The sequence below is a fragment of the Johannesbaptistia floridana genome (assembly GCF_057440575.1).
Genome location: NZ_JALKVM010000390.1, coordinates 1 through 46644, shown reverse-complemented (window position 1 = coordinate 46644; position 46644 = coordinate 1). Strand labels below are relative to the sequence as shown.

Below are 46644 nucleotides of genomic sequence, written 5' to 3'. Positions count from 1 at the left end.
TTTTTGAGATTTTGTCTAAGAAATTAATGTATAGTAATATACATTTTATCCACAACTTAAGTAATTTTACTTAAAATTTCTCCCCCTCTCCCCTGCTCCCCCTCTCCCCCTCTCCCCTGCTATACAAGGGTTTCAGAGTTGCTTATAAAGGACAGCGCAATTTCGGGGGGCTTTTGATGATAACTGTAAACATCTATTTGCGAGCTTGCTATAAATGTAAATATAGTCACAAAACTGAAAAACGCTGTAGCTATTTTTATTAACAAAAAAAGCTTACTGTCAGAGCAATTAGATAGACAGTAAGCATGAGAAAAATATTAATAATTAAACTGTAAATTAATAGTATCAGTTGTTAAAAACAATCAAGTAAAATTAGCAACTATTTTATTAGTTTTTTTTACCTCGTATTCATCGAAAACAGTTAAATTACCAGGTTTACAGCGCTTAACAGAAACGGTAATTCCTTGAGCACCTTCGTTTTTAAGATCTTCTAAATAACCATTGACTGAAGCTTCAGCATCGCTTGTCCCTAAAAAAGGTCCAAAGTAATAAGTACATTTAGGGTCGTCAGTAGTAATTTCTACCCAATAAGCCAATCCTAAAAAATTAAAAATTTCAATCAAGAACTCTTTCATTGTTATCTCCTGTTTAATTGTGAATCATTGTTAAAAAAGTTTGACAGTTTTGATATTTATCTACTTGTTTACTGTTATACAACCTATTTTTCTTTTTGCAAAGTACTTTGAGATATTTATTTTAGCTCTAGCTTCTCGCTTCGGCGTTGACGATAAATTTCGTAAAGGGCGATCGCTGTAGCTACAGAGGCATTAAGACTAGGAGTTTTACCTGCTAGGGGTATAGAAACGAGTACATCACAGGAGCGTTGAGTCATTAAACTTAGACCATCTCCTTCTGCACCTATTACTAATCCTATCGGTCCTTGGCTATCAAAATTGTCTAATACTTTACTATTTCCTGATACAGTGCCATAAAGCCAAAACCCGGCTTCTTTCAGTTTTTCCATGGCGCGAGATAGGTTAACCACCCTAGCTACTGGTAAATATTCTAAAGCTCCTGCGGCAGCTTTAACTACACCAGAAGTGATCCCCACCGCGCGTCTTTGGGGAATAATAATTCCTTGAGCGCCTAAAGCTTCTGTAGTTCTGATAATTGCGCCTAAATTATGGGGATCTTGAATACTATCGAGAATTACTATGACTGGTGCCTCGCTACTTGCCTTAGCTTGAGTAATCAAATCATCTAACTCTATATAAGTATAGGGAGAAATTTGAGCGGCAATACCTTGATGGTTAGCGTTGTTGGTAATTTGGGACAGACGACGCATATCTACTTCATCTATGACGGTGCCATTGGCTTTAGCTTGCATGATGAGAGAATAGAAACGCGAATCATAGTGTAATTTAGCTGTTACCCAAATGCGATTTATTTGGCGATCGCTCTCTAGAATAGATAAAACCGGATGACGACCATAGATTATATCTATATCTTGATCTTGCTCTTGGTCTTCTGGTTTTTTCCGTTCAACTTTTGGCACTGTTGCTAATTTTGGTTTAGCTTGTGCTGGATATTTTAAATTAGGTTTTCTTGATTTGTAGTTAGGTTTTTGATTCATAAGTTATAAATATTCTTTTTTAAGATAATCTTGTAGCACTTCAGGAACTTTAACCCTTCCATCAGGTTGTTGATAGTTTTCTAGGATAGCTGACATAGTTCTCCCTACAGCCAAACCCGAGCCATTAAGAGTATGTACAAATTCAGTTCCTTTTTTACCTGTCTGTTTGTAGCGAATATTAGCTCGTCTAGCTTGAAAATCTTTACAGTTAGAACAACTAGATATTTCGCGATACTTATCAACAGAAGGCATCCATACCTCTAGATCATAACATTTAGCAGCACTAAACCCTAAATCTCCGGTACATAATTCTAACACTCGGTAAGGTAATTTTAAAGCTTCTAAAATAGCACAAGCATCCTTAACCATTTGTTGATGTTCAGCCTCTGAAGTATCTGGCTTAACAATCTTAACTAACTCTACTTTATTAAATTGGTGCAATCTAATTAAACCGCGAGTATCTTTACCATAGCTTCCGGCTTCTCTACGAAAACAGGGGGTATAAGCACAGTGATTAATGGGTAATTGTGCTTCTGTCAAGATCTCCTCCCGATAGAGATTAGTCAGGGGAACTTCAGCAGTAGGAGTTAACCACAAATCATCATCGGCACATTTAAAACTTTCTGCTGCAAATTTCGGTAATTGTCCAGTCCCTGTTAAACTTTGGGTATTAACTAGTACTGGGGGCATTACTTCTACATAGCCGGCGGCGATTTGCCTATCTAGCATAAAATTAATTAAAGCCCTCTCTAAAGCAGCGCCGTCACCTACTAAATTAACAAAGCGACTTTGAGCAATTTTCACAGCCCGTTCAAATTCTAAAATTCCTAATTTTTCTCCTATTTCCCAGTGAGATAGTAGCTTATCTGTTTTTGGTTTATATTCATCCCCCCAGATTCTAATTTCTACATTGTCGGCTTCACTGGCACCTAGAGGAGTAGATTCACTAGGGAGATTGGGCAGTTGTTGGATAAATTCGGTTATTTCAGCTTTCAAAAGTTTTTCTTGAGGTTCTAATTCACCTATTTGGTTTTTTATTTGATTACCTTCGGCTTTTAGTTCCAAAATTTCGCTACTTTCAGGATTGGCACCACTTTTCATTTTTTGACCAATTAGTTTGCCAATCTCATTACTACGAGATTGTAGTTGGGATCGCTGAGTTTCTAATTCTAGTTGTTGTTTATCAAGAGTAAATAGGGTAGTTAGGTCAAATTCTTGATTTTTATGAGGATTACGCCGATTTAAACTTGCTTGTATGGCTTCAGGGTTGTTTCTAATTTGCTTAATATCTAACACTAGTTTTGATACTCCATAATTTCTAGAGCAATTTTAATTGTTTTTGAGCCTTTAGTAAGGTATTTTTCCAATCTATTTCTTCTTCCTCTCCATCTAGAAGTTGTTTTGCTGTTGCCAGCATTTCTGTGGCAATGTCTTGAAGATGTTCTTGATTTTCAATATACTTATTCAAAGCTTCTAGGGGATCTAAACTATTGCCTACGCTAAATTCAGGAATACGTGGTGCAGACATTGGTGAGATTAATTCTGGAGAAACAATTGATTGATGGGCTGAGGCTAGAGCTTCTCTGAGGTTACTGAGATAGATTTGATCTACTTGTTCGGGGTTTAGTTGATAAATTAATCTAACTACTTTGTCGGTGACAGACTTTTTGGCGATCTCCTCTATTATTTTTGCTTCTGGTTGATTTGATTTAGATACATCTACTTTAATTGTACAAAATTCCCTAGCTGGTAGAGGGCAAAATTCCCATATTGCTTTGCCTTTTTCTAGTTCAACAAATACATAGCCTTTGGTTTCTTTTTCTTCGGAAAAATCAACTCTTTCTATACTGCCTGGGTAAATTACTGGGGGATCGTTACTAGGATTAAGATTTTGATGTTTATGAACATGTCCTAAAGCTACATAGTCTATTTCTGGTCGTATCAGTAAAGACATGGGCACAGTAAAGCCTTTTCCCACGGCTAAAAATCTTTCGGCGCCAATATTTGCCCTATCTGCCATCAGATGTCCTAGTAAAACTGTGGGAATTTCGGGATCAAGACTACGTACTTGGGCTTCTAAAATTAGTTGTAGCTTTTTAATCAGTAGTTTTTCAACTTCTGATAAAGATAAGCCTTCGGTTTCTTCCCGACTCATCAACACACCATGATTTTGCCAAGGGAGAGTGATTATTTGTATCTCCCCATTAGCCGTGGTGAGACGATGGGTACCAATTTTTTCTCCCACAATAAATCCTGGTACTGCTAATGTTCTATATATAGATAGACTTGCTCCCCCACCCCCTCCAGAATGTTGATCGTGGTTACCCACCAGTAAGACTGTGGGTATATTTGCATCTGCTAAACGTCTAAATTGACTAGCAAAAGCTTCGTGTATGTATGGAGGAGGTGTGGCATCGGGAAAAGCATCACCGCCAAATAAAACTAAGTCTACTGGTTCGGCGATCGCCCTATCGATACACATACTCAATGTTTTACTAAAATCTTCTAGACGAGTATTAACCCTCGTTTCTGGATTAATTTTTCCATGGGAGAATCCACTCCCTATATGGGTATCTGATAGATGTAAGATTTTAATAGTCATAAAAAATTTTTTGTACCTAGTTAGCTCTATGTCTCAGCAAATTGATTTAATTTTATATAGTAAACCAGGCTGCCATCTCTGTGAGGGTTTAGAGGAAAAGTTAGAGGCTATTAACTCTCTCAATCTTCATTTAGAGGTTCGCGATATTACTACTCAACCTCAGTGGTTTAACCTTTATCAATACTCAATTCCCGTGCTTTGTTTTCACTACCAAGGAAACGAATATTCTCTCCCACGTTTTTCTCCCCGTACTTCTGTAGACAAAATTGCGGAAATTATTGCACAAAAATACAGTATTCTTTGTGAGTCAACCCCAAAAGAACTATAAATTATTTTTTTGTAAAATCTCCAGAAGTAGCTGACTAAAACTTTCATCACCTATGCGTTGTAGGGCATCTTGCAGAATTCTGGGATCTAATTCGGTCTGTTTACATGGTACTAATAACACCAAATGAGCAATCAGTTGTTGTAAATCTTCGTGGATTTTTTGGCGTTTAGATTCGAGTAATTTGACAGTACGACGTACGGAGCGTTCCCTACGTAACTCAGCCGCTAAAGCATCTGGCTGGGAGTAATCAGACATAATTTAAGTTTCCCTGATTATTTCTGTTGTCTATAATTTAAACTCATCTTTCCTATAAGTTGGGGCTATTATTAAGGGAAAGTAAAATATATCAAGATTTTAATAAAAAAGTATATAAAAGTTCACAACAGTCGCGCTGAAATCTATCTCAGGTACCATAACTCAGATCTTGCATCTTTATCCAAAGTTACTTGTGATGGTTAAGTAATGAGTTTTGAAGTTTTGAAGTTTTGAAGTCATGAGTAAGAAGTAATGAGTAAGAAGTGATGAGTAATGAGTTTTGAAGTAATGAGTAACGAGTAAGAAGTCTTGAAGTTTTGAAGTCTTGGAGTTAAAGAATTAATGCGATCGCGCTTTAAAATTGGTTGACCGAGTGCAAGATCTTAGGAAATACGAGAAATGAACTTTTTCTGAGGTTAATTTAGTACATAAGTACTGGTGGAAGATGTGGATTGATCCTGATGAGAATCATTAGTTAACATATATTAATTAACTCAAAATAAGTTTTTTAATATGCTATTAGATTTAATTCCCTGGAGAATTTCTCTAGACACAGTAACAATCGCCGCCTGCTGTATTTGGGCATTAGCTCTATATCTGGGTTTGGCTTCTTTTAAAGAGTGGATTACAGAGCAATTATATCGCTGGTTCAACTTTGCTGAACGCTTTATGTACACTTCTGTTCAAGAATTTGAGAAAACAAGAGTGGCGCGAGAATCCCAAAATGCTTTTTATGCTTCTCTGTTTAGCATCATGCCTTTTTTAGCTTTGGGTATTGCTTTTAACTACGCTGTTGAATATAGTTTAGGTAGAAGTTGGGGCCTCAGCTTAGCTATGCTTGCTTGTGTAGCTTCTGCTGTCTATGATTTGGGGCGCCGCAATACACAATAACTAAAATTTACTATGTTAGCTTTTCTCCCGGCGATCGCCCCTGTAGCTTTAATCATACTAATTGGGTATATAGCTCATAAGTTATTAAAGGATATAGAAACTAAGAGTTTATCTCAAATTACTGTTTATATTCTCGCTCCGGCTTTGGTAGCTGACAGTCTCTATAAAACAGATGTTTCAGTAAAAAGTATCACAGGACTAGTAATAGGGTTTGTGGTTACATCTTCAATAATATACATGTTAGCGAAGTTGTGCGGGAGAATTATAAAATTGTCTCCAAATTTGAAGACTAGTTTGGTGGCAACAAGTTTGTTTCCGAATAATGGTAATTTAGGTTTATCAGTAATTACTTTTGCCTTTGGGGAAATAGGTTTAGAAAGAGCAGTTATTTATTTAATTGCTTCTAGTATATTAACTTTTGGCTTAGGACCAGCTTTACTAGCAGGTAATGGGTTAGGGTATGGATTGCGTTTAACCTGGAAATTACCGTTGTTTTGGGCGATAGTTTTAGGTTTAACTTGGCGTTTACTGGGGTTATCTTTACCGTTTAATCTGCAAAAGGGTATTGAAATTCTGGGAGGAGCTGCTATTCCAGTTGCTTTAATTATTTTAGGGATGCAGTTAGCTGTAACTACTTTTACCCTGAAAAAAAATGAGTTGATTGGTGTATTTTTGCGTTTAATTGTGGCCCCAGCTATTGCTTTAGCTATGGGTTATCTTCTCAAGTTAGAAGCTATTGATTTACAGGTTTTAGTTATACAAAGTGCGATGCCTACGGCAGTTAATACAGTGGTTTTGGTCTCAGAATTTGGAGGAGATATACCATGGGCAGCAAGGGCGATTGTCGTTTCAACTTTAGCTAGTTTTTTTACTTTGCCTGTATGGTTACTGATTGTTAACTCAATTTAATTAGTTAGACAAAAAATATCATCTTTACATGGAGAATTCCTGCCTCATAAAAAGGTTCTCCTACTACTTGAAAACCTAACTTTTTATAGAAATGTTGAATATAAACTTGAGCATTAATAATAACTTGTGCTTGAGATTCACAAAGAGAAAGGGCTTTTTGCATTAATAGGGTAGCGATCCCCTGACCACGGGCTTCTGGTAATACAGCGAGGCGCTCAATTTTAGCGGTTTGAGCATCTAACAGACGAATTCTGGTAGTGCCGACCGGAATACCATCTAGATAAGCTAGGAGATGTTGGGCATCTGAGTCATAACCATCAAATTCTAACTCTTCGGGTACGTTTTGTTCTTGTTGAAATACACGAGACCGTATATGTTTAAGGGGGGTTTGATAATCTGAGTAATTAACTATTGATATTGAGATCATGGTCTGATTGTGCGATCGCCTGTTTGGTTTTGTTTCTATTAAATGAACTTTTTTCCAGATAAATTAATACTTTTGTTCTAGTGCAAGATGTGAGTAATAACAAAAAAACTTGACTCTCAAGTAAAAAAATATATTATATAGATAAGAATTTTAAATATTCTAACATTATAACTAAAAAGTTATGAAAGTCACTAATCAAATTACTGTGAAATTGATAAAAAATGTCAAATATAACTAACCTTAAGCAAAGGCAAATAAATACTTTAAGAACTATCCTAACGTCATTTAAAAATGATCTGACTAACACTTCTACAGAACGAATAGAAACACTAGAAACAATTATTAATAATCTAGAACAAGATTTAAGTGATAGTCAGCGAAGACAAAGCAGAAGAACTCTCAGCTCTTTTCAATCAACTCAAGTAGAAGATATAGGTATTGATAATACTAACAGTACAGTTGAGACAGATGATGATAATGATGTGATCAGGGGCACCGCTAGTGCAGTAGCAGAAGGAATTCAACAGTCAGCTTTTGCTACAGGAATTGAGAATTTTCAAGGAATGTTTGCAACTAGAGGTGGTAACGACAAAATAGTTGGAAAAGCTGAGACTAAAATCGAAAATTCTGAAGCTGAGCAGGTAGACAGTACTACTGTGGGAATTAATAATACTCAAGGTATACTGACAACTGAAGATGGTAATGATCAAGTCAAGGGCGAAGCTGTAGCTATAGCCACAAAAAAAGGAGATTCTTCTTTTCTATTTAATTTTCCCTTTGCTACAGGAATTATCAATTCTCAAGAGATTATCACAGGTGATGGTGATGATCTGGTTATAGGAAGATCTCAAGTTTTAGGTGAAGGTGAGGATATTTTTGGTGTTGCCGTAGGAATTGATGATACTCAAGGTTCAATTGAGACGGGTGATGGTTATGATGAAGTTATAGGAAGAAGTGAAATTACCTTAAAAGGTGATGCAGCTAATGCTATAGCTTTGGGAATCGATATTTTTGAAGGTTTTTTTAGAAGCAGAGAAGCTTTAATTGACAATAGTTCTGGTAATCTGACTATTACAGCAACTGCTCAAGCTACTGCTGAAAGTACAGATGGATTAGCGGAAGCCTTGGCAAGAGGGTTGCAAAATTTCTTTGGGCTCTCACAAGTTCGTACTAGTGACGGCAATGATCTGATTAGGGGAAGAGGTGAAGCTATAGCTAAAAGTACCAATGACTCTGCTGATTCCCTAACGGCCGGTATTTTTAACTTTGGCAATATAATCACGGGAATAGGTGATGATTTAGTAGACGGTAAAAGCGAAGCGGTAGCTATAGCTAATTTGAATGCTGTTGCTTCGGCAATAGGAATCAACAATAATGCCAACAATAATAGCACTGGAAAGATTGCTACTGGTGAGGGGAATGACACTATTAGGGCAACAGCTGATGCTACAGCAAATAATTCCTCAGCCATTGGTATTTTTGGTTCTGGCGAAATCAAAACTGAAGATGGTAATGACATAATTAGGGCAAGAGCTAATGCTGAGGGAAGTAACGCAGAAGCGATCGCTATCCAAAGAGCAAAAATTTATCTAGGGGATGGCAATGATACAATCACAGCTCAAGCTATTGGCACTGGAGTTAAGCTTGGTGTTGAAGATGTATTTATTGATGGAGGTAGTGGTCAAGATATCTTGGCTATTCAAAACGGCACAGGTACAATTATCGGAGGTTCAGACGAAGATGATCAGATTATTTTAGAAGGTTCTGCCTATGACTATACTTTTACAGAGCTTCCCTCTTTATCTTCAGGAGTCTCTATTACCAATAGTGCCAACTCCACAAATTTAACAGTCAGTGAAGTAGAGATATTTGTATTTGGTGAGGGTAACTCAAAGGAAAGTTTTACCTTTGCCCAGATATTTCAACTTAATGCCCTAAGAAATAAAGTTATCTTAAAATTTGGGCAAATACCTAACCAACTGCAAACAGCAGCTTTTATTGATGGAGAATTAGTTGGCACAGCAACGGGAGCTCAAAATGAAATAGTACCTAGTGTACTCCCTTTTGAGATCTTTGCTTTAGATAGTGAAGATTCTGGTCCTCGAAGAAGTAATCGTGTCGATAGAACTTGGTTTGACCAAAAGCAAGGAATTGGTATTGTAGATGGAGATGATAGAACTCGTGCTACGAAAAAAACAGTTGATGGCGATGAAATTCTGGGAATTGCAGTTACTGATTTTAACGCATTAGCAGCAGATTTGGAGTTGTTTAAAGTTAATAGCACAGATGGAGCTGAAATTAAAGTAGAAGCTTTACTTGAGGGAAATTCAGTTCACTCGGAAATCTTTTCTCTAGGTGAAGGATTAATTAGAAAACAAATGCTCAACTTTTTTAGTGAAAATCCCTTCGATACTTTGCATATTTCCGCTAATGATGCAGATACAACTTTTAACTTCAAAGAAGTTACACTAAGTGCTTTCAATGTATGAAAAACAAAAGTTAAGTGTCACAAATAGCAAACTATAGTTAATTTGTGGGGAGTTCATCAAAAACACACCTCCCCATCACCTATGCTTGATAAGGAACTCGCCAAACCTTTGTATAGCTCCAGGGCTGTTTCGTTCTTGACAAAGAAAATGGTGAGGAGGAGCAGGGAGCACCGGAGCACGGGAGCTTCAACAGAGGGGATTTTTTGCTAATAATAAATCACCTTTTTTCTAATAATAGCTAAAAAGAGCGTCAACTTTTGTGGTGTCTAGCTTCTAGCTTACGACAAAATTTTAGAACGAAACAGCCCTGGTATAGCTCCAGGGCTGTTTCATTCTTGACAAAGAAAATGGTGAGGAGGAGCAGGGAGCACCGGAGCACGGGAGCTTCAACAGAGGGGATTTTTTGCTAATAATAAATCACCTTTTTTCTAATAATAGCTAAAAAGAGCGTCAACTTTTGTGGTGTCTAGCTTCTAGCTTACGACAAAATTTTAGAACGAAACAGCCCTGGGTATAGCTCCGGGAGAGGGGGAGAAATTTTAAGTAAAATTACTTAATTTGTGGATAAAATGTATATTACTATACATTAATTTCTTAGACAAAATCTCAAAAAGCACAAACCCACAAGTTGCGGCTTTTGTCAAGTTTTATGTTAAGAAAGATGTTTATTTCAGGATAGCCCCATCACAAGGCTATCCTGAAATAAACTCTAAAAGAGTTTGGGAATAGATTATGCTTATTTACTGAGAATTACCAACCTTGTTCTGCCTTATTCAGTATATATTCAGCTACATCTTGAATTTGAGTATCATCTAGACGATTTGCAAATGCAGGCATAGCATTTTTACCATGAATAATTTGATAAGTAATAGCATCCAAAGAGTTCATACCATATTTTTCCAAGGCTTCCTTCTTCAAGGTTTTAGCACCATTTATTACATTTAAACCCCCAGCGTGGCAGGCAGCACAATTAGCACTAAACACTTTAGCACCATTATTTATATCAGCCAAACTATTGCCCATACCAATAGTTAAAGTAAAGATAACAGCCAAAACTACAATTAATTGTTTCATTGACAAGTGTTCTCCTGAAATTGCTTATCTAAGCTTCAATATTGGTAAAAATAGAGATAAATGTCAAAAGACACAGTGTCAAAGAATTTCTGGATCTTTTGGCATTTATATAGAGGATGATGTGATGATTACAAAATATTAAGCTTAGTGTAACCATATCCAAATTTTGATATGATTACGCCAGATATTTGAGTAAATATAAAATTAATTATGAAATTTGGGATTGATATGGGACATAACTGTCCCCCTCATGATATCGGTGCTTCTGGTATTAAACAAGAAGACGACTTAAATAAAGATGTTGGTACTCGTCTGATGGGTAAATTATCTTCAGCAGGTCATAGTGTTATTAATTGTACTCCTTCTGCTGCTTCAAGTTTAACTGACTCTTTGAGACAAAGAGTTAATAAAGCAAATTCAGAAAGAGTTGATATTTTTGTATCTATTCACTTTAACGCTTTCAAACCCACGCATCTAGCTATGGGGTCAGAAATTTTTGCTATAAGTAATGCGGCGAAAGGCATTGCCGGTAAAGTGTTAGATGAAATCGTGAAACTAGGTTTTAAAAATAGAGGTGTAAAAAGTAGAAACTTTTTTGTGATCAAAAATACTTTCATGCCAGCAATTCTAGTTGAGTGTTGTTTTGTTGATTCAGTAGCAGATATGGCGTTGTTTAATGCTGAAGAAATGGCAGAAGCAATTAAAATAGGTTTAATCGGGGAAGAAAAAATTGAGAATCCAGAACCTGAACCTGCTACTTTAAAAATTACTACACCAACTCTGCTTAAGCCTTCAACTTTACAATCTTCTGATTTACCTCAAGACACTTTGGTTAATATCGATGTGGGAAGTTACCCTGTGTTGGATTTCCAATTAGAAGAAGGGCATTATTATGTAAAATGGCCTGATAAAACCAAAGCAGGACGAGATGAGCATTTTATTTTTGCACAACATGGTGAGATTGTAGAATAGAGTACAATTTCTCACTGAAGCGATCGCTATCCAAGGAGCAAAAATTTATCTAGGGGATTGCCATAATACAATCATAGCTCAAGCTATTGGCACAGGAGTTAAGCTTGGTGTTGAAGATATAGTGAGGTAGTTTACACCCAAAACGTAAAATTTTCTAACAATAGTAATTATGTCAACTAAAATTCAAGCTGAAGAGTTCTATGATAACTTTGCTGAGAAATATGATGCTACCTTTAAAAATCCCAGATTTAATGGTCAACACATTAAAGAAATTGGCAAGATTTTTTATAAGTACCATCGAAATGCTCAAGGCACTGTTCTCGACATTGGTTGTGGAACTGGATTGTTAAAAGATTTACTTAATGAAGCTTTAGACTACACTGGCATTGATCTTTCTGGAAATATGCTTCACTATGCTGCTAAACGAGGCTACAAAACAATTCATGAACCTATGGAAAATGCTCTGAGTAAAATTCCAGATTCCTCATACGATTTTGTCTTTGCTCTAAGTTGCTTACTATTAGTTGAAAATATTTCCCAAATCTTAAATGACATTAATAGAATTGCTCGTCAAGCAATTTTTCTGAGTATTGAGCAACTTCCAGAAGAGCAAATTAAAAAGGGTCCTGTTGCATCCTATGATCACTCATGGGTTACTATTTCAGATTTTTTTTTGAAACCTAAAGAAGATTACCTGATTCAAGGTTGGACTTCTCCTACAACAGGTATTGACATACAAACGAGAATAATTTATATCTCGAAATAAGCCAAGATCTGGTTCACGCCGGATGAGAGTGCCTTTATGTTGACTAAAAAATCAATTAGAGCAGGGTTTTTTTCTGGACAAAATAAAAAGGATTATCATTAGCTTCATTCTCAAGCTTGCAGAAAATTTTCACTAATTTTATTAACGATCTCGTGGGAGATCCGCTTCGCGGTGCGCCCCTTAGGATACAAAGATTATAGAGAATTAACCATAAACTCAGACCAAAGCACCTTTGCCAAAAGATGCTTTGGTGTGAGTAGAAAAGGCTTACGCCTGTAGAATCTCCCAAAAAAAACGCAGAAAAGCTTAAAATAAAAAGTTGGACTAGTAACTAAGTAGTTGAGAAAAAAATAAAAATATTTATGAACGTTAGAGTTAGAATAGCACCAAGTCCTACAGGAAATTTACATATAGGTACAGCAAGAACAGCAGTATTTAACTGGCTATTTGCCCATCATCACCAAGGGAAATTTATATTAAGAATAGAAGATACAGATACAGAGCGATCGCGCGATGAATACACAGAAAATATTAAATCTGGTTTACAGTGGCTAGGATTAAACTGGGATGAAGGACCTTATTTTCAGTCCGAAAGACTAGATTTATACCGCCAAGGAATCCAAACCCTCCTAGACAAAGGTTTAGCCTATAGATGCTATTGCACTACAGAAGAACTAGAACAGATGCGGGAAAAACAAAAACAGAGAAACCAAGCTCCCCGCTACGACAATCGCCACCGAAACTTAACACCAGAAGAAGAGGCTAAATTCATAGCAGAAGGAAGAAAACCAGTAATTCGCTTTAAAATCGACGATGAAGAGACAATTATTTGGCAAGACCAAATTAGGGGACAAGTTACCTGGAAAGGCAGCGACCTCGGTGGAGATATGGTAATTGCTAGGCAACCAGAAAACGAAGGTGAAACTTTTGGTCAACCCCTCTACAACCTAGCAGTGGTAATAGATGATATTGACATGAAAATCACCCACGTGATTAGAGGAGAAGACCACATAGCCAATACAGCCAAGCAAATTCTCCTGTATCAAGCCTTTGATGCTACAGTTCCTATCTTTGCCCATACTCCCCTAATTCTCAATACTGAAGGACGAAAACTCTCTAAACGCGACGGTGTTACCTCCATAGATGACTTTAAAAATATGGGTTTTATCTCCGAAGCTATGGTTAACTATATGACTCTTTTGGGATGGACTCCCCACGACTCAACCCAAGAAATATTTACTCTAGATGATGCCGCTAAAGAATTTACTCTAGATAGAGTGAACAAAGCTGGGGCTAAATTCGATTGGGCTAAACTAGATTGGTTAAATAGTCAATATTTGCACAAGTTACCCCCAGAAAAACTAGTTGATTTATTGATACCCTACTGGGAAAATGCTGGTTATCAGATAGATGTAGAGGGGAATAAAGCTTGGTTACTACAATTAACAGCCCTAATCGGTCCAAGTCTTACCCGTCTGTCTAATGCCGTAGCAGAAAGTAGCTTGTTGTTTGGGGAAAATCTCTCACCAGATGCAGAAACTCTAGAATTTCTCGGCCAAACAGAAGTTAAAACAGTAATAACAGAAGTATTAACTAATCTCCCAGAAGCAGGGACTCTCACGGAAGAAACAGCCAAAGAAATTATTAAACAAATTAGTAAGAAGTTGAAAGTAAAAAAAGGTTTAGTAATGCGTTCTCTACGCGCTGGCTTGATGGGCAAATTACATGGACCTGATTTGACACAATCTTGGTTACTACTCAATCAAAAAGGATTAGATCAAATTCGCTTACAACAAGCACAAGATTATCAATAAGTTAAGTTTAGGAAAATCATAGTGGTATATAAAATTGGATTACTAGGAATGGGTACCGTAGGCAGTGGGACAGCCTCAATTATTCTTAATCCCCAAGGACGGCACCCCTTGTTACAAGAAATTACAATCGCCCAAGTAGGAGTACGATCTTTACATAAAAAAAGAGAGATAGATCTGCCTAAAGAACTAATGACAACTGATTTAGAAGCAATTGTCACAGATCCGGATATAGATATCGTAGTGGAATTATTGGGAGGATTAGAACCAGCGCGATCGCTCATTCTTAAAGCTATTGCCTCTGGTAAACACGTAGTAACCGCTAACAAAGCCGTAATCGCCCGTTACGGAGACGAAATTTATACCGCCGCTAATCAAGCTAAAGTATATGTACTTATCGAAGGGGCAGTGGGAGGAGGTATTCCCGTAATTGAACCCTTGAAACAGTCTTTAGGCGCCAATCGCATCGAAAGTGTGATGGGAATCGTCAACGGCACTACCAACTATATTCTTACCCAAATGAGTCAAGTGGGGGCAAAATATAGTGAAGTCCTTGCCGAAGCCCAAAACTTAGGCTATGCAGAAGCAGACCCCACGGCAGATGTAGAGGGTTTAGATGCCGCAGACAAAATTAGTATTCTCGCTTCTCTAGCCTTTAATAGTCGTGTGAAACGAGACCAAGTTTACACAGAAGGAATTTCTAAAATAGACTTGATTGACCTAAACTATGCAGAAGAACTCGGATTTGTAATCAAACTGCTGGCGATCGCCAAAAAAAGCGATTCACAAAAGTTAGAAATGCGCGTTCATCCCACCTTAGTACCTCAAGATCATCCCCTAGCAAGTATTAACGATGTTTACAATGCGATTTTAATTCAAGGAGATCCCATTGGACAAGTAATGTTTTTTGGCCCTGGTGCTGGTGCTGGTCCTACAGCCAGTGCCGTAGTATCAGACATTATGAATATAGTAGGGGTGCTCAAAAGCAGTGGAAAAACCGATATTTTAGACCCCCTATTAAGTTGTTCTCACCAAGAATACCGCGAAGTTACGGGGATAGAATCTATACAAACCAGATTTTATGCGCGTTTTCTCAGTGAAGATTTACCAGGAGTAATTGGAGAAGTGGGTACCTGTTTTGGTAAATATCGTGTTAGCTTAGAATCAATAGTTCAAATTGGATTTCAAGATAAGTTAGCTGAGATTGTCGTAATTACCCATCAAGTTAAAGAAGGAAATTTTCGACAAGCCCTCGCAGAAATTCAACAAAGTACTTCTATAGTTAGTATTCCCAGTGTATTAAGAGTTTTGTAAAAAGTTTATTTACAATGTTGAAATGGCTGCTATACCTTCTGATAACTAGCGTGGCGATCGCCAATAGCTCTGTCAAAGGACAGGTTCCTCAAGATCATCAAAATGTAGCTCCTTTGTGTCCAGAACCAATTCTCTCTCGTCTGCAAGAACACACAGTGACTGGTGGAGAATCTATTCAAACTATAGCTGCCCAATATAACCTAACTCCCCGGAGTATCGAACAAAATAATCCCACTTTAAACACTGATACTCCCCCAGAAGGAACAATATTAATTATTCCACCTATTAACGGTGTAGTTGTAGAAGTCCCCCCCCAAGCAACTTGGCAAGACTTAGCCTCAGCCTACGGGGTAGGGGCTGATTTACTCTTTGAAATCAACGGATGTCAACCCTTAGGGAAGCAAGTGTTTATTCCTGGTGTAATTTGGCAAGTAAAAGACCCCACCGCCGTAGATAACTACACTGGTTTGAGGGGTTATCCTCTCCCCACTGATGCTACTGTGGGTTTAGCTTATGGTTGGCAAGATGAGAAAACAGAGGGTAATGGTTTATTTCATAGTGGGATGGATTTACTAGCTGAGTCTGGTACCCCTGTACTTGCCGCTGAATCAGGTCAAGTAGTCTTTGTCGGTCAAGAGGGGAATTACGGCAATTTAATCGTGATCAATCACTCTGGCGGTAGACAAACTCGGTATGCCCATTTAGCTACAATAGAAGTTGAGGCGGGACAAGAAGTTAACTTAGGAGATAGATTAGGAACTGTTGGCACAACTGGATTACCAGATTTAAAAGCTCCTCACTTGCATTTTGAAGTGCGCTATCGAACTTCTATGGGTTGGATAGCCCAAGATCCCAGCATTCATTTTCAAAGATAATAAAAAATCATAAATTTAATCATGGCAACATTACAAAAACGCCGCAAAGAAAATATTGACGGCAACTTCTACGTAGACGAAACTTGTATCAACTGCGATACCTGCCGCTGGATGGCACCTTCTATTTTTAGGCAAGTAGGAGAGAAATCCGTAGTCTATCAGCAACCATCAGCAGATAAACAAGAGTTAAAGGCTTTACAAGCTTTGTTAGCTTGTCCAACAGCATCGATTGGTACAGTTAATAAACCTACTAAAATTAAATCAGCCCAAACTAGCTTCCCAATTCCTATCGCTCTTAATGTTTATCATTGTGGTTATCACTCCGCTAATTCCTATGGCGCCGCTAGTTATCTAATTCAAAGACCTGAAGGTAATATATTAGTTGATTCTCCCCGCTTTACACCACCTTTAGTCAAAGAGATAGAAGCAATGGGAGGAATTAAATACCTCTATCTTACTCATCAAGACGATGTAGCGGATCATGATAAGTATCAGAAACATTTTGGTTGTCAAAGAATTCTTCACGAAGATGATTTAACCAAAGCTACAGCAGGAGTGGAAATTAAATTATCTGGATTGGAACCTTTTACTCTAGAATCAGATCTATTGATTATTCCTGTACCAGGTCACACGAAAGGACATACGGTGCTACTCTATAATAACCAATTTCTGTTTACTGGCGATCATTTAGCCTGGTCTCCTCAATTAGGTCATTTATTCGCCTTTCGCCATGTTTGTTGGTACTCTTGGTCAGAATTGTATAAATCTATGGAGAAACTCTCTAATTATTCTTTTGAATGGGTTCTACCTGGACATGGACGCCGCTTTCATGGCAGCAAAGATACTGTTAAAACTCAAATGCAGCAATGTCTTGAATGGATGAAGAGTAAAACAACAATATTAAACTAAAGCTCTCGCACGAGACCGCACCTTGTAGGTTGGGTTGAGATCAGATCTTGCATCTTTACCCAAAGTTACTGGTTGTGGATGAATAGTGAGTTTTGAAGTAATGAGTTTTGAAGTAATGAGTTTGAAGTCTTGAAGTGAAAGAAGTTTTGAAGCAGCATTAGTAGGGTGTGTTAGGGCGCAGCCCGTAACGCACCAAACATGAGTTTTGAAGTAATGAGTTTTGAAGTCTTGAAGTAATGAGTTAAAGAATTAATGCTAAACACTTAAAAATTGGTTGACACTCAAGGCGTATTCAGTATTTTTATTTTAAATATACAAACTCAAAATTAAAAACCTTTTTAACGTTTATTTAGGGCTACCTACTTAATAAATTTTGGTAGTATAATAAGAGGAGAAGCGTTGAAAGAACAAACAACTTTTAAGTGAAAGACTGTCAAACTGAATTCTGATCAAAACTATCAGAGATAAATATGCCAGCTAAAGATATCTACCATAATTGCGTAAAAACTGCTCTAATCAAAGATAGTTGGACAATTACCAATGACCCCCTTAGTTTAAAATGGGGTAAAAAGGATTTATATGTTGACTTAGGAGCAGAACAACTGATCGCCGCTGAGAAAGCCAAAACTAAAATTGCAGTGGAAATCAAAAGTTTTACTGGTTTATCAGAAATGAATGAGCTTGAAAAAGCAGTTGGTCAGTATATTGTATACCATGATGTACTTGCTCAAGTTGAACCAGAGCGAAAACTTTACTTAGCTGTTCCTCAAGAGGTAGCCACTGGACTGTTTGAAGAACCTATAGGAGAACTATTGTTAAAAAATAACCGTGTTTGTCTTTTAATTTTTGATTCTAGAACGGAGGTTATTGTGAAATGGATACCTTAGCTCAAGATAGGCAGATTATTGAAAAAATTATAAGTGATTATGCGGATATTCCCTATGCCCATGGGGACATTAAACGCCATCGCATATTTGATCGCGATCGCGATCACTATTTGTTAATGATTGTGGGCTGGGAAGATATTCGTCAAGTCCATGGGTGTATAATCCATATAGAAATTATTGATGGGAAAATTTGGATTCATCGTGATGGTACAGAAGATGGAGTGGCCAGAGATCTTTTAGATGCAGGTATTCCGAAAGAGCGTATTGTGTTGGGATTTAAGTCTCCTGGAGTGAGGAAATATACCGGTTTGGCGATCGCCTAATTGGTAACTATATACAACTCAAAAGTTTCACTAGTTCACCTTTGTTACACTACCGATAAAGAGTCAGTTCGTTTTATGCGCACTGAGCTTCACTTCTCCTTAGGTAAAGATCTCATATCACTCGCACCAGAACTTATGTACTAAATTAACCTCAGAAAAAGTTCATTTCTCTTGACCCTAAGATCTTACAAAGGTCAAGCAATTTTTAAGCGTTGAGCATTAATTCTTTAACTCATTACTTAAAGACGTAAAGACTTCAAGACTTCTTACTCATTACTCATTACTCATTACTCATTACTCAACCACAACCAGTAACTCTGGGTAAAGATGCAAGATCTGAGAAGATGCGAGGGTCTGAGTCAACCCAACTTACAAACTTCTGCTATGTTTCATTTTCAGGGCCAGAATATGTTCACAAGGTCCTTTATATAGTTTGTTTTGTTTGTGCCAATAACAATTGCACTCTGCTTGGATCATTCGTTGGTCGGCATCAATGGTTAATGATGTGTTATGAGTTTTATGCTTATCGGTGACTTCTCCTTGTAAAGTATATGCTTCTGTATTGTCTGTAGTAAAATGTGAGATGGTAACTTGATTATCTGATAAAAAGCGAGTTGCTTTAGCTTCTCTTTCATTGGCAAAACGTAGTTTATCCATTGGTAGGGGTTCGCGAGTTAGTTCTCGAATACGATATACTTTTTTGTTAAGGTCGTAAATTGCTCTACCTGCTTGAGTATATGCTCCCAATGCCCCTAAAATTACTCCAGGATTCATGTTGAGACGTTTTGCTAAATCCTCAGGGTTTTCCGCCCATTTTTCTTTGAGGGAATTGAAAATATACTGTTTTGTCCAACGATCTATTTCAGTACGAGATGCCATCAAATCAAAGTTTCCCGAATTAGACCAGTCATTAGCGGTCCATCCCGATAACCCAAGAGTAAAAGACATATCTCCTAAATCGGCAATATAAAAAGAAGGCATTCCTGTACCCAATAGGTGAACTGTAAATTTTTTAGCGATAGGAATTAAACGTTCTAAGATGTGGATACGACGGCGACCCCAAATTCTAATTTCTTGTTCTTCTTTTCCTGTATAAGGCGATCTCCCACAGATTAATTCAATATTCCAAGGCTCAAAGATTACTTTTATGGGTTGACCTGGGGTTAGGTGGTAACGCATCCCGCGAGGACCTTTTTTTTCTTGATGACGTCGCAGAATCAAGCAGATATTATGGATATCCATTGGGTGTAGGTCAAACTCGATTGTGGGTAAAGACATTGCTGAACTTACCTGTAGGAATCCTCTTACCCAGCTATCAGGCAGGTCGATTTTGACTTCTTTAAATGATTCTTCATGGCTGGTTTCTACTTCAAAACCAGAAGGATCAATGGTGAATTGGGTGGTTTTACAACTACGGATTTTTTGAAATTCATTATACAAGGCGGCGGAGTAATCAATGTTGGTAGTACCGCAGGCAAATTCTTTGATGTTTTGGAATACTTCGTAACTTGCGCCAAGTCTACCATAGGTTGATTCGTCCTGACTAAAGCACTCGAAGAACACCTCGTCTGGATGAACAGTGATAACCGGGTCGAATACATACCACCTCTTTTGATAGAGATAGTCGTAGTATTGTCTTTGGGCTATGTAAAAAGATTTCTTTTTTTCATCACTGATTCTTTGCAGTTGGCTTAGTTCTTCTTCAAGGGTTGTTATTTTCTCTCTTACTTCTTGTTGTAAATATACTACTCCTAGCTGCAACTCAAGGTCATCTTGTTGGGCTCGCCATTGTTTATAGGCTTCTCTATTTTTGGGTTTGAAGCGCAAATCTGATACTACCACATGATGTAACGCGCTTATAGCTTCACGGAAGTTAATGTTTTGTCTTAGTTCACCGATAAAGTAAGTAGGTTGTCGTTGGATGTCCGGTGCAAAGAACATCTGAGTATTATAATTGGTTTGTTGAATGGTGGTGTTGTTTGTATATGTGTAATTAAATTTCATAGTTGTTTTTTCCTGTTGTTAATAAATCTTTTTTTTGTGAATCACGGAGAGAGAAGATATATTTGATGATTGCCTTTTTACAGCGAGAAAGAATTTTTATCCTTCAACACCTCGCTTCCATTACTTCCTTAAGCTGAATAGGCATTTCGATGTCAGGATATTGCTTCTTAATTTTTAACATGATTTGAATTGCTTGTGCTTTATCAGCGATCGCCATAGTGACGGATTGTCTGGTCAATATTTCGGCTACGATTGTTGCTGCCATTTTATTTTTGTTGGCCTCTTTTTCCAAAAACTGGAAAATTCTTTTTTTCGCGATCCTACCCTTATTTACTCCTGATAAAACCGTTACAAAATAAGGCACTAATTGTTTCAGTTGTTCTTGATTATCCACTACATAAGTTTCTAGATAATTGGTGGCAAACATCTGCATGTCTGCACTGGGATGTTCGCTAAATTGCAACAGATATTCTTGTCGGTATTCTTGTTTAAAATTACTGATAACGATATCTCTCCCAAAACGACGTACATCTGCTTCGGTACTATTACAAACCTCAATCATTATCTTAGGTGTCCAATCCTGATTATTGAGCTTATTAAATAATGATTGAGCAAATTTTTGAGAATCTTCCCATTTTGCTTCTAACATTTTCACTGCTGAAAGCATTTCATCTTCCTCAGTACGAATGCTATCTAATTTTAATTCCATCATTTGCCATGCTGCTCGACGGATAGCTACAATTTCATGGTTGGCAAATTCAACTAATTGATTAGCTCTAAATTCCCCCCACCAAGAATTACTCTTTGCTTGTAAGATAATACCCCCAAATTCTTGTGCTACAGATGATTTAGAGCGTATCAAACTCATCGTTTTTTCTAAAGGAACGCTAGTTATCCAATTAGGTATCTTTGGAGAACGTAAGATTTCCCCTAAATCTTTGTGTACTCCTTCGTGTCTTTCTGGTTCAGTCAACAAATCTATAAAGTCTATTGCTATTTCATAACCAAATTCAGGATGATTTTGGGCTAAACGTTCGATTACAGGACGTATGGTTTTACGAATATCTGCACTTGAATTAACTGCCATAGCAATTATAAAAATGCGCTCTTTCATTAGTTTTTCGTCGGGTAATTGTTGCCAAATTCTGATTCCGACATTAGCTACTGACTCGTATGGAGAAGATAATAAAAACTCAATTAAGTCTGATGATAATTCGGTAGCTGGAGTTTCATGATTGAGTAATATGTTTGCCCCTAACACTTGTCTTTCTGGTAGAGGGTTGTTTAATAATTCTAAAATTACCTTGAATCCTAATTTTCTTAGTTGAGGAGCAAAATCCCATAACAAAGTTTCGCTGATTTCTTTGACAATCTCCACTTGAGTATCATCAAAATCTAACAATGCCGTCATGATACGAACTACTAATACCTCTGCTGTTGATTCGTTTAAAATTGAGGTATTCAATAATTTGCGACCAAAAGCACGGGTATCTGGTTGTAAGCTAGTTATTAAACCCCCAATAAGCACACTAGAACCTAAAAAGTACTCTTTTCTTCCTTCAATCCATTGATATGCTTGTTGTCTGGCATCCCTGACAATACAGTTAGCCATAGCTAATACTAAATCACAATTTGGTGATTGGGGATTATATTTCTTATAAGCATAATCAAAAGCAAATTTTGCGGTTATTTCGTAAGTTGTACTTAACAGTTTAATTAAAGTAAGAATATCTAAACCTTCACAATATTCTTGATTTTCTAGAATCCCTCTAACAGCAAACTCTTGTACAGCTAAGCATTTACTTTCTAATAAGAGTTTTAATAAAGCCGAGGGTTGTTGATTCCATAATTCAGGAAATGCTTCTTCTCTGACTTTGGGCATAGAATCCCCTGGTTTGTATTCTCCCTGGCAACGCCAACCTTCAGCATCTCCTCTATATTCATAACGAGGGCTATTTTCGTAGAGAATATGATTTAAAATGATGAAACTCGCATATTTATCCCATTGAATATGATAAGAATAAGTATGGTACATGTAAGTTTCTGGATTATACTCTTTTCTAACACCACTAGATTCTTTAACTATTTTCCCATCGCTATCTTGATAGTTTAATAAAACACCCGTTGCTAATTTTACATAATTAGATTCGTTTTCTTCTCCTAAAGTTTTTAATGTACGCCACACCCTTTTTCTTAAGTATTCCCGGGTTTGTTTGCTATAGGCTAATTTTGACTGTGGACTTTTAATTTCCTCTTGACTTAATTCAATATAATCCCCATTTGCAAGACGAACACGGTTATTCATATTGTCATAGTTTCCCTCTTGTTTATCAAAGCGATAAGCTAAAATTCCAAATATTTCCCCATCGCAGCGATATTCAGCCATCTTGAAAATATGACGTAATTGTTTAAAGTAGTTAGGTTGTAATGGGGCTTCTTTTACTATTTTTAAGACTGTCGGACGAATATACTCATTATCAATCTGATAAAGTGTGTCGATAACTTTAAATCTTTTGTAATCTTTGGTATTTAAATAAGTTTGTAACGCAGCTTCAAAACTTTTGGCTGAACCATTTTCAGCCAAATCCCTCAACCCTAAAGGAAGTTCGGTTATTTTCTGCGATCTCATTTTTTCGCGTTCTTTTTCATCAGATAAAGAATACAATGCTTCCCAAACAATACGATTAATATGTTCTGGTTGAGTTTCGTCTTTAATTAATTTCATTAACGCAGAAATAGCATTTTTATCTCCACATTTACCTAAAGCCCAAGCAATACAATAATTTCTTAATGGTTTTCCTCTCTCCATTAAGTTAATTAATAATGGTACTGCTTCTTTTATCTTTAGTTCTCCTGCACGCCAAATTGCTATATCTAGAGGCCATTTTTTTTCCTGTTCTTTTGGAGCATTTCCTTGGGCCAAACGATTGATAATGGCAATAATAGCTGGATTTCGCGGATTTTCACTGGTAAAACGGTAACCTTTCTTGATCTTATCTATAATTAGCTTATCCAAAATTTTTTCTGCTTTGGCTAGAGATACAGATTGAACGGTTTTACTTCCTTCTTTTAAGTTCTTACCTGGTCTTCCATAGCGAAAGTTAACTATATACTTATCTTCAGAAATTTGACATAAATCCACTTCATAAATTTTATCAGAATTGCCGACTTGATCATGCAGCGTCACTCTTTTTGCTAATTTCATTATATATTACTACAATCTTTGTATTATTAAGTTTTATACTAATGGGTTGTCTGCTTTGGGGCGGACAATCCTCATCCTCAACACCGCGTAGCATACTAAGATGGGGTAGTTGAAGAGTTTAGCTATATTTTCTTTATCTTATTTGATTTTTTAATCAATGTCAATAATTTACTTGTATAACAGTCATGGCGACTGCTATATCTTGATTTTCAACTCTCCGTCACTGTTTTTAGCCCCATAGGATCAAAATAAAAGATGACTTGACATCAACAGAAAAATTAGATAAACTCAAAGAGTATTGAAAAATAAATAAAGAAACAAGACGATAATCTTGCAATCTGAATGGTGCTTCGCCATTCGTGTAGTAAGTTTAAATCAAGCATCACTAGCTAATTTTTCACCTAAGCGAAGCCAGCAGGGTGAAACAGTGAAACATATACCGAATAAGTGTGATACAACCTTTATTGTGTAGCTGTCTTCGCTGAGTTAAATTATCTAGTCCTGAGACATCTCGAAGATTATTGTTTATAGCAGAAAGATGATTAATACAGTTCTCTTGAGCTGGAATTAATCTAGTAATGAAAAAATATATAATTGAGTAAACACGCTTAAACAAATATAAGCGTGTTTTTGTTTGAGTCAATTATTAAAGATATTCGTGTCTCAATAACCTCCCACTCGTCACAGGAATAGAGAAAAATATTGCTGCAAAGTTGAAAACTTTCCGTCACCCCAGAAGATTAAAATAAAAGATGACTTGACATCAACAGAAAAATTAGATAAACTCAAAGAGTATTGAAAAATAAATAAAGAAACAAGACGATAATCTTGCAATCTGAATGGTGCTTCGCCATTCGTGTAGTAAGTTTAAATCAAGCATCACTAGCTAATTTTTCACCTAAGCGAAGCCAGCAGGGTGAAACAGTGAAACATATACCGAATAAGTGTGATACAACCTTTATTGTGTAGCTGTCTTCGCTGAGTTAAATTATCTAGTCCTGAGACATCTCGAAGATTATTGTTTATAGCAGAAAGATGATTAATAAAGTTCTCTTGAGCTGAAATTAATCTAGTAATGAAAAAATATATAATTGAGTAAACACGCTTAAAGAAAAATCTACAAGCGTGTTTTTTGTTGATTACTTGAGCTGAACTTGATTTTTTAATCAAAAAATATATAATTGAGTAAACACGCTTAAAGAAAAAACCTACAAGCGTGTTTGTCATTAATCACTTATCAAAGATATTCATGTCTCAACAACCTCGCACTCGTCAGCAACTTTACAATCTACTTCGTCAACAGGGAATAGATGAATATGTCTTGGAAGAAATGATCCGCTTAGGTTTTTGGTCAGAGGAAAAAGGACTTCTTGAAGATATAGCCGATGACACTCGACGAATGGAAGAAATTAGTCGAGAATTAAATGAACTAAAAGAAAAAAGTGAAAAATTCCAGGATGAAAATATAGTTCGTCAGGAATTATTGAAAAGAAGATTAGCAGAATCTCGTCGCAAAAAGCAAGAAAATAAAGAAAAAAGAGAACAAGCCAGAATTGCTAAGGCTGAAGCTTGGCAACAACAGAAACAAATAGATATTACTTACCTAGGAGAAGATGTTTCTAAAGGTTTAAATTATACAGAATCCGACGAAGAGAAATTAAAGGCACAATCTTTACCCATTCTTGGTAATGCAGAGCAAATTGCTATTTCTCTGGGTATTAGTGTCTCTCAGCTTAGGTTTTTAGCTTTTAATCGCAAAACATCTACTATTTCCCATTATATTCGGTTTAAAATTCCCAAAAAAACTGGTGGTGAAAGACTAATTTCTGCACCGATGCCCAGATTGAAACAAGCTCAGTATTGGATATTAGAGCATATTTTAAATAAAGTACCAATTGACGATGCGGTTCATGGTTTCAGAAGCGATCGCTCAATCATAACTAATGCTAAACCTCATGTAGGTGCAGACATCATCATTAATTTCGATCTAGAAGATTTTTTTGCTTCCATATCTTATAAAAGAGTTAAGGGGTTATTTCATTCTTTTGGTTATAGTGAGGCGGCAGCTACTATTCTTAGTTTACTTTGTACTGAAGCAGAATTAGAAGAAGTAGAATTGGACGGGAAAACTTACTATGTAGCTTTAGGCGATCGCTATTTACCCCAAGGGTCACCAGCATCACCGGCAATTAGTAACATAATATGTCGCAATTTAGATCGGCGTTTATCTGAGATGGCGCAGCAATGGGATTTCGTCTACACTCGCTATGCAGACGATCTTACTTTTTCTACTACCGCTAAAAATCCTCATATTTGTAATCTTCTCAAAAACACCTATTCTATAGTGCATTACCAAGGTTTTAAGGTCAATGAGAAAAAAACTAGAGTCTTACGTAACAGTTCCCAACAAGAGGTTACAGGTATAGTAGTTAATGAAAAACTCAATGTAGATCGCAAAACCCTAAAACGTTTTCGTGCTACTCTTCACCAAATCGAAACCAAGGGTCTGAATAATGTTTCTTGGGGGAACACTGATAATGTTATGGCTTCAATTAAAGGTTTTGCTAACTTTGTAGCCATGGTTAATCCCGAAAAAGGAGCAAAATTTATCGATCAAATTCAACGTATTGAAAAGAAACTTATCGACTCTATAAATATTCCCTATCTCATGGAGTGACAAAGAACCCTGTCACCCAGTCAGGCGATCGCACCTTGTAGGTTGGGCCCTTGGACTCAGAGGTTGAGTTTTGAAGTTTTGAAGTTTTGAAGTTTTGAAGTAATGAGTTAAAGAATTAATGCTCAACGCTTAAAAATTGGTTGACCGAGTGCAAAATCTTCGGCGAAAGAGAAATGAACTTTTTCTGAGGTTAATTTAGTTTGTAGTTACTCCTATATCTTGGTTTATAGCTTCTCCTTTCGGCTTATTAATTTTAATTATTATAGTTGTTTTTGGTTCATTTACTTTTGAGTTGGCATTCAGGAAAATCAAGGAGCTTTCTTTGCATAAGTTAAAATTTTTATTGATAATTACTATTATTTCTACATTTATCTGGGGTATATTATGGGGATTAATGTTTAACTTAGCAATATCTTTTCAATTAGAAATTTATAGTATTTTTCTGTTAAATGGAGTTTATCAAATAGGTATGATAGGAGGATTAATTACAGCAATTGCCTATTGGTTATTTATAGCAGCAGACAGCTAAGTTAGGAGTTTAACCCAACCTAGGATTTATTAATTTGATCACAATATATTTTGAGAAAAAACTAAACGACTATATAACTCAAAAGCTGCATCCAAGGGAGTCTCTTTTTGGCGTAAAAGCTGCATTTTTAGGGGTAATTGCTCTAGTATAGCCGGAAAATCTAAAGCATTTGTGGCGAAATAGTCAAATTCCTCCCAATGTAAACTAGGTTTAGTTTTTTCCTCTAACTGTTTTTTCAATTGTCGCCAGTTTTCTTGACTAGTTTGAGATAGCTTACTGTTTTGACCCTGGGAATTAAAACTATTAGTAAAATCGTAATTATATTCACAGAAACGGACAATTATCTGTTTATCTGATAAATGTAAGTCAAAAATGGTGAAATAGTCCGTGGTTTTGGTTTTAAATTCTGATTTTCCCCGAAAGTTTTTTTCTTCATAATTAGTAAACAAAGGTAATCTTCCGGTAACTCTATTTTTGACTTGTTCCCAGTTAAAGCTAATGGTTTCTATTTCGTCTTGGGGATTTTTACAAACGGCGATCGCTTTTGGAGTAATTGCTGATAAATACTGCACCTGATAAACTTTTATTTTGGTTAAAGTTTTAATAGGCAAAACAAAAGAGGGAATTCCTACTTCTTGCAACTTTTTATAATATAATTGAATTTCACCCAAAGCACCAGTACGATATAACCGCCAAACACGGGTTGGTAGACGCAAACGAGCACTATATATATCAAGAGAAAAGATTTCTGCAAAAGCTTGTGCCAAGGTATTTTTTATCTCTGGATGAACTGGTTTTAAAACTAAAGCGGCTAATTCCCCACTAGTTTTTCTAGCTTCCTGTAGAGATTCCTGCTGTTTTTTTTGCTTATTATCGCTGATTCTAGCGATTCCTTGGCGTGCTTTGCTTAAAATTTGAGGATTAGATGAATTCATCAATAATTCTCGATAAATTTTGTCAGCTTCCTCGGTTTTCTTTTGATACTCACACAATTGGGCCAGATAAAATCTTACCCAAGGATTGTCAGGATCTTCTGTAATCAGTATCCGAAGCAATTCCCTAGCAGTTTGATAATCTTGACGATTGATTGCTTGAGCTAGTTCTTGTAACATGAGAATTTAGGGCCAATTTTTAGATTCAGCAACAGCTACTAATATAGATAGAGCAGTAATTGGGGCAGTAGTCGCTCTAAGAATACGATTACCTAAGCTAACGGTTTTAAACCCAACGGCGATCGCTTCATTACATTCAGATGTAGTCCAACCTCCTTCAGGTCCGGTAGCAATCACTAAGTCTTTTGAAGATGATTCCTGCAAACAACTAAGTAAATGGGTTTTAGTTTCCCTGGCTAAACAAAGATATTTCCCCTGCTCAATAGTAGCTATTTCTTTTATAACCTGATTAAAAACTTTTGGCTGGTCAATAATGGGGACTAATTGACGTTCTGATTGTTCAGCGGCTTCTTCAGCGATTTTTTGCCATCTTTGAACTTTGTTATCACTGGGTTTAGCAATACTCCTACTGGTCAAGGTAGGAATGATACGTTTCACACCTAATTCTGTGCAACAACGAACAATGGTTTCAAAACCTTGTCCTTTGATAGTAGCAGTTATGAGAGTCACATTGATTGGTAATTCCCGAGAAGGAGTAACTAGGGGTTCGATAATTGTGGCTTGTTGAGGATTTAATTCAACTATCCAAGCTTTTCCTTTGCCATCCATAGCAATAAAGCGATCCCCCCACTCAAGACGCACCACTCGTTGTAGATAATGTCTCTGATCATTACTCAGCAGCAGCTTTTGATTATCTATTTGTTGGGGATTTATAACCAAGCGGTAGAGCATTAGCTTTTTTTGTTCTTAAACTTAAATATTATCAGGGAAATCATTCAACCATTTTATCTAAAACCTCCTAACCAGACTAAATGTCAGGGGTTTACGCTCTCTAGCCGTTTCCCGGTTATCTTTTGGCTTAGACCAAAAAGTTAGTTAAATTTACTGTGCGATCTCTTTAACTTTCTGGGAATTATATTTTAAAGAGACTTGAATAACTAATTGATTATGTTTACTAATTTAGCATCTAAACAAGCAACTTGGAGCCAAGCTGTTGTTCCAACCGACGACAAAGAAGATCAATATTTGAGTAAATCTGACGCTGATTTGATGGTGATGGATCCACAAGAAGAGCAAGATAAACCGAAAAATCCCAGTAACAGTACTGATTTAGTACGAATATATCTTCAAGATATTGGTAAAGTTGCTTTGCTGACAAAGGAACAAGAATTAACTTTGGCTAAAGACATTCATAGTTATTCACAATTGTTGAGTCTACGAGATCAAGCCTATCAACAGGAAGATCCGATGATCACAGATTTTGTGAAAGCAATAGAAGCTTCATCAAAACTCACTTCAAAACTTGGTTATCGTCCTTCTCTCAATCGGTGGGCTAAATCATTAGATTTAGATGCTAGTGAACTTAAACAAATATTAGCAAGAGGGAAACGTCGCTGGGCTGAAATTGCTAATATAGAAGTCGCTGAATTAGAAGCTAGAGAAAAATTAGGTATCAAAGCCAAAGAAATGATGATTGCCGCTAATTTACGTTTAGTGGTCTCTATCGCTAAAAAGTATCAAAATCGCGGTTTAGAATTATTAGATTTAATTCAAGAAGGTACCCTCGGTTTAGAAAAGGCAGTAGAAAAATTCGACCCCACTAAGGGTTATCGTTTTAGTACCTATTCTTATTGGTGGATTCGTCAAGGGATTACTAGGGCGATCGCTACTCAAAGTCATACTATTCGTATTCCTGTACACATCACCGAAAAACTCAATAAGATTAAAAAAGTACAGCGTAAAATTACTCAAGAAAAAGGTCATATTGCTAGTATTGAGGAAATTGCTCGCGAGTTAGGTACTACAAGTAAAAATATTCGAGACACCCTAAACCGTGTACCTCGTTCTGTATCTCTAGAAATTAAGGTTGGTAAGGATCAAGATACTGAACTTGGTGACTTACTCGAAACTGAACAAGCTTCCCCAGAAGAAGTTTTAATTCGAGAATCTCTTAATCAAGATTTAGAAGAAGCATTACAACAACTAACTAAAAAAGAAAGAGCCGTTATTACTCTCAAATACGGATTAGAAGGAGGAAAGTGTCATTCTCTAGCTGATATTGGCCGTAATTTAGCTCTATCTAGGGAAAGAGTTAGACAAATTGAAACTAAAGCCTTGCAAAAACTCAGACAACCTCAGCGTCGTCGCTATTTTCAACAGTATCTAGATTAAGTGACTTAAAATCCAGGGAAGGAGTGACCAAAAGAGGCGATCGCCGCTTGTGGGGAGGCTCTTAACTTGCACATTTTTAAAGGTTAACTGCTATGTTAAGATCATTGTCAAATCATCTCCAATCAGAACTTAATAAAAATAAAAGACTATGGAGTCATCCTCACTCGAAATTAAAGTTTTAGAAACAGAACAACCAATCCCTGATGGAGTCAAAGAACCTCCTAGAAACTCTCAAATTACTGATACTTTTACTTATATTGCTAATCCAGATCGCTTTTGTCGAGAAAATTTAACTAAATATGGTTCTATTTTTAAGACTAGCATTTTTGGTGGCACAACTATTTTGGTTGGTTCAAAGAGAGCTAATGAGATGATTTTTAATGGAGATAATAAGTATAGTGAAATTGCCCTGCCTCCCACCACAATGGAGATGTTTGGCCCCTATAGCCTCTTCCAAAAACCTGAATTACATAGTAAGCGCAAGTCTGCATTAAGTCCTGCTTTTACAGGAAAAATGCTCGAAGGTTATTTACCTCATATTCATAGAGTAACTATCAATCATCTGAATAAATGGCTAACCACAGAAACAATTCCCTTAACTCCTTCAGTAGAAAAAATTAGCTTTGCTATTTTAGTCCCATTACTGTTAGGTTTTGATCTTAATCAACCAGATTCAGCATGGGCTAAATTACCAATCAAATCTGAAGAAGAATTCAAAAAACTCTATCAGCAGTTCTTCGCTGGTTTCTATGGCTTAATCAAGTGGAAATCAAGATTAACAGCCTTTGGTAGAGGTTATATAGCCAGAGAAAAATTAATGGAGTTTATGGGAGTAATTATTGAGCAAACCAAGCCACAAGATATTGACCCTACTGCTAACTTTCTCTCGATGATGCTAAAAGATCAACAAACTAATCCCGATACAGTTTTTATTGATGAATTAATGAGAACTCAATGTTTATTACAACTATGGGGATCTCATTACGAAATAACTGCACTAATGAGTTCGTGGATTTATCAAATAGGTAAATATCCTCAAGTAATTGCCAAAATTCGAGAAGAACAAGCAGCAGTATTAGAAAATACAGACAAAAATGAACCAATCACCCTAAGTAAATTAAAATCCATGGAATATTTAGAGGCAAGTATAAAAGAAACTCTGCGCATTAGTCCTCCTTCATCTACCGCTAACCGACGCCTGACCAAATCAGTAATGGTAGATGGTTATTTATTTAAAAAAGGATGGACAGTAATCGCAGAACCACGCCTCACCCATATCATGGAAGAGTATTATCATCAACCAGATCTGTTTAAACCAGAAAGATTTTTAAGTAATAGTAACGAAGGGAAAAAATATGAATTTATACCCTTTGGAGGAGGTGTACATCAATGCTTGGGAGCACAATTAGCTATGACGGTTATGAAAGTATTTGCCAGTAATTTTGTCCGCCGCTTCGATTGGCAACTTCAAGGTACACCAACTTTTACTCAGTTTCCCTTGAAAAAAATCAAAGATAATTATCAAATACAATGTAAAAAAATTAGCATCTAATGAGGATTAGCAAAAGCAGGATTATTGATAAAATCTTCGTCCGTTAAGCTATTTAAAAAAGCTAATAAACTCTGTTTTTCAGTATCAGTGAGGGAAAAACCTTGAACAAAAGTACTTTTATAGGGATTTTTACTACCAATTCCTTTCCATTTTCCTGAGGAGATAGTTCTACCTCCAACTCGATAGTGTTCAATTACTTCTTCTAGAGTAGCAATACTGCCATCGTGCATATAGGGTGCAGTTAAAGCAATATTCCTTAAAGTTGGTGCTTTGAATCTACCCATATCTTCTGGCTTATTGGTAATTTCATGTACACCAGTATTAGGATAAGGATAAGAACCTATACCATCGATATTATATAATCCCGTATTATGAAAGGCAATTTCGGGAAAAGCTAAACGTTCATGATTAATAGAATCACTAAAATTAAAACCTCCATGACAATGAAAACATTCTAAACGTTCACTAAAAAAGAGTTTTTCTCCCTGTTTAGCTAACTCAGAAATAGCATTACTATCTCCCTGGTAGCGATAGCGGTCGTAGGGTGAATTCAGGGAAATTAAACTTCTCTCAAAGGCAGCTATAGCTTTAGTTAAATTACTTAAATTAATTGGTTGAGTTTCTCCGGGGAAGGCATCAGAAAACATTTGAAAATATTGGGTATCTTCTTTTAATTTTGTTAATAACTCTTTTTCTTTGCCTGCCATACCCATTTCCACTGGATGTTCTCCAAAAATTGGGACTAAAGCTTGGGTTTCTAAGGTAGTCATTAGGGGATTACCCCAGGTTAACACTGGATTATAGGCAATATTGGCTAAACTCATCGAGTTACGAGGGTGAGATTCTCCAGTAGTTCCTATGGCTACAGTTTTTCCATCGGTAAAAGCTAAAGATTGTTGATGACAAGTAGCACAACTAAAGTCGTTGTTTATAGAAAGGCCCTTTTCATAAAAGAGATACCTACCAAGTTTAACTTTTGCCTCACTCATGGGGTTATCTTCTCTGACTACGGGTTTTGGTGCCCAATCCGGTAAATTCCATTGGTAGGAGTTAGCAACAACAGCTACATTAGTTTCCCTAGCCATAGCTGTGCTTAAAACTACAGAGATACAGATAGAGATCAGAAAAATTACTAGAAAGTTAACTAAACGACTAATCATGATCTTATTCTACCAAGAGTAAAATTATTCTACTCTCAGAAAATTTTGTGTTGATGAAGCTTGCTGTTGAAATGGTAAACCAAGATTTTGCATGAGGTTTTCACAGTCTAAATCCTCTGGGGTAGACATACAACCTGTGGGGGTATCGGGTTGATTACTATTTAAATCTGTATCAGCCACTAACTCAGCTAAATCAGCAACTACTATGCTTGTTTCTGGGTCAAAATTATCTAAGGTTATTCTGGCGCGATTAGGATTTTGGCATTGATATTCCTGGGTAGATTCTAATTGTTCACATCCAGTACTACCAATATGAATCAGAAAACCAGATGTTTGATGACTATGATTATGACTATCTCCTTTCATCTGATGATGATTATGATTACTCATCGCCATTTGATTCTCAATATCTACCCGCAGAAATTTATAGCCTCCCTGCCAATTCCACCACATAGATGTTAGATTAAGAGGTGATGCCGCTAGAGTTGCATCTTTGTGATTAAGTTCAGAAGGTACTCCTAGAGTAAATTCTATGCCTTGGTAGTCGCCTCTAGGGACTTTTCCCACGATCATAGTTCTGGTTTGACTGGTGCCATTAACGCAAGCTCCTGATTTATCTTCAAAGTCCAGTAAAGCTACATTTTGATACTGCCATAAATTATCTTGTTCTAATTCTACAGGTACTAGATTACCCTGAGCGTTCACTAAAGCTACTTCAGAAACATAGAAGCGATAATCAGCTATGGTGATAGTAGCGTCAGATTTTCCCAGATTACTGTAACTTTCTTCACAGCTAAAGGGTTTTTCTCCCACTCTAGCTTCAAAGGCGATGGTCACATCCATTAAATTTGATTGGGCTTGAGTAACTTCTCTCAAACCTACTCCAAAACTTATTGACCCAATACTTAGTGCTAATACTGTAGTTGTTTGAATTAATTTCATTGCCAAATTAATTTTTTATCCAGACAAACTCTATTAACATAAGCTATTTAGTTTTTTCCTGTCAAAAGACAATCTGTCAAACCTGCCTTCAGTTTAACCTTGCTGTCACTCTTGCCTATCGCTACTTCCTATAAAACTAATAATTTCTTTTGCTGTAGTGTCAGATTGTTCCAAATGAGGCACATGACCACATTTGTCAATCCAAACTAATTTATGGTTAGGGATTAATTGTGCAAATTTGCCAGCATCTTTAGTTCCCAAAATTTTATCTTGTTTTCCCCATAAAATCAAAGTTTCTTGGTTAAGAGATGGCAATTTAATCATAAAAGAACCATATCCACCACTTTTCGTAAAGTTGATTAAAGACCGATGCCAATTTTGACAGTTGAGATGTAGAGCACCACATATTTCTGCATCTTCAGTTACAAAACTTTTATCATAATAAGCTGTTTTCATAATTGCGCGTCTAACTTTAGGATTACGAAGAAACTCCGATGCCCAATAATCTATTGGAGAAAACATAAATTTACCTATGATTGGTTGCTTCGCTATTCCGGCGCTATCTAATAGAATTAATTTATTTACAATCTCAGGGTATTCTAGAGTAAAATCAATGGCTACAGCTCCTCCCATAGAAGCGCCTAGCAAAATCACGGGTTTTTTAATTAGGTTTTTCCAAAAATAGTAAAGATGGGTTTTTATTTGCTCTGTATTGTATTTTAAATCTACAGGACGATTACTAAATCCAAATCCCAATAAATCAATAGCCCAAGTTTCGTGTTTTTCTGCAAGCCTAGGAAAGAGACGGCGAAATTCTAATAGGGAACTATCAAAGCCGTGGAGTAGTACAATAGGAGTGTTACTATTTCCTTGTTGAACATAAGTAGTGGTTATGGCTTCTAGAGAAAAATCAGTGATGATTTTCGTCATCTTAATACTTTTTGCCATAGCAACAGAAGTATCTTCTCTAAGTTTACTAGCTTCTAAGGGGATATAGTCAGGGAACATGTTTTAATCAGATTGTTAATCTAAAGTTCAATTTAGTTAATTTTAATCATATAGGCTTTTTCACTGAATAGATTGATTTAATTATCTCCGGTTAGAAACAGAAATTAGGACTTTTATTTTAAACTTAACTCATCTAACATCGACAAATCAAGTTAGATGAGGAAGTTAAATAACTGTCCTAGAATATAAAGTTAGCAGAGTCGTTAACTTCACTAACCGGGGTATCTTGTACCGTGATAAAGGGGAACCTGCGAGGATTGGGGCCTGTTCCATCTCTATCTAATAGAATTACAGTATCTGAACCCCTAGCAACAAAGTCAATGAAACCATCGGCGATCGCATCGTTTCCTGTATAATTGAGTGATTCTAGTAAAATGCTCATATCAAGTACATCTGCCCCTGGTTCAAAGTCCATAATTGTATCACCTACGTCTCTGAACTGTTCATATATCAATACATCATTACCCACTCCTGTGGTAATCATATCAGCGGCTCCACCACCATTGATGATGTTATCCAGTCTATTTGCCGTTAAAATATCGCGATTAGGAGTTCCTAATATGTCAATAGGAAGATTTTCTTGGTCATCGTTTACAATTGTGCCGATGCCTTGACTGTCACTGATATCTGCGTTTACCCCGTTACTCAAATCTACAAAGAACGTTTCATCTGGTTCTACTATGGTATCCCCTATTACTTCTACCACAATTTCTTGAGTAGTAGTCCCGGGAGCAAATGTTATAGTTCCACTGTTAGCAATATAGTCATCTCCCTCTGTAGCCGTACCTGGAGTGGTAGTAAAATCTACTGTTACTTCGTTTTCACTACTACTAGTCAAGCTCACTTCAAAGACAAACTCTGTAATTCCACTATCTCCTTCTTCTAGGGTAACATCGCTGATGCTTATGGATGGTGGCATAGAACTATCTTGGTCATCGTTAATAATTGTACCGATGCCTTGACTATCACTTATATCAGCGTTTACCCCATTACTCAAATTTACAAAGAACGTTTCATCTGGTTCTACTATTGTATCTCCTATTACTTCTACCACAATTTCTTGAGTAGTAGTCCCGGGAGCAAATGTTATAGTTCCACTGTTAGCAATATAGTCATCTCCCTCTGTAGCCGTACCTGGAGTGGTAGTAAAATCTACTGTTACTTCGTTTTCACTACTACTAGTCAAGCTCACTTCAAAGACAAACTCTGTAATTCCACTATCTCCTTCTTCTAGGGTAACATCGCTGATGCTTATGGATGGTGGCATAGAACTATCTTGGTCATCGTTAATAATTGTACCAACCGCGCTACTATTACTTAAACTTACATCTCGTCCTCCTGCCACCAGATTAGAAAGTTCAATATTGAATGTTTCATCTGGTTCTACCTTAGTATCTCCTATCACTTCAACGCTGATAGTTTGAATTTCTCCAGCATTACCATCAAAGTTGAGGGTTCCACTTGTAGCTACATAGTCATTATCTGCGGTAGTAGCGCTCCCATCACTAGTGGCATAATCTACACTAATAGGTGTATCCACAGCATTATCTAGTGTTACCTCGAAGATAAATTCAGTTATGCCACTGTCACCTTCTAGTTCACTGATATCACTAATACTTAATGTAGCAACATCATCATTCTCAATAATTCCTACTGCTTGACCTCTGTCAATACTTCCGTTAACAGAATTACTTAGATTAACAAAAAAAGTTTCATCTGTTTCGACTAATTGATCGCCTTGTACTTCTACTATAACTGTTTGACTTGTGACTTGGGGATCAAAAATTATAGTTCCGCTATTGCTGATATAGTCTATATCTTCAGTTGCTGTACCAGGTTGAGTCACAAAATCTACTGTTACTTGACGGTCAATACCAGAAGTTAAACTCACGTCAAACATAAGATTTGTGGTGCCCTCGTCTCCTTCAATAACAGTGGCGTCGCTAATATTTATGAAAGTTGGAACTGGTGCTGAATCTGCTGGTAGACCAATACCAACATGGACTAAGCTGAGAGCGTCCCTGAAACCTTCGTCTAGAGTTATATTCAGATTATTGTTTCCAGGGGTTAAAAAATTAGTAAGATCAAAATTCTCTACATCCCAAAGACTACCATTACTTGGACCGCCAGTACCAAATAGAGTGGAATCTCCCTGAAAAATTCCTCCAGAAACTAAGGATGAACCATTTATTCGTATTGTTCCGTCGTCTGTGCTACCAAAATCTTGTCCATCAGAAACGCCTAAATTCAGGGTAGCAGTTCCTGACTCATAATTAATACCATCTAATGTAATACTCCATCCCGGAGCATCAAATTGGCTGGCAAAATTACTATCGTTACCATTATAGAATACAACATCTTGATTGTTTTCGTCATTGCCATCATCATAAAAAACAACTAAAGAGGCCCCATTAATTTCTGCATTAGGTTTATTGAAGTTTTCCAGTATATACTCTCCATTCCCCGTTACTAAATCAGTAACATCAGCTCTATAAGCTTGACTGTTGGCAAAACCCCAAAAGTTATCAGAGGCAAAACCTATGTTTACTCCAGTAACTAAGTTACCATTAAAAGATACAGTAGCATTAGCGTTAGGATCCGAAGAGTTAGTGGGTCCATGCCAAAGAATATAAGCCCTATTAATATTTCCAACTACATCATCTAAAACAATGGAACCAGAACCAAGTCCTCTCATCCCACCATATCCTTCAACCGTCCAATCTGTATTAAACCGGGTTTCAACTAATTCAAATGACGTCATATTAAATTCTCTAAATTAATGTAAGTAAATCTTTTCCCTAAAAATATAGCACAGGGAATAAATATTTAGAGACTGCTTGTAAAGTTTCTTTAGTTAAAATTAATATATAGTTTAAATGCGTATTAGCTTATAAATACTAGTATAAAAAATAATCTCTACCTAACTTTTGTAGATAAGTAGAGATTAATTGAATAATTGACTAATTTTAGTTAATTATTTATTAGTTTTTTCTCCTGCGATTAACTAGGGCCATAGCACCTAAACCTAGTAAGGAAATAGTTACTCCTGGTTCTGGAGTGACGTTAACTGGAGATGGACTTACATCTAAATCGCTGAGAATCAGAGCTGAACTTTCAGAACCATCTTCTATATCTAATACTCCGAAAGAAATTGTATTAGTCCCTGCTGTTGGGAAGGAGAGGGAGAAGCTATTTGTTCCGGTTTCTAGAGCATAATTGCTACTTGACGTTTGTGTAGCATCATTAACGTCTGCTAGAATAGTAACTTGATCGTTAATTGCGATAAAGGCATAGTCATTTTTGCTTAATTGTCCCTGTTCATTCGTCTGAAAATTCCAATCAAAAGAAAGTACATCATTAGCATTGAAATTTAAGTCGAAAGAAATAGCCGAACCTTCAAAAGCAAAAATGAAGTTACCAGGATCTGGGTCGAGACTTCCTGGAGGCAAACCAATAGCGTTTTCTAAGGCAAAAGCATCAATAGCGGGATTCCCAGAAAAGTTGAAGTCATCATCTAGGGCGGGAAAATCATCTCCCGCAAGAGCATTAGTAGAGAGACTAGCTTGATTAGGACTAGCTAAAACATCTCCCACATCAGTACCAGTTTCAAAGTTGATACTAGCCGCAGATACCTCAGAACTAGATATTCCTAGAAACAAGGTAGTAGTTGTTAAGAAAAACAGAGAAGAAAATTGTGAATTTTTAGACATGATTGATTCCTTGAATAGATTGATTTAATTATCTCTGGTTAGAAACAGAAATTAGGACTTTTATTTCAAACTTAACTCATCTAACATCGACAAGGGAAGTTAGATGAGAAAGTTAAATAACTGTCCTAGAATATAAAGTTAGCAGAGTCGTTAACTTCACTAACCGGGGTATCTTGTACCGTGATAAAGGGGAACCTGCGAGGATTGGGGCCTGTTCCATCTCTATCTAATAGAATTACAGTATCTGAACCCCTAGCAACAAAGTCAATGAAACCATCGGCGATCGCATCGTTTCCTGTATAATTGAGTGATTCTAGTAAAATGCTCATATCAAGTACATCTGCCCCTGGTTCAAAGTCCATAATTGTATCACCTACGTCTCTGAACTGTTCATATATCAATACATCATTACCCACTCCTGTGGTAATCATATCAGCGGCTCCACCACCATTGATGATGTTATCCAGTCTATTTGCCGTTAAAATATCGCGATTAGGAGTTCCTAATATGTCAATAGGAAGATTTTCTTGGTCATCGTTTACAATTGTGCCGATGCCTTGACTGTCACTGATATCTGCGTTTACCCCATTACTCAAATCTACAAAGAAAGTTTCATCTGGCTCTACTATGGTATCCCCCACTACTTCTACCACAATTTCTTGAGTAGTAGTCCCGGGAGCAAATGTTAACGTTCCGCTGTTAGCAATGTAGTCATCTCCCTCTGTAGCTGTCCCTGGAGTGGTAGTAAAATCTACTGTTACTTCTGTTTCACTACTACTACTCAAGCTCACTTCAAAGACAAACTCTGTAATTCCACTATCTCCTTCTTCTAGGGTAACATCGCTGATGCTTATGGATGGAGTTGCTGTATCCTGGTCATCGTTAATAATTGTGCCGATGCCTTGACTCTCACTTATATCCGCGTTTACTCCATTACTCAAATCTACAAAGAACGTTTCATCTGGTTCTACTATGGTATCTCCTATTACTTCTACCACAATTTCTTGAGTAGTAGTCCCGGGAGCAAATGTTATAGTTCCACTGTTAGCAATATAGTCATCTCCCTCTGTAGCCGTACCTGGAGTGGTAGTAAAATCTACTGTTACTTCTTCTTCACTAGTAACACTCAAGCTTACTTCAAAGACAAATTGGGTAATTCCGCTATCTCCTTCCTCCAAGGTAACATCGCTGATGCTTATCGATGGAGTTGGAATATCTTGGTCATCGTTTACAATTGTCCCGATGCCTTGGCCATCACGAATATCACTGTTAACGGCATTACTCAAATCTACAAAGAAAGTTTCATCTGGTTCTACTACTGTATCCCCTATTACTTCTACCACAATTTCTTGACTAGTAGTCCCGGGAGCAAATATTAAAGTTCCGCTGTTAGCAATGTAGTCATCTCCCTCGGTAGCGGTACCTGGATTGGTAGTAAAGTCAACTCTGACTTCGTTTTCACTACTATTACTCAAGTTAACTTCAAAGACAAAGGGTGTAACTCCACTATCTCCTTCGGCTAGGGTAACATCAGTGATGTTTATTAATGGTGGAGGTGCTAATTCTGCTTCTAATTTGTCTCTCACCGCTTGTCCAAACTGTTGGAAGCTATTTACTTGGTTAACAAAAGCTGGTGTACCTGCAGCATTACTACCACCAATTACCTCATTTTGATAGAAGTTGAAAACCGATGAACTCCCACCAATTACTATCCCGTTGATAGAATCAATTCCTGCCGCTAAAGCATTATCCCGCGCTCCACTAGTTGAAGCCCCTTCATTTGCTGATCCATCCCCGGATACATCTATTGTTAAACTACGACCATCGAAATCATTGTCAAAAAATAGAGGTACTGCAAAATTAATCGCGCTACCCGGTGCCGTACTACCAAAGAAAGGACGTAAACCACCAGAAGAGGGGATGAGAGTATTTCTTATATCTTCAGCGAAAGCCTGAGAACTTTGTACACTATCAATTAAAGTCCAGGGTATTGATTCTTCCTGCTGACTGGCACCTGACCAAAGCACCACATTCACCGCAACTTGACCATTGATACCATTAGCAATGAAGTTATTAAATAACGCTGGTGATTCAAAAGCTTGGGCGTATCCTTCTAATTGTAGGGCGTATTCAGTATCGTCTACACTACCAGACACGTCTACCAGCAGAGAAAGTTCTACGTCAACATCAGTCAGGTCATCGTTGTCGATAGTTACTGTTCCTGTTGGGTTAGCGATAGTAGTTCCTACGGGATTGGAGAGGTTAACTGAAAATGTTTCGTCCAGTTCTTGTTTGATATCTCCTACAACTTCTACACTAATAGTTTGACTTGTCTCTCCTGGTTGAAATGTTAAAGTTCCGCTAGTAGGAATGTAGTCATTATCAGCTACTGTTGCCGTACCGTCTGCGGTAGCATAGTCAACAGTTACTACTTGATTCGGACCACCTCGTAAAATAACCTCTAAATCTACAGGAGTGGTGCCACTATCACCTTCTAATACTGTAACATTATCTATAAATAACCCTTCTGTTACAAAGTTGACCAATTGACTAATTTCTTGCTCACTCATACCATCTAAAGCACCTAATCCGAGGTTAGTTAATTGAGGTGCTTTCCCGGAGGCTATACTTTGGTTTTGATTTTGAGCGGCGAAAACCATTACCGTTTCACTTTCACCGGGAGCTAAGTTCAAATCGTATGAAAATGTTAATGAATCAAATGATATACTAGCTGCGCTAGGGTCGTTTCCTCCGGGTCCTGAGACTATGTGTAGTAAGGTTGGATCTCCACCACCGTTTGTATTGTCATCTGTAATAATCCAGTCATCACTTGTGTTATAAATTGTATCACCACTACTAGTATCAACAACTTGAGTAACACCATTAGAACCTAAGTTATTTTGAAATGTAAGAGTATAATCTGTGTTACTGTTTCCTGTGTTGGTAACGGTGGTTAGAAATCTAGCCCAGCCTTGGTCGTCAGGAACATAAATTTTTCTAGTTAACTGTATGTTTGAATCACTAAATATAGATGTAGGTCCTAGTACTAGTTCTCTCTCATTATCTTCAGTTTCTCCCTGGGATAAAAAAGGGAACCCATTAACAATCAGTCCTCCGTCGTAGGCATCAATGGTTCCGTTTAGAATTGAACCGTCTTGTCGAATATCCCACAGGAATCCTTCACTATCTGTAAGTATATAGGGAAACGATGTAATTGTAGTCATTATCTAATCTAATTATCTATGGGTAAGAAATATTTATCATAACAATAACACATTTTTTTGTTTAATTTTATCTTGAGAAAAACTTTAAATAAATTTTATATTGTATTGAAAGTGTCTAATTTTCTTGGTTAGCAATAAATTATTCAATTAAATACGTAATTATACATAAGATAGTTTGCAGTTTCTAAAACCTATTTAAATTTCATCAAAAGACCCTATTTGAATACTTTCTTGCTTCCTAGAGAAGAAGAACATCAAGGTTAGATATAATAAAAACTGTTAGAAATTACAAACTAATCTAAAATAGATGTGCCAAATAAAACATTAGCTCTAAAAAAATTCTTCGGTTATGATACTTTTCGCCCTATGCAGGAAAAAGTTATCGACGATGCTCTCAATAACTACGATTTATTAGTAATTATGCCAACAGGAGGTGGGAAATCTCTATGTTATCAATTACCAGCTTTGCTGAAACCAGGATTAACAGTGGTTGTCTCCCCACTAATTTCTTTGATGCAAGACCAAGTTAACACCCTTAAAGATAATGGAATAGGTGCAACTTTTCTCAATAGTAGTTTAGATTTTAATAGTTTACGTGAACGGGAAGTAGCCATTCTCCAAGGTAAAATTAAATTACTATATGTAGCACCAGAAAGGTTGCTATCAGAAAAATTTGCTGCTTTCTTGGATAACGTAGCCAAAAATATTGGTATTTGGGCATTTGCTATAGATGAAGCTCACTGTGTATCAGAATGGGGACATGATTTTCGTCCTGAATATCGCCGTCTACAACAATTACGTCAGCGTTATCCTCAAACTGTAATGCTGGCTTTGACGGCAACAGCTACAACTAAAGTGCAAAAAGATATTATTCAACAGCTCGGGTTACGTAATCCTCGGACTCATGTGGCAACTTTTAATCGTCCTAATCTTTACTATGAGGTAGTAAATAGGAGTAAAAGAAGCTATCAACAGTTACTAGAATACGTTCGGGCTCAAAGGGGCTCTGGAATTATTTACTGTCTCAGTCGTCGTCGTGTAGAAGAAGTAGCGGCCCGCTTACAAACAGATGGAGTCTCAGCTTTACCATATCATGCAGGGATGAGCGATCGCACCAGAGAATTATACCAAAATCGTTTTATCCGAGATGATGTGAGAATCATGGTAGCGACAATTGCCTTTGGTATGGGTATCGATAAACCAGATGTCCGCTTCGTCTTTCACTACGATTTACCCCGCAATTTAGAAAACTACTACCAAGAAGTAGGAAGAGGTGGTAGAGACGGAGAAAGTGCTAACTGTATCCTCTTTTTTGGGAAGGGGGATATTGGCATTATCGAATACCTAATTAAGCAAAAAAATGATCCTCAAGAACAACGTCTGGCTCGTAGACGTCTGTATATGATGGTAGAATATGCAGAGTCTGCTGAATGTCGCCGCAAAATTCAACTAAGTTATTTTGGAGAACGTTTTACTGGAAGTTGTAATAATTGTGATAACTGTCTTAACCCCCAACCTTTAGAAGATTGGACAATTGAAGCTCAAAAATTTCTCTCCTGTGTAGCTCGTTGTCAAGAACGCTTCGGAATCAATCATATCATTGATGTGCTTAGAGGTTCACGCAAACAAAAAATTACACAGTATGGACATCATTTACTATCTACCTATGGTATCGGCAAAAATCATAGCCATGAAGCTTGGCTGAGATTAGGACGCTCGCTTTTACACCAAGGTTTAGTTAACTCCACCAATGATGGTTATAATATTCTCAAACTCAATAAGTATAGTTGGGAAATTCTGCGTAAACAACGTAGTGTCCAGATACCTATACCACCCAAAACTAAACAACAAACCTCTACAGTTCAAAAACCTAGAGATTTAGAAGCTGAGTTTCTCTATATTCAACTTCAACGTTTACGTAAACAACTAGCTGATAGTCAAGGAATTGCTCCTTATATGATTGTAGCTGACTCTACTCTGAGGGCGATCGCTCACAGTCAACCTAAAACCTTAGAGGCATTGAGTAAAGTCCCAGGTTTTAGTGAACATAAAATTGCCCAATATGGTCCTAGATTTTGTACTGAGATAGCTAGTTTTTGTGCTCAATCCCATTTACCGACTAAGTTACCCTCTCCTACTCAAATATCTACTCTAGAACTATATCAACAAGGTTTTAAAATTGGCGAAATCGCTCAACAAAGAAATCTCAAAACTAATACTATTTATCAACATTTGAGTGAACTAATAGAAATGAATCAAGGCGTAGAGATAGATTCTTTAGTTTTACCCCATAAACGAGAGATAATTGCTCAAGGAATTGCTGTAGTAGGGGATGCTAGTCTTACAGCCATCAAACAATATTTAGGAGATAAATATAGTTATGGTGAAATTAAACTTGTGCGAGCTTGGTTACGGCAAAAAAAATCATCTGCTCCCGGAATTTAATAGTAAATCCGGTTATGAAACGGTACTTATAGCCATAGACGGGTAATGAACTTTTCTCCCAGGCAACTTAGTACTTTTGTTCTAGTTCAAGATCTAAGTAAGTAGGTAGGTAAAATTAAACGTATAGCAATAGACAGGTCTATTAGGACGCATAAGTTATCGTTTTTAGGACCTTACTCATTTTAACTATGGAAAAAAGAAAAAGGGGGTAAAGGCTTTATTTTTGGTCGCTTTTGTGTTCAACCAAAACCTTTCCCCCTCTTTTTTTTAAGAAGAACTAAAACTAGCTTTAATTCTTCTTTTTTCAACAGACATTTAAGAGAAAATAAAGTTGCTAGGTTGACTCAAATCAGCAGCATCAATATTTTCTGTGAATATATAGAATATTGTTCCTGAAGGTCCAGCAAACCCATCGGGATCAATATTCACAGCACTACCACCTTGGGTAGGCAAATCACTAAAGGTGACAATACCGTCTCCAATAGGATCGCTTCCAGTGTAGCCTATACTGTCGAGTAATCCAGCAAGATTAATTACGTCTCCTTGACTAGGAGTAAAGTCAGTAATAGTATCACGAACATCAGTGGTGCTTACATAAACGAATTCGTCGGCACCAGGACCTCCGGTAAGAGTATCACGGCGTTGGAAACCAGTAAGGGTGTCATCACCATTTCCACCTACTAGATTATCGAATCCAGAAGAACCGGGGACAATCTCTCCTTCACCTGGAGGATTTACCTCGATGGATACTGTAGCTAGATTAGAATTTACTATGCCATCGTTGGCGCGATAAGTAAAGGTATCAGTTCCAAGGAAACCAGCATCTGGAGTGTAGGTAAAGGAACCATCGCTTTGTAAACTCAGAGTCCCGTTACTCACATCTCCTACTAAATTAGCGGTGAGAGGATCCCCATCTACATCAGTATCATTCTGTAACACGCCAAGAGGAAGAACTGTCAGAGTTTGATTTTGAGTAGCAGTGTAGTTATCATCTATCGCAAGGGGAGGAGTATTTTGGTTTGCTACTACGATACTTACTGTAGCTAGATTAGAATTTACTATGCCATCGTTGGCGCGATAAGTAAAGGTATCAGTTCCAAGGAAACCAGCATCTGGAGTGTAGGTAAAGGAACCATCGCTTTGTAAACTCAGAGTCCCGTTACTCACATCTCCTACTAAATTAGCGGTGAGAGGATCCCCATCTACATCAGTATCATTCTGTAACACGCCAAGAGGAAGAACTGTCAGAGTTTGATTTTGAGTAGCAGTGTAGTTATCATCTATCGCAAGGGGAGGAGTATTTTGGTTTGCTACTACGATACTTACTGTGGTTATATTAGAATCATCTGTGCCATCGTTGGCGCGATAAGTAAAGGTATCAGTTCCCCTGAAACCAGCATCTGGAGTGTAGGTAAAGGAACCATCGCTTTGTAAATTCAGGGTACCGTTACTCACATCTCCTACTAAATTAGCGGTGAGAGGATCCCCATCTATATCGATATCATTCTCTAACACACCAATTGCGGGAATTGTTAGAGTTTCATTTTGGTTAGTAGCGTAGCTATCATTTCTCGCTATTGGAGGAATATTGTTGTCTACAACAAAAATACTTACTGTCGCTACATTAGAATCCGCTGTGCCATCATTGGCGCGATAGGTAAAGGTATCAGTTCCATTGAAACCAGCATCGGGAGTGTAGGTAAAAGAACCATCACTTTGTAAACTTAGGGTACCGTTACTCACATCTCCTACTAAATTAGCGGTGAGAGAATCCCCATCTATATCGACATCATTCTCTAACACACCAATTGCGGGAATTGTTAGGGTTTCATTTTCGTTAGTAGCGTAGTTATCATTTCTCGCTATTGGCGGAGTATTGTTGTCCGCTACAAAAATACTTACTGTGGCTACATTAGAATCTGCTATGCCATCATTGGCGCGATAGGTAAAGGTATCAGTTCCATTGAAACCAGCATCGGGAGTGTAGATAAAAGAACCATCACTTTGTAAACTTAGGGTACCATTACTTACATCTCCTACTAAATTAGCGGTGAGAGTATCCCCATCTGGATCGAGATCATTCTCTAACACACCAATAGGAAGAATCGTCAGGGTTTCATTTTCATTAGTAACGTAGGCATCATTTCTCGCGATTGGGGAAGTATTTTGTTCTGCTACCTGGATGGTTACTGTGGCTACATTAGAATCATCTGTGCCATCATTAGCAATATAAGTAAAGGTGTCAGTACCCGTGAAGTCGGTATCTGGAGTGTAGATAAAAGAACCATCACTTTGTAAACTCAGGGTCCCGTCAGTCACATCTCCTACTAAAATAGCTGTGAGAGAATCTCCATCGTCGTCAGTATCATTCTCTAACACACCAATTGCAGGAATGGTTAGGGTTTGATTTTGAGTGGTAGCATAGTTATCATCTACTGC

The 46644-nt window shown here is 37.1% G+C and carries 35 protein-coding genes; 17 read left to right on the top strand and 18 right to left on the bottom strand.

Going from position 1 to position 46644, the window contains the following annotated elements:
• Positions 1-362: 362 nt before the first annotated feature.
• The 4 genes from MW688_RS22320 to sbcD form a co-directional block, all read right to left on the bottom strand.
• Complete coding sequence (locus MW688_RS22320) at positions 363-635, bottom strand: DUF1816 domain-containing protein (protein ID WP_486738219.1); 273 nt, start codon at positions 633-635, stop codon at positions 363-365.
• 116 nt (positions 636-751) lie between these two features.
• Positions 752-1633 (bottom strand): 23S rRNA (guanosine(2251)-2'-O)-methyltransferase RlmB, encoded by an 882-nt coding sequence (rlmB, locus tag MW688_RS22315; protein WP_486738218.1) that lies wholly within the window; start codon positions 1631-1633, stop codon positions 752-754.
• Positions 1634-1636: 3 nt separating this feature from the next.
• Complete coding sequence (gene serS, locus MW688_RS22310; RefSeq protein ID WP_486738217.1) at positions 1637-2929, bottom strand: serine--tRNA ligase; 1293 nt, start codon at positions 2927-2929, stop codon at positions 1637-1639.
• Between the two features lie 22 nt (positions 2930-2951).
• Positions 2952-4235, bottom strand: a complete 1284-nt coding sequence (sbcD, locus tag MW688_RS22305) for an exonuclease subunit SbcD (protein ID WP_486738216.1) — start codon at positions 4233-4235, stop codon at positions 2952-2954.
• 28 nt (positions 4236-4263) lie between these two features.
• Between sbcD and MW688_RS22300 the strand changes: the two genes are divergently transcribed.
• Positions 4264-4563, top strand: coding sequence for a glutaredoxin family protein (locus MW688_RS22300; protein ID WP_486738215.1), 300 nt, complete (start codon positions 4264-4266; stop codon positions 4561-4563).
• On the opposite strand, the gene MW688_RS22295 is transcribed toward MW688_RS22300, so the two are convergent.
• A complete protein-coding gene (locus MW688_RS22295) occupies positions 4558-4818 on the bottom strand; it encodes a hypothetical protein (RefSeq protein WP_486738214.1) in 261 nt (86 codons plus the stop codon). The genes MW688_RS22300 and MW688_RS22295 overlap by 6 nt on opposite strands.
• Positions 4819-5331: 513 nt before the next feature.
• Between MW688_RS22295 and MW688_RS22290 the strand changes: the two genes are divergently transcribed.
• Positions 5332-5709, top strand: a complete 378-nt coding sequence (locus MW688_RS22290) for a hypothetical protein (RefSeq protein ID WP_486738213.1) — start codon at positions 5332-5334, stop codon at positions 5707-5709.
• Between the two features lie 12 nt (positions 5710-5721).
• On the top strand, positions 5722-6618 hold the full coding sequence (locus tag MW688_RS22285) for an AEC family transporter (RefSeq protein WP_486738212.1): 897 nt from the start codon (positions 5722-5724) through the stop codon (positions 6616-6618).
• 4 nt (positions 6619-6622) lie between these two features.
• On the opposite strand, the gene MW688_RS22280 is transcribed toward MW688_RS22285, so the two are convergent.
• On the bottom strand, positions 6623-7045 hold the full coding sequence (locus MW688_RS22280) for a GNAT family N-acetyltransferase (protein ID WP_486738211.1): 423 nt from the start codon (positions 7043-7045) through the stop codon (positions 6623-6625).
• Between the two features lie 221 nt (positions 7046-7266).
• Here MW688_RS22280 and MW688_RS22275 point away from each other — a divergent pair, with 221 nt between their 5' ends.
• On the top strand, positions 7267-9534 hold the full coding sequence (locus MW688_RS22275; protein WP_486738210.1) for a hypothetical protein: 2268 nt from the start codon (positions 7267-7269) through the stop codon (positions 9532-9534).
• Positions 9535-10284: 750 nt separating this feature from the next.
• Here the strand turns inward: MW688_RS22275 and petJ are convergent.
• Positions 10285-10608, bottom strand: a complete 324-nt coding sequence (petJ, locus tag MW688_RS22270) for a cytochrome c6 PetJ (protein WP_486738209.1) — start codon at positions 10606-10608, stop codon at positions 10285-10287.
• A 210-nt stretch (positions 10609-10818) separates the two neighbouring features.
• On the opposite strand from petJ, the gene MW688_RS22265 reads away from it, so the two are divergent.
• The 8 genes from MW688_RS22265 to MW688_RS22230 all read left to right on the top strand — a co-directional run bounded on the left by MW688_RS22265 (position 10819) and on the right by MW688_RS22230 (position 18465).
• Entirely contained in the window at positions 10819-11580 is a 762-nt protein-coding gene (locus MW688_RS22265) for an N-acetylmuramoyl-L-alanine amidase (RefSeq protein WP_486738208.1), read from the top strand.
• 169 nt (positions 11581-11749) lie between these two features.
• Entirely contained in the window at positions 11750-12346 is a 597-nt protein-coding gene (locus MW688_RS22260; protein ID WP_486738207.1) for a class I SAM-dependent DNA methyltransferase, read from the top strand.
• A 362-nt stretch (positions 12347-12708) separates the two neighbouring features.
• Positions 12709-14160: a glutamate--tRNA ligase gene (gltX, locus tag MW688_RS22255; protein WP_486738206.1), complete on the top strand. Its 1452-nt coding sequence runs from the start codon at positions 12709-12711 to the stop codon at positions 14158-14160.
• Between the two features lie 21 nt (positions 14161-14181).
• The gene (locus MW688_RS22250) at positions 14182-15471 is read left to right on the top strand and encodes a homoserine dehydrogenase (RefSeq protein WP_486738205.1); all 1290 of its coding nucleotides are present in this window, start codon (positions 14182-14184) and stop codon (positions 15469-15471) included.
• 14 nt (positions 15472-15485) lie between these two features.
• Positions 15486-16346, top strand: coding sequence for a LysM peptidoglycan-binding domain-containing M23 family metallopeptidase (locus MW688_RS22245; RefSeq protein ID WP_486738204.1), 861 nt, complete (start codon positions 15486-15488; stop codon positions 16344-16346).
• Positions 16347-16367: 21 nt separating this feature from the next.
• Complete coding sequence (locus tag MW688_RS22240) at positions 16368-17255, top strand: MBL fold metallo-hydrolase (RefSeq protein WP_486738203.1); 888 nt, start codon at positions 16368-16370, stop codon at positions 17253-17255.
• 470 nt (positions 17256-17725) lie between these two features.
• Positions 17726-18142 carry a XisH family protein gene (locus MW688_RS22235; RefSeq protein WP_486738202.1) on the top strand — a complete coding sequence of 139 codons (417 nt, stop codon included), beginning with the start codon at positions 17726-17728 and terminating at the stop codon, positions 18140-18142.
• Positions 18130-18465: an element excision factor XisI family protein gene (locus tag MW688_RS22230; protein ID WP_486738201.1), complete on the top strand. Its 336-nt coding sequence runs from the start codon at positions 18130-18132 to the stop codon at positions 18463-18465. The genes MW688_RS22235 and MW688_RS22230 overlap by 13 nt, the downstream gene beginning before the upstream one ends.
• Positions 18466-18834: 369 nt before the next feature.
• Here the strand turns inward: MW688_RS22230 and MW688_RS22225 are convergent, their stop codons facing one another.
• Together MW688_RS22225 and MW688_RS22220 are read right to left on the bottom strand one after the other, a co-directional pair.
• The gene (locus MW688_RS22225; RefSeq protein WP_486738200.1) at positions 18835-20469 is read right to left on the bottom strand and encodes a hypothetical protein; all 1635 of its coding nucleotides are present in this window, start codon (positions 20467-20469) and stop codon (positions 18835-18837) included.
• A gap of 103 nt (positions 20470-20572) precedes the next feature.
• The gene (locus MW688_RS22220) at positions 20573-23674 is read right to left on the bottom strand and encodes a WGR domain-containing protein (RefSeq protein WP_486738199.1); all 3102 of its coding nucleotides are present in this window, start codon (positions 23672-23674) and stop codon (positions 20573-20575) included.
• A gap of 1249 nt (positions 23675-24923) precedes the next feature.
• Here MW688_RS22220 and MW688_RS22215 point away from each other — a divergent pair.
• Together MW688_RS22215 and MW688_RS22210 are read left to right on the top strand one after the other, a co-directional pair.
• On the top strand, positions 24924-26351 hold the full coding sequence (locus MW688_RS22215) for a reverse transcriptase family protein (RefSeq protein ID WP_486738198.1): 1428 nt from the start codon (positions 24924-24926) through the stop codon (positions 26349-26351).
• A 394-nt stretch (positions 26352-26745) separates the two neighbouring features.
• Positions 26746-26880, top strand: coding sequence for a hypothetical protein (locus tag MW688_RS22210; RefSeq protein WP_486738197.1), 135 nt, complete (start codon positions 26746-26748; stop codon positions 26878-26880).
• 38 nt (positions 26881-26918) lie between these two features.
• Here MW688_RS22210 and MW688_RS22205 read toward each other — a convergent pair whose 3' ends face one another.
• Both MW688_RS22205 and MW688_RS22200 read right to left on the bottom strand, forming a co-directional pair.
• Complete coding sequence (locus MW688_RS22205; RefSeq protein ID WP_486738196.1) at positions 26919-27992, bottom strand: tetratricopeptide repeat protein; 1074 nt, start codon at positions 27990-27992, stop codon at positions 26919-26921.
• Between the two features lie 6 nt (positions 27993-27998).
• The gene (locus tag MW688_RS22200) at positions 27999-28724 is read right to left on the bottom strand and encodes a 16S rRNA (uracil(1498)-N(3))-methyltransferase (RefSeq protein ID WP_486738195.1); all 726 of its coding nucleotides are present in this window, start codon (positions 28722-28724) and stop codon (positions 27999-28001) included.
• 216 nt (positions 28725-28940) lie between these two features.
• Here MW688_RS22200 and sigC point away from each other — a divergent pair, with 216 nt between their 5' ends.
• A complete protein-coding gene (gene sigC, locus MW688_RS22195; RefSeq protein ID WP_486738194.1) occupies positions 28941-30164 on the top strand; it encodes an RNA polymerase sigma factor SigC in 1224 nt (407 codons plus the stop codon).
• A gap of 148 nt (positions 30165-30312) precedes the next feature.
• Entirely contained in the window at positions 30313-31716 is a 1404-nt protein-coding gene (locus tag MW688_RS22190; RefSeq protein ID WP_486738193.1) for a cytochrome P450, read from the top strand.
• On the opposite strand, the gene MW688_RS22185 is transcribed toward MW688_RS22190, so the two are convergent.
• From MW688_RS22185 to MW688_RS22160, 6 genes are all read right to left on the bottom strand, one after another.
• Positions 31713-32876 (bottom strand): MbnH family di-heme enzyme, encoded by a 1164-nt coding sequence (locus MW688_RS22185; RefSeq protein WP_486738192.1) that lies wholly within the window; start codon positions 32874-32876, stop codon positions 31713-31715. The two genes, MW688_RS22190 and MW688_RS22185, sit on opposite strands and share 4 nt — an antisense overlap.
• A gap of 24 nt (positions 32877-32900) precedes the next feature.
• Positions 32901-33818: an MbnP family copper-binding protein gene (locus MW688_RS22180; protein ID WP_486738191.1), complete on the bottom strand. Its 918-nt coding sequence runs from the start codon at positions 33816-33818 to the stop codon at positions 32901-32903.
• 105 nt (positions 33819-33923) lie between these two features.
• Positions 33924-34826, bottom strand: a complete 903-nt coding sequence (locus tag MW688_RS22175) for an alpha/beta fold hydrolase (RefSeq protein ID WP_486738190.1) — start codon at positions 34824-34826, stop codon at positions 33924-33926.
• A gap of 178 nt (positions 34827-35004) precedes the next feature.
• A complete protein-coding gene (locus MW688_RS22170) occupies positions 35005-37587 on the bottom strand; it encodes a Calx-beta domain-containing protein (protein WP_486738189.1) in 2583 nt (860 codons plus the stop codon).
• A 220-nt stretch (positions 37588-37807) separates the two neighbouring features.
• Complete coding sequence (locus MW688_RS22165) at positions 37808-38536, bottom strand: PEP-CTERM sorting domain-containing protein (RefSeq protein WP_486738188.1); 729 nt, start codon at positions 38534-38536, stop codon at positions 37808-37810.
• A gap of 125 nt (positions 38537-38661) precedes the next feature.
• Positions 38662-41760 (bottom strand): Calx-beta domain-containing protein, encoded by a 3099-nt coding sequence (locus MW688_RS22160; RefSeq protein WP_486738187.1) that lies wholly within the window; start codon positions 41758-41760, stop codon positions 38662-38664.
• A 309-nt stretch (positions 41761-42069) separates the two neighbouring features.
• Between MW688_RS22160 and recQ the strand changes: the two genes are divergently transcribed.
• Positions 42070-44205, top strand: coding sequence for a DNA helicase RecQ (recQ, locus tag MW688_RS22155; RefSeq protein ID WP_486738186.1), 2136 nt, complete (start codon positions 42070-42072; stop codon positions 44203-44205).
• A gap of 315 nt (positions 44206-44520) precedes the next feature.
• Here recQ and MW688_RS22150 read toward each other — a convergent pair.
• Positions 44521-46644, bottom strand: a 2124-nt coding sequence (locus tag MW688_RS22150; protein WP_486738185.1) for an Ig-like domain-containing protein, incomplete at its 5' end; no start/stop codon positions are given.

Excerpts from the sequence above, each read along its gene's own strand:
- MW688_RS22320 (WP_486738219.1), bottom strand. The coding sequence starts at position 635 with ATGAAAGAGTTCTTGATTGAAATTTTTAATTTTTTAGGATTGGCTTAT.
- rlmB (WP_486738218.1), bottom strand. The coding sequence starts at position 1,633 with ATGAATCAAAAACCTAACTACAAATCAAGAAAACCTAATTTAAAATAT.
- sbcD (WP_486738216.1), bottom strand. The coding sequence starts at position 4,235 with ATGACTATTAAAATCTTACATCTATCAGATACCCATATAGGGAGTGGA.
- MW688_RS22300 (WP_486738215.1), top strand. The coding sequence starts at position 4,264 with ATGTCTCAGCAAATTGATTTAATTTTATATAGTAAACCAGGCTGCCAT.
- MW688_RS22295 (WP_486738214.1), bottom strand. The coding sequence starts at position 4,818 with ATGTCTGATTACTCCCAGCCAGATGCTTTAGCGGCTGAGTTACGTAGG.
- MW688_RS22290 (WP_486738213.1), top strand. The coding sequence starts at position 5,332 with ATGCTATTAGATTTAATTCCCTGGAGAATTTCTCTAGACACAGTAACA.
- MW688_RS22285 (WP_486738212.1), top strand. The coding sequence starts at position 5,722 with ATGTTAGCTTTTCTCCCGGCGATCGCCCCTGTAGCTTTAATCATACTA.
- MW688_RS22280 (WP_486738211.1), bottom strand. The coding sequence starts at position 7,045 with ATGATCTCAATATCAATAGTTAATTACTCAGATTATCAAACCCCCCTT.
- MW688_RS22275 (WP_486738210.1), top strand. The coding sequence starts at position 7,267 with ATGTCAAATATAACTAACCTTAAGCAAAGGCAAATAAATACTTTAAGA.
- petJ (WP_486738209.1), bottom strand. The coding sequence starts at position 10,608 with ATGAAACAATTAATTGTAGTTTTGGCTGTTATCTTTACTTTAACTATT.
- MW688_RS22265 (WP_486738208.1), top strand. The coding sequence starts at position 10,819 with ATGAAATTTGGGATTGATATGGGACATAACTGTCCCCCTCATGATATC.
- MW688_RS22260 (WP_486738207.1), top strand. The coding sequence starts at position 11,750 with ATGTCAACTAAAATTCAAGCTGAAGAGTTCTATGATAACTTTGCTGAG.
- gltX (WP_486738206.1), top strand. The coding sequence starts at position 12,709 with ATGAACGTTAGAGTTAGAATAGCACCAAGTCCTACAGGAAATTTACAT.
- MW688_RS22245 (WP_486738204.1), top strand. The coding sequence starts at position 15,486 with ATGTTGAAATGGCTGCTATACCTTCTGATAACTAGCGTGGCGATCGCC.
- MW688_RS22240 (WP_486738203.1), top strand. The coding sequence starts at position 16,368 with ATGGCAACATTACAAAAACGCCGCAAAGAAAATATTGACGGCAACTTC.
- MW688_RS22235 (WP_486738202.1), top strand. The coding sequence starts at position 17,726 with ATGCCAGCTAAAGATATCTACCATAATTGCGTAAAAACTGCTCTAATC.
- MW688_RS22230 (WP_486738201.1), top strand. The coding sequence starts at position 18,130 with ATGGATACCTTAGCTCAAGATAGGCAGATTATTGAAAAAATTATAAGT.
- MW688_RS22225 (WP_486738200.1), bottom strand. The coding sequence starts at position 20,469 with ATGAAATTTAATTACACATATACAAACAACACCACCATTCAACAAACC.
- MW688_RS22220 (WP_486738199.1), bottom strand. The coding sequence starts at position 23,674 with ATGAAATTAGCAAAAAGAGTGACGCTGCATGATCAAGTCGGCAATTCT.
- MW688_RS22215 (WP_486738198.1), top strand. The coding sequence starts at position 24,924 with ATGTCTCAACAACCTCGCACTCGTCAGCAACTTTACAATCTACTTCGT.
- MW688_RS22210 (WP_486738197.1), top strand. The coding sequence starts at position 26,746 with ATGTTTAACTTAGCAATATCTTTTCAATTAGAAATTTATAGTATTTTT.
- MW688_RS22205 (WP_486738196.1), bottom strand. The coding sequence starts at position 27,992 with ATGTTACAAGAACTAGCTCAAGCAATCAATCGTCAAGATTATCAAACT.
- MW688_RS22200 (WP_486738195.1), bottom strand. The coding sequence starts at position 28,724 with ATGCTCTACCGCTTGGTTATAAATCCCCAACAAATAGATAATCAAAAG.
- sigC (WP_486738194.1), top strand. The coding sequence starts at position 28,941 with ATGTTTACTAATTTAGCATCTAAACAAGCAACTTGGAGCCAAGCTGTT.
- MW688_RS22190 (WP_486738193.1), top strand. The coding sequence starts at position 30,313 with ATGGAGTCATCCTCACTCGAAATTAAAGTTTTAGAAACAGAACAACCA.
- MW688_RS22185 (WP_486738192.1), bottom strand. The coding sequence starts at position 32,876 with ATGATTAGTCGTTTAGTTAACTTTCTAGTAATTTTTCTGATCTCTATC.
- MW688_RS22180 (WP_486738191.1), bottom strand. The coding sequence starts at position 33,818 with ATGAAATTAATTCAAACAACTACAGTATTAGCACTAAGTATTGGGTCA.
- MW688_RS22175 (WP_486738190.1), bottom strand. The coding sequence starts at position 34,826 with ATGTTCCCTGACTATATCCCCTTAGAAGCTAGTAAACTTAGAGAAGAT.
- MW688_RS22170 (WP_486738189.1), bottom strand. The coding sequence starts at position 37,587 with ATGACGTCATTTGAATTAGTTGAAACCCGGTTTAATACAGATTGGACG.
- MW688_RS22165 (WP_486738188.1), bottom strand. The coding sequence starts at position 38,536 with ATGTCTAAAAATTCACAATTTTCTTCTCTGTTTTTCTTAACAACTACT.
- MW688_RS22160 (WP_486738187.1), bottom strand. The coding sequence starts at position 41,760 with ATGACTACAATTACATCGTTTCCCTATATACTTACAGATAGTGAAGGA.